The organism is bacterium (genome assembly GCA_035505375.1).
In the GTDB taxonomy this organism is placed as follows: Bacteria; Hydrothermota; Tepidihabitantia; order Tepidihabitantales; family Tepidihabitantaceae; genus UBA2258.
In genome coordinates this window covers 1-45,569 of sequence record DATJQV010000006.1, presented here as the reverse complement: position 1 = coordinate 45,569, position 45,569 = coordinate 1, and the positions used below count along the sequence as shown (strand labels likewise).

At 61.6% G+C, this 45,569-nt stretch carries 35 protein-coding genes, 1 tRNA gene and 1 pseudogene; 18 read left to right on the top strand and 19 right to left on the bottom strand.

The annotated features are described in order from the left end of the window. From VMH22_01280 to VMH22_01255, 6 genes are all read left to right on the top strand, one after another. On the top strand, positions 1–2,298 hold a 2,298-nt coding region (locus tag VMH22_01280; protein HTW90327.1), incomplete at its 5' end, for a hypothetical protein. 762 nt (positions 2,299–3,060) lie between these two features. Next, on the top strand, positions 3,061–3,309 hold the full coding sequence (locus VMH22_01275) for a hypothetical protein (GenBank protein ID HTW90326.1): 249 nt from the start codon (positions 3,061–3,063) through the stop codon (positions 3,307–3,309). Positions 3,310–4,256: 947 nt separating this feature from the next. Next, positions 4,257–4,329: transfer RNA gene (locus VMH22_01270), tRNA-Ala, on the top strand. A gap of 68 nt (positions 4,330–4,397) precedes the next feature. Then, positions 4,398–4,901 (top strand): HNH endonuclease, encoded by a 504-nt coding sequence (locus VMH22_01265; protein ID HTW90325.1) that lies wholly within the window; start codon positions 4,398–4,400, stop codon positions 4,899–4,901. A 113-nt stretch (positions 4,902–5,014) separates the two neighbouring features. Then, the gene (locus tag VMH22_01260) at positions 5,015–6,655 is read left to right on the top strand and encodes a BamA/TamA family outer membrane protein (GenBank protein HTW90324.1); all 1,641 of its coding nucleotides are present in this window, start codon (positions 5,015–5,017) and stop codon (positions 6,653–6,655) included. Between the two features lie 150 nt (positions 6,656–6,805). Then, a complete protein-coding gene (locus VMH22_01255; GenBank protein HTW90323.1) occupies positions 6,806–7,591 on the top strand; it encodes an undecaprenyl-diphosphate phosphatase in 786 nt (261 codons plus the stop codon). Between the two features lie 56 nt (positions 7,592–7,647). Here the strand turns inward: VMH22_01255 and VMH22_01250 are convergent, their stop codons facing one another. The 5 genes from VMH22_01250 to VMH22_01230 form a co-directional block, all read right to left on the bottom strand. Next, positions 7,648–7,932: a DUF503 domain-containing protein gene (locus VMH22_01250; GenBank protein ID HTW90322.1), complete on the bottom strand. Its 285-nt coding sequence runs from the start codon at positions 7,930–7,932 to the stop codon at positions 7,648–7,650. A 24-nt stretch (positions 7,933–7,956) separates the two neighbouring features. Continuing rightward, complete coding sequence (gene infB, locus VMH22_01245) at positions 7,957–10,035, bottom strand: translation initiation factor IF-2 (protein HTW90321.1); 2,079 nt, start codon at positions 10,033–10,035, stop codon at positions 7,957–7,959. A 7-nt stretch (positions 10,036–10,042) separates the two neighbouring features. Beyond that, positions 10,043–11,389: a transcription termination factor NusA gene (gene nusA / locus VMH22_01240; GenBank protein ID HTW90320.1), complete on the bottom strand. Its 1,347-nt coding sequence runs from the start codon at positions 11,387–11,389 to the stop codon at positions 10,043–10,045. After that, on the bottom strand, positions 11,389–12,057 hold the full coding sequence (locus tag VMH22_01235) for a hypothetical protein (protein HTW90319.1): 669 nt from the start codon (positions 12,055–12,057) through the stop codon (positions 11,389–11,391). Before VMH22_01235 ends, nusA begins: the two co-directional genes overlap by 1 nt. Positions 12,058–12,285: 228 nt before the next feature. After that, the gene (locus VMH22_01230) at positions 12,286–12,543 is read right to left on the bottom strand and encodes a DUF2442 domain-containing protein (protein HTW90318.1); all 258 of its coding nucleotides are present in this window, start codon (positions 12,541–12,543) and stop codon (positions 12,286–12,288) included. A gap of 172 nt (positions 12,544–12,715) precedes the next feature. On the opposite strand from VMH22_01230, the gene VMH22_01225 reads away from it, so the two are divergent. Next, positions 12,716–14,101: a hypothetical protein gene (locus VMH22_01225; GenBank protein ID HTW90317.1), complete on the top strand. Its 1,386-nt coding sequence runs from the start codon at positions 12,716–12,718 to the stop codon at positions 14,099–14,101. 27 nt (positions 14,102–14,128) lie between these two features. Then, complete coding sequence (locus VMH22_01220) at positions 14,129–15,514, top strand: hypothetical protein (protein HTW90316.1); 1,386 nt, start codon at positions 14,129–14,131, stop codon at positions 15,512–15,514. Here VMH22_01220 and VMH22_01215 read toward each other — a convergent pair. Then, positions 15,501–15,698, bottom strand: a complete 198-nt coding sequence (locus tag VMH22_01215) for a DUF433 domain-containing protein (protein ID HTW90315.1) — start codon at positions 15,696–15,698, stop codon at positions 15,501–15,503. The genes VMH22_01220 and VMH22_01215 overlap by 14 nt on opposite strands. A 576-nt stretch (positions 15,699–16,274) precedes the next feature. Here VMH22_01215 and VMH22_01210 point away from each other — a divergent pair. Together VMH22_01210 and VMH22_01205 are read left to right on the top strand one after the other, a co-directional pair. Next, on the top strand, positions 16,275–17,015 hold the full coding sequence (locus tag VMH22_01210; GenBank protein ID HTW90314.1) for a helix-turn-helix transcriptional regulator: 741 nt from the start codon (positions 16,275–16,277) through the stop codon (positions 17,013–17,015). Positions 17,016–17,358: 343 nt separating this feature from the next. Continuing rightward, positions 17,359–18,360 (top strand): hypothetical protein, encoded by a 1,002-nt coding sequence (locus VMH22_01205; GenBank protein HTW90313.1) that lies wholly within the window; start codon positions 17,359–17,361, stop codon positions 18,358–18,360. Positions 18,361–18,375: 15 nt separating this feature from the next. Here VMH22_01205 and VMH22_01200 read toward each other — a convergent pair whose 3' ends face one another. The 3 genes from VMH22_01200 to glyS all read right to left on the bottom strand — a co-directional run bounded on the left by VMH22_01200 (position 18,376) and on the right by glyS (position 21,621). Continuing rightward, positions 18,376–18,939 (bottom strand): four helix bundle suffix domain-containing protein, encoded by a 564-nt coding sequence (locus VMH22_01200; GenBank protein HTW90312.1) that lies wholly within the window; start codon positions 18,937–18,939, stop codon positions 18,376–18,378. 14 nt (positions 18,940–18,953) lie between these two features. Next, positions 18,954–19,412, bottom strand: coding sequence for a DUF192 domain-containing protein (locus VMH22_01195; protein HTW90311.1), 459 nt, complete (start codon positions 19,410–19,412; stop codon positions 18,954–18,956). Between the two features lie 112 nt (positions 19,413–19,524). Continuing rightward, a complete protein-coding gene (glyS, locus tag VMH22_01190) occupies positions 19,525–21,621 on the bottom strand; it encodes a glycine--tRNA ligase subunit beta (GenBank protein HTW90310.1) in 2,097 nt (698 codons plus the stop codon). A 134-nt stretch (positions 21,622–21,755) separates the two neighbouring features. Between glyS and VMH22_01185 the strand changes: the two genes are divergently transcribed. The 6 genes from VMH22_01185 (at position 21,756) to lipB (ending at position 28,388) form a co-directional block, all read left to right on the top strand. Further along, a complete protein-coding gene (locus tag VMH22_01185) occupies positions 21,756–22,328 on the top strand; it encodes a hypothetical protein (protein ID HTW90309.1) in 573 nt (190 codons plus the stop codon). A 2-nt stretch (positions 22,329–22,330) separates the two neighbouring features. After that, positions 22,331–23,602: a phosphoribosylamine--glycine ligase gene (gene purD, locus VMH22_01180; protein HTW90308.1), complete on the top strand. Its 1,272-nt coding sequence runs from the start codon at positions 22,331–22,333 to the stop codon at positions 23,600–23,602. 78 nt (positions 23,603–23,680) lie between these two features. Next, positions 23,681–24,706 carry a hypothetical protein gene (locus VMH22_01175; GenBank protein ID HTW90307.1) on the top strand — a complete coding sequence of 342 codons (1,026 nt, stop codon included), beginning with the start codon at positions 23,681–23,683 and terminating at the stop codon, positions 24,704–24,706. An 81-nt stretch (positions 24,707–24,787) separates the two neighbouring features. After that, positions 24,788–25,939, top strand: coding sequence for an acyl-CoA dehydrogenase family protein (locus VMH22_01170; protein ID HTW90306.1), 1,152 nt, complete (start codon positions 24,788–24,790; stop codon positions 25,937–25,939). A gap of 126 nt (positions 25,940–26,065) precedes the next feature. Next, positions 26,066–27,469 carry a dihydrolipoyl dehydrogenase gene (lpdA, locus tag VMH22_01165; protein HTW90305.1) on the top strand — a complete coding sequence of 468 codons (1,404 nt, stop codon included), beginning with the start codon at positions 26,066–26,068 and terminating at the stop codon, positions 27,467–27,469. A 49-nt stretch (positions 27,470–27,518) separates the two neighbouring features. Beyond that, positions 27,519–28,388, top strand: a complete 870-nt coding sequence (gene lipB / locus VMH22_01160) for a lipoyl(octanoyl) transferase LipB (GenBank protein ID HTW90304.1) — start codon at positions 27,519–27,521, stop codon at positions 28,386–28,388. On the opposite strand, the gene VMH22_01155 is transcribed toward lipB, so the two are convergent. Then, entirely contained in the window at positions 28,304–29,008 is a 705-nt protein-coding gene (locus VMH22_01155) for an anaerobic ribonucleoside-triphosphate reductase activating protein (protein ID HTW90303.1), read from the bottom strand. The two genes, lipB and VMH22_01155, sit on opposite strands and share 85 nt — an antisense overlap. 399 nt (positions 29,009–29,407) lie before the next feature. Between VMH22_01155 and VMH22_01150 the strand changes: the two genes are divergently transcribed. Beyond that, positions 29,408–31,054, top strand: a complete 1,647-nt coding sequence (locus VMH22_01150) for an ATP-binding protein (protein ID HTW90302.1) — start codon at positions 29,408–29,410, stop codon at positions 31,052–31,054. A 1,239-nt stretch (positions 31,055–32,293) separates the two neighbouring features. Here the strand turns inward: VMH22_01150 and VMH22_01145 are convergent. From VMH22_01145 to fabD, 7 genes and pseudogenes are all read right to left on the bottom strand, one after another. Continuing rightward, positions 32,294–32,959, bottom strand: a pseudogene (locus VMH22_01145) (transposase). Between the two features lie 204 nt (positions 32,960–33,163). After that, positions 33,164–35,440, bottom strand: coding sequence for a T9SS type A sorting domain-containing protein (locus tag VMH22_01140; GenBank protein HTW90301.1), 2,277 nt, complete (start codon positions 35,438–35,440; stop codon positions 33,164–33,166). 3 nt (positions 35,441–35,443) lie between these two features. Continuing rightward, positions 35,444–35,611 carry a hypothetical protein gene (locus tag VMH22_01135; GenBank protein HTW90300.1) on the bottom strand — a complete coding sequence of 56 codons (168 nt, stop codon included), beginning with the start codon at positions 35,609–35,611 and terminating at the stop codon, positions 35,444–35,446. 69 nt (positions 35,612–35,680) lie between these two features. Beyond that, a complete protein-coding gene (locus VMH22_01130; protein ID HTW90299.1) occupies positions 35,681–38,683 on the bottom strand; it encodes a hypothetical protein in 3,003 nt (1,000 codons plus the stop codon). Between the two features lie 181 nt (positions 38,684–38,864). Then, entirely contained in the window at positions 38,865–40,019 is a 1,155-nt protein-coding gene (gene truD / locus VMH22_01125; protein ID HTW90298.1) for a tRNA pseudouridine(13) synthase TruD, read from the bottom strand. 189 nt (positions 40,020–40,208) lie between these two features. Further along, positions 40,209–40,490 carry a TMEM165/GDT1 family protein gene (locus VMH22_01120; protein ID HTW90297.1) on the bottom strand — a complete coding sequence of 94 codons (282 nt, stop codon included), beginning with the start codon at positions 40,488–40,490 and terminating at the stop codon, positions 40,209–40,211. 9 nt (positions 40,491–40,499) lie between these two features. Continuing rightward, on the bottom strand, positions 40,500–41,423 hold the full coding sequence (fabD, locus tag VMH22_01115) for an ACP S-malonyltransferase (protein ID HTW90296.1): 924 nt from the start codon (positions 41,421–41,423) through the stop codon (positions 40,500–40,502). Positions 41,424–41,724: 301 nt separating this feature from the next. Here fabD and VMH22_01110 point away from each other — a divergent pair, with 301 nt between their 5' ends. Further along, positions 41,725–42,222: a hypothetical protein gene (locus VMH22_01110; protein HTW90295.1), complete on the top strand. Its 498-nt coding sequence runs from the start codon at positions 41,725–41,727 to the stop codon at positions 42,220–42,222. Between the two features lie 50 nt (positions 42,223–42,272). Here VMH22_01110 and VMH22_01105 read toward each other — a convergent pair whose 3' ends face one another. Both VMH22_01105 and VMH22_01100 read right to left on the bottom strand, forming a co-directional pair. Continuing rightward, complete coding sequence (locus VMH22_01105; GenBank protein HTW90294.1) at positions 42,273–42,584, bottom strand: RNA-binding protein; 312 nt, start codon at positions 42,582–42,584, stop codon at positions 42,273–42,275. A 274-nt stretch (positions 42,585–42,858) separates the two neighbouring features. Beyond that, complete coding sequence (locus tag VMH22_01100) at positions 42,859–44,676, bottom strand: hypothetical protein (GenBank protein HTW90293.1); 1,818 nt, start codon at positions 44,674–44,676, stop codon at positions 42,859–42,861. Positions 44,677–45,569 lie beyond the last annotated feature (893 nt).

Sequence of the window (45,569 nt, the reverse complement as noted above, 5' to 3'; positions counted from 1 at the left end):
AGGGCCCAAAGAATGTTCATCGGCAGCGACAGCGGGGACGTAATCGTAGTCGATGCAGTCAACCTCCGGAAGCTGGCCCGGATCCCAACCGGCCCGGTCACGTCGCTCTGTTACTGCACAGATGATAACAAGCTGTACGCCGTGACGCCTTACCCGTGTTCAGTCATCGTCGTCGACTGCAGTTCCTACCAAGTCCTGGGGCAACTATCGATAGGCGACAGCGCTGCCTGGGTTTTCTACAACCCACAAGTAAATCGTGTCTACTGCGGTACTCCGAGCGTGAAAGTGATAGACTGCACGAGCGACACTATTGTCGGCACGATACCGGTCGCCGGGCAGGGCTCCTGCGTCGCGTTGGATTCATTTCACGGCAGGCTCTACGTGGGCGGGACTGCCTCTCTCAGAGTCGTTGACTGTAGCTTGAACAGTGTGGTGGATAGCGTCCCGAAAGTCCGCGGAGCTACCGCCATCTGCTACAACGCGACGACGCAACGAGTGTACGCTGCTGCCAATTTCCTGCCCCAGGTGCCAGTTGAAACATTGTACGTGATCGACACCAATACCGACAGCATTGTCTCTCAGTTGCGCATGCCCAGGCCTGCCCCTGAGTTCTACCCGACCTTTTCACTCTGCGCAGACCCCTACCACAATCGTGTCTACTCGGATTGCTCATCGTACGTGGCTTGCCTTGATTGCGCGGCGGACACCCTGATGTTGTTGGGGCCGAACTACGAAAAGGGCAGGGGAATTGCGTATGCGCCTCTGCTGGACAAGGTCTACGCAGCCACATGGTCGGAGGTGACGCCGTGGGTGGGGGCAACCGGACATGAGGATAGCTCATTGGCGGTGGATAACGATATCGCTGGTCCGTTCTATCTGGAGCCTGTGCGCCGCCTCTACGGCCTGACGTCCGACGGGAGGGTCGCCACTATCAGATGCGGCGAGGATAGCGTCGATGGTGTGTTGCTGCTGGAGGCGCGCGCGGATCTCGCATGCCTGGATACCGTTGACAACAAGCTCTACTTCGCATACAAGGAGGCCTACGGGTATCTGGGTGCCGTGGATTGCGCGACGCGACGTGTGCAGTCGGTGCAGTTGTGCAGCTTCCCGATGGAAATGGTGCACGACGCGCGGGACGACAAGCTCTACGTGGCGACTTGGGATTACCGTAACTCTTGGAGTGGGAAGTACATCGGCGTGTCTGTTTATGATTGTCGGTCCGACACGCTGCTCAAGCTCATTCCCGTCGGCTATGTGAGGGGTGAGATGCAGTGGGACCCGGCATCGAACAAGGTCTACGTCGGCGCAAACGACTCGCTCGGACAGGACTACGTCTTCGTAATCGACTGCGCGACCGACAGCATAGTCCGGGCTCTGCGCAGGAGTGCTGCGTCGGATGGTTTTCATCACACGCTGCTGTCCCCGGAGCTGAACCAGTTCTGGGGTTTATCTGACCACGGATACACGGTAGTGAACTGCCTGGAAGACAGCATAGTGATGGATACCGTCGACGGGCACAATACGCCTATGGGAATCGCTTATTCGTCAGCGGAGCGGAGAGTCTATGCCGATTGCGTCCAGTCTCATGACCTCAAGGTCTTCAGGATGGAGTCGCCGTGGCCGGTCGAGAGCGTGCCAAAGCTGTCAGGGGGAGCGACGGGAGTGCTGGTCAACGTCCCGGCAGCCGGGAAGCTGCTTGGAAATCGGATTGCGGGCGGCGGGTGGGTTGACAGCATCTACCTGCTGGACACGAAAACCGATAGCCTCGTATCCAGGTTCAGCACCGGGCACATAATCCAGGCGATGTGCGTGGATGCGACCGGGCGGTATGTCTACTGCACCTCTTTCAATGCTAGTGATTTCTCTGACGAGCCGCTGATCGTGATAGACGCATACGGCGACAGTATAGTATCCTACATCAACATACCGACAATACGTGGAGGGTTGGCCGCCGGTCAATGGCTGCTGGCCAACCGGAGAACCGGGCTGCTCTATGCGTCACCCGGGCCCGACGGGTGGCTTACGGTGATTCGGGACAGCGTCGTCGTTGGCATCGCTGAATCAGGTCGCGGGGCAAAGATGCCCGCTCGGCTGCAGACGCTAGTTAGACGTACCGCGCCATTGCGCTTACCTTTTGCCGCGAGTCTCTATGACAAGTCCGGACGCAGAGTCGTTGTGCTCCGCCAGGGGCCGAACGACGTCAGCCGGCTGGCGGCAGGCGTGTACTTCCTGTGCGAGAAGCCACAAGCCGCAAACCACAAGCCACAGCCGGTCCGCAAGGTCGTGGTGACGAACTGAGGAGAAGTTAGCTGTTAGCAGAGAGCAGTTAGGAGCAGGAGGGGCGGGCGAAAGCCTGCCCTTGTTTCTGCGGAGGGGAGGGTCGGGGAAGGATGAGGCGAATCCCATAACTCTGAGGGGTAGCGCAGGAAGCGGGTCTCCGGGCTATGTGCCTGCGGCTTGTGGCTCGCGGCAGACAGCCATCGGCGGGCGGGAGGTAGTCACGGCGGGAATGAGACGAGTTTGTCTCATTCGTCCAAGTCGGCTTTTCGGTGTATCTGCTTGTGGCTTGTGGCTTTAGGCTTGAGGCTGGAGAATGACGCCCCCGCCCATGGGATTACCCCGCAGATAGTAGACAGGATTCAGTAGACAGTAGGCAGGGGGGTTATCTCGACCGCAATTCCCGGATGAACCTCCACCGGAATTCGCCGGGTTGATCTACCGGTTCCCCTCCGACTTACTTTCCCGGTTAGTCTACCCGTTGCTCCACCGGTTCCTCTCCGGGGTGGTCGGAGCGTTACGGCCCGAGTAAGTCCGCGGGTTCCTGTCCGGGTTGCTCCCGAGTAAGCCCCGACCGTTGCTCTCCGCTTTGCCCGGAGAAGTGCTTCCTGAGTTGCTCCATCTGCTGCTATCCCGAAAAGCCGTGGGTGAGTCTCCAGACCCGGCACGGAAACAGCCAACAGGGGGGTCAATCCGGGAGTGACTTCGGCATTCAGAGCCGCACACAACGCGGTTCTCAATGTGGCCGTCAATCAAGGACTTAGGGCGGCTGTCAGTAGCGCGATGAGTTCAGAGTTCAAGGCCGCGGCCAACCGCGACCAGACTGGGGAATTCAGCGTGTCTCTGAGTCGGGAACTCAACGCCAACCTCAAGCGGGCCGTCAACAGCGCGGCGAGCCCAGCAGCGAGTTCCGGCCTGACCTGCGCGTTCAGCCGCGAGGCGACCGCGACAGCCAGTCACGCCGTCAGTGCCTATGCCACTGCCAAGTTCAGAACGGCATCGAACCGCGGAATCCCGATGCGAGAGCTTTGACGGGATGCATGATCGAAAATGGGGACAGTCCCAAGGAGCGCGCGGACGCGCGGTACAGTCCCCATTTTCGCAGAGAGCCGCGTGCCGTTCCGGGAAAGCGGCAACTCCGCTGCCGCACTCCAAAGGCCTGACTGTCACCCATATGTAGCGGTGCGCCGGTTGGAGGCCACAATTCTGCCGTCCACCCCTCAGTCCGGAGACTGCCCACCCCGCAGCCCTTGCCGATGCAGCGCGCGGCACTTTGTAGCTTGCAATGACCCGAGCTTTGAGTAGAGCAATGAGCGGAGCGATGACACGAGCTTTGTCTTGAGCAATGTCCCGAGCAATGTCGCGTGCAGTTCGCCGAGCAATTCCGTGTGCAGTTGCTCACGCAGTTCATGACGCAGTGCGCTACGCAGTTGACGACGCGCTGGCCGACGCAGTTCACTACGCGGTGAACGACACCTTGGCCGGAACTTTCCGACGAGCTTTGATGGGTGCTTTGCGAGGCCCAATCGCACGTCTGACGTGAGGCGCATTCGCATGTATAAAGAAACTCAGAAGTCAGAATCCAGAAGACAGAACACCGAATTGCGTACGCTCGATTCGAGGCCGGACAATCTCTTGAATCGGCGTAATCTGCGGTTGCGTCTGAGGGACTCTCTCGCTCCGCTTGGCTCCTGTCGGAATGAGACCTTCTTGCCGAACTTGGCGTCCTTGGCGGTTGTCATAGTCTGGGTTCTGACGGTCTGTCGTTCGGGCCGGATATCTGCGTCATCTGCGTAATCTGCGGTTCATCCTCAGTTCTGAATTCTGGTTTCTGGTTTCTGAACTCTGCTATGTCCGAGTCCTCAATCTGTGTCCATCCGTGTTCATCCGTGGTTCATGGTCCATGGCTGTGGTCTTTTCGCTAGTCCCGCGTATCCTTGACAGTCAGACGAAATCGGGTAAAACTTACTTTGTTCGCCGGGGCCGTGGCGCAGCTGGGAGCGCGCTTGACTGGCAGTCAAGAGGTCACGGGTTCGACTCCCGTCGGCTCCATTTCAGATCTGACGATTTCAGACCGGCGATTGACGAGAAGTATCTCTCCGCAAAAGGATCCCTGAGCGATGCTCAATAGGCACGTCTTGCTGCTCAATCAGAACTACGAGCCGCTCACGGTCTGCAAGGCCCGGCGGGCACTGGTCCTGGTGCTTTCGCGCAAGGCCGAGATGCTTGAACCATCCAGCACGGCCGCCCACACCGTTCGGATGGCCTATCGGCTGCCCAGCGTTCTCAGGCTGAACTACTTTGTCCGTGTGAAGCGACGGGAGGTGCCGCTGACGAAGCGGAACGTCATGCGTCGGGATGGCGGGATCTGCCAGTACTGCGGACGGCGGGGCTTGGAGATGACCACCGATCACGTCATTCCGAAGTCGTCGGACGGCACTGATACCTGGGAGAACCTGGTTTGCGCCTGCAGCGAGTGCAATTCGCGCAAAGGAAGCATGACGCCAACCCAGGCGATGATGCCTTTGCGCCGGAAGCCCAAGAAGCCGCACTACTTCACATTCGCTATCGCCAGTCTGGGCGAAGTGCCGGACGTCTGGCGGCAGTACCTGTTCATGAGCTGAACGGCCCGCGAGTGTCGTGTGATCAAGTGGTCTAGTGGTCCGGCTCCCAACCAAGACAGAAACGGACGGCGAGAGGACAGGCTTTCGGTATTCGCAGTTCCACAATCCTGGTGATGCTGGCCGGCTGGGCCGCAGGCGCGGGCGCCGTCTCACTGAGGGTTTCTCGCGTTGAGACGGTCGTCAAACCGTCGAAACCCGAACTCAAGCTGGTAACGGGTCTGAAACCCGGCGATACGCTGGATTCGGTGCCGTTGAGCCGCGCTCGGGAGCGGGTTACGGGTGAACTCGCGGATGAGGGTTACTTCTCGCCGGTCGTTGAGGCCGATACCACCGTCCGGGGCGACTCGGTCGACGTGCGATTTCAGATTGAGACCGGAAAGCCCGCTTACATCGGCGGCTGGCACATTCTGCAGGATTCCGGCGTCCCGGCCGACAAGCTGTCACGTCTATTGCCGGGAAGGGGTGCCAGGTTCAGCCGGGCGGCTGTTGACCGCGCTGCAAGTTCCATGTTGTCGGTCTGCGAGAACAGCGGATATCCGTTTGCAGCCGTGACCCCGCTCGCGCTATCTCCGGAGAGCGGATTCGTCTTTCCTGCGCTTGAGGTCGCGGCAGGACCGAGGGTCGAAGTCGATTTCATCGAGTTCGCGGGCAAGCCCGGCACCAAGACCGGATTGTTGCAGACCGTCGCCGGTTTCTCCCGCGGCCCGTATTCGAGCGCCGCAACGGCCGAGTGGCGGCAGCGCCTGGAGCAGAGCGGGCTGGTTGAGGTCGATTCTGAGGCGATTGTTAGTACTGGGACTGAGGACGGAGGACGGAAGACGGAGGACGGATACGGAGTGAGGTTCTGGGTGACGAGTCGGCGCGTCAATGCCGCGAGTGGCGTCGCCGGCTATTCGCCGGCCGACCGAAGACTGACCGGCCTCGCGCAGCTGTCGTTCCACAACCTCTTCGACTCCGGCCGGAAGCTGGAGGCGAGCTGGCAGTCGGCATATGCGAGGACGAGCTACAGCCTGAGCTATACCGAGCCGTGGGTGCTGGGCACGGCGATTGACATGACCGCAAGCGCACAGCAGCAAACGATTGACACGACCTCGTCGCGAACGAACTTGGCGCTGTCAGCCGATGCACGCGCGGCAACGTGGACGACGGTCAGCTTCCAGACCGGCTTCGACCGGTTCACCGACGTCCCGAGCCGGGCCAGCGCCGACGTGGTCTGGGCCGGCACCGGTGTTGTCCTGGATTCCCGCGATTTCCCGCCTAACCCGCGCAGCGGGATCCGGGCCAGCGCGCTGACCAAGGTCGGCAACCGGACTACTGACTCGGCCGGCACGGCCGTGGTCACGCACGTCGAGCTTGGTCTGAATGGGGTTCTGCCGGTCGGCCGGAGTTTCGCCTGGTCGAATTCACTCGGTTTGCGGACAGTCTACTCAGCAGCGACCCTTACGGCCTCCGAACTTTACACAATAGGCGGGCCGGGTACGGTGCGCGGCTACAGTGAAGATGAGTATACATCAACACGCCTGGGTTGGTTCAGTTCTGAATTTCGATACAATCTGGACCGGATGTCGAGCGTGTTTCCGTTCTTCGATGTCGGCTCGTACCAGGACTCGCTCGGCTGGCACGTGGAACCCGGCTATGGAGCGGGCACGCGGGTTGCGACTCAGGCCGGCGTTTTCGGGCTGAGCTATGGAGTAGCGTTCCGCGACAGCCCGCTGCACGGCAAGGTGCATCTGAGCTACGATGTGACATTCTAGGAAATGACCAATGATCAAGCGTCAATTCCCAATCAATGACCGGTGGAGCAGAATGACGCAGAATCAGTATCCCGGCTTCGGGAATTGGGGCTTGAATGGTCATTGGGACATGGTCATTGGGCATTCTAAACATGATGACGGAGGTCAACGTTGAGCTTTCTTGAGGCGATTCTGCTGGGTCTGATTCAGGGCGTGACTGAGTTCCTTCCGGTGTCAAGCGACGGTCACCTCGCGGTATTGGCGCGTTTGTACGGAATGAACGAAAGTGCGCGCGTGCCGTTCACGGTGATGCTGCATGTTGCGACCGCGCTGGCGATGATCGTGTTCTTCATGCCGGTCATGGTCCGTCTCATCGGCGGTCTCTGGGCGGCAGACCCGGCGCGGAGGAAGCAGAGTTGGCAGATGGTTCTGTTCATACTCCTGGCCTCGATTCCGGCCGCGCTGGTCGGATACAAACTGGGTGACTGGATGGAATCTGCCCTCTCGACACCGTTGCTCCTTGGGTTGATGTTCATTGTCACGGGTGCAATTGTGTTCGGGACCCGCTATGCGCGGGGCGGCGGCACGCTCAACTGGTGGCGCGCGCTTCTGATCGGCGTGGCGCAGGCGGTCGGTATCGTACCGTCGATTTCACGGTCCGGCGCGACCATCGCCATGGGTATGTACACAGGGATGGACCGCGGGGCGGCATTTGAGTTCTCGTTCCTGCTGGCGATTCCCGCCATACTGGGAGCCTTTGTGCTGGAACTCCATAAGCATGCGAGCGAGTTGGTGCTTGTTCGCGGCGCGTATCTGGCGGCCGGCATGCTGGTGGCATTCGTTTCCGGTCTCGCCGCGCTATACGTGCTGCGGAGAGCGGTGCTCAGCCGCAGGCTGCACTGGTTCGCGTATTACTGCTGGGCAGCCGGTCTGGCGGTGATTCTCTTCCTGCGCTAGCCGGCGCGGGACCTCGGGACACGATCCAGAACTGCCGTTCTGGTTACGTTCCTCGGCTAGCAGAGCTGGCGTGTCTCGGTGTTGGTGATCTCTACACGGCGGTCGCGGTCAATGTATTCGGTGAGCTTAGACATGCTGCTTTGGAGCATGCGCCAGTTGGTGTTGACCAGCACCACCGCGAGCTGCGCCCGCTGCCACTGGTCCTGGTACTCGACCTCGGCAACCGCGATGTTGAACTGACGGCGGAGCCGCTCGGTGAGGCTGGTCAGGATGCGGCGCTTGTCCTTGAGTGACTGGCTCTCCGGCATGAAGCAATCGAGCAGCAGAAGACCGACAGTCAAGGGATCAGGGCCAGGCGTCGGCGGTTAGCTGGTCCTTTTGACTTCCTCGACCTTGTAGAACTCAAGGCTGTCGCCTTCGGCGAGCTCGTCCGCGCCTTCAATGCCGATGCCGCATTCATAGCCGGTCTCGACTTCTTTGACGTCATCCTTGAAACGCCGGAGCGAGGTGACCTTGCCGTTGTAGACTTCCTTGCCGCCGCGCATCACCCGCACCATGGCGTCACGAGCGATCGTGCCTCTGGTGCAGTACGACCCGGCGATCGTGCCCAATTTCGGTACGCGGAATATCTGCCGGACTTCCGCGATCCCGAGCTCGACTTCCTTCTTTTCCGGTTCGAGCATGCCGAGCATGGCGGCTCGGATGTCCTCGATGGCCGCATAGATTATCCGGTAGGTGCGGATTTCAATGCCTTCTTTGTCCGCCATCTGCCGGGCATCGGTCAGCGGCTTGACGTGGAACCCGACGATGATAGCCTCGGAGGCTTTCGCCAGGAGCACGTCGCTCTGATTGATGGGGCCGACCCCGGAGCCAATCACCTTGACGCGGACTTCCTCGATTGATTGGCCTTCGAGCGAGTCGCGCAGCGCTTCGGCCGAACCGGAGACGTCGGCCTTGATGACGATCTTCAGCTCCTTCATCTGGCCCTCGGCAATCCGCTCCTGGATCGCCTCGAGCGAAACCTTGGGTCTGGTCGCCGAGAGAATCCGGTCGCGCTTGGCCAGGTAGCGGCGTTGGGCCGTGTCGCGAGCCGTCCGTTCGTCCTCGACGACGTCGAACCGGTCGCCCGCCTGGGGCAGGCCCGAGAATCCGAGTACCTGCACCGGCAGCGACGGGGTGGCCTCGGTCATCGGCTCGAAGTTCTCGTCCAGCAGGTCACGCACCCGTCCGTAGAACTCGGCTGAGACAAAGGGGTCACCCTTGTGCAACGTCCCTTCCTCGATGAGCACGGTCGCGATGCTGCCGCGGCCGCGGTCGACGCGCGCCTCGATGACGACGCCGCGCGCCGGGCCTTCGTAGGATGCGTTCAGGTCGAGCTCCAGCGCCAGCACCGAGATGGCGTCGAGCAGCGCCTCGACGCCCTGACCGGTAATGGCCGACGTCTCGATACAGAATGTGTCGCCGCCGTAGCCTTCGACTTTCACTCCGCGCTGGGAAAGCTGGGCTTTCACCCGCTCGGCATTCGCGTCGGGCAGGTCGGATTTGGTAATGGCAACGATAATCGGCACGCCGGCGGCGCGGGCGTGGTCCAGGGCCTCAAGCGTCTGCGGCATGATGCCTTCGGCGGCCGAAACCACCAGTACCGCGATGTCGGTGACCTGGGCGCCGCGGGCGCGCATCGCCGTGAAGGCCTCGTGGCCCGGCGTATCGAGGAACACAATCGGCTTGTCCTGGTAGCTGGCCACGTAGGCGCCGGTGTGCTGGGTAATGCGGCCGACTTCACTTTCCACGACCTTGGTCTTACGGATGTAGTCGAGCAGCGCGGTCTTGCCGTGGTCGACGTGGCCCATCACTACGACGATCGGCGGCCGGGACTTCTTCTCGCCGCGTTCGACCTTGGTCTCGACCTCGGTCTCCTGCTCGACCGGCACTCCGAACTCGTCGGCAAGCAGCATTATCGTTTCAAGGTCAAGGCGCTGGTTCAGGGTGGCGAGCATGCCCAGGCCCATGCACCGCTTGATGACGTCGCCCGCGGTCGCGCCGATGGCATGCGCCAGTTCGGCGACCGTCATGTAGGCGCTGATCTTCACCGCCGGCCGGGTTGAAGTCGGGGTCGCGGTCGGCGCCTCGCGTGTCGGCCTGCGGTGCTTGATTTCCCTGCCGTCGATCTTGGCCAGCGTGTGTTTCACGTTCTGGGCAACCTGCGCTGATTCCGAAGGCGGCCGCGGCTGGATGGGCGGAGGCGTGGTGCGGGTCCGGCGGATCTGGTCCTTGAACTGGTGCTTCTCGTTCTTCAGCCGCAGCTTGGCGGCATCGAACTCGGCCTCAGTGACGTATGAAGTGTAGCCGCGCGCCGGGAAGTTCAGGTCCTTCAGAACACGGATGAGGCCCTCGCTTGAAAGTCCAAGCTGCCTGGCCGCGTCGAAGACCTTGATCTTCGCCATCGGCTTGTCAGGACTGCTCGGCCGGGGCCGGCGCTACCGCGGGTTCCGGTGCCGGAGCCGGCTCGGGCGCCGGTGGTGCGACCGGTGCGGGCTGGCTGAGAACCGGCTTGCCTTCGCTTATGCGCCAGACCGCGTCACGCGCCTGCTGCTTGAAGGGCTCGATAACCTCGGGTGCGCATTCGGTGATACGGACAAGGTCCTCGGGCGTGGCATTGAGCAGGTCGAATGCGCTGTTCAGCCCGGCAGTGGTCAGCTTCGTCACGATGGCCTCATCCAGCCCGAGCTTGCTCAGAAGAATCGCGCCGGCCTTGTTCATGATGACACGGTTGCGGTAATCGGTCTCTTTCAGGACCTCGATCTTGGCGCCGCAGAGCAGGCTCGCGAGCCAGACGTTCTGGCCCTTCTTGCCGATGGCAATCGAGAACTCGGCATCCGGCACCACGACGATGTGGGTGTCGCCTTCCTTGATGACCTCGCTGACCTTGGCCGGACCCAGGGCACGTGAGATAAAGACCTGCGTGTCCTTGCTCCACTGGACAATGTCCACTTTCTCGCCGGAAAGCTCCTTGATGATGTTCTCGATGCGCGACTTGCGGTACCCGACGCAGGCGCCGACCGGGTCTACCTTCTCGTCGAGCGATGTTACCGCGACCTTGGAGCGGAAGCCCGGCGACCGGGCGATGCCCTTGATTTCGACCACGGCCTCGCGGATTTCCGGAATCTCGCGGGACATGAGCTTGCGGAGGAATTCCGGATGGGTGCGCGACAGATAGACGCGGGGCCCGATTGGCGTCTTCTCGACGCGGTGCACGTAGGCTTTTATCGGCAGGCCCTGGCGGTAATGGTCGGCCCGGAGCTGCTCATGATTGGGGAGAGCCGCCTCAATCAGGCCGAGATTGACGATTATCTCGTCGCGGCCGATTTTCTGGATGGTGCCGGTGACGATTTCGCCCTTCTTCTTGCAGAACTCGTCGTAGAGCTTGGTGCGTTCGGCCTCGCGCAGTTTCAGCACGAGCTCATCCGAAGCCTTCCGGATGGCGATACGTCCGAGTTCGTCCAGCGGCACCTCGACCCGAATCAGGTCACCGGGCTGAGCCGACGGGCTGACTGCCTGGGCGTCGGCAAGCGATATCTCGCGGGCAGACGTGGCCACGCGCTCGACTACGTTCTTGGCGAGGAAGACGCGGATGTCCCCGGTCTCGGGCGTTATCTCGGCGTCGGCCTCGGTGTCGGGACCGTAGCGGCGGCGAAGCCCGGCGACGATGCTTGAGCGCAGGGTCTCGCAGACGTAGGTCACGTCGACGTTTCGTATTCGGGCGATCTGGACGATAAGATTGGCGATTTCCTTGTTCATCAATTCCTCTCGGCGGGATTCGAGGGTTCCAGGATTCGAGGATTCGTGTGCCTCGCTTGGTTCCTCGATTCCTTGACTCCTCGATTCCTTCCTGACGCGAACAGCTCGCAGTCCGGGACTCTTATCTGTGCCTCACGTATCTCCGCGTACGCGATTTCTCGCGTGAGTTCGCTATCCGAAGTTCGGCGTTCGGCGTTCGGCGCTTGGACTTTGATGGTGATTCCGTTCGGACCCGCCGCCTCCAGCACTCCTTCAACCCAGCCGCCGTGCACCAGCACTTTCACGTGCTTGTCCAAGGCTTTGGTGTAGTCCTGCGGCTGGTAGAGCCTGCGTTCGATGCCCGGTGTAGAGACTTCCAGCGTGTACTGCCGGCGCATGAAGTCGGCCGCGTCGAGGCGGGTCGTCAGCGCGCGCGAGTAGCCGGAGCAGGTATCGACCGTCGCGCCGGCTGCGCACTCCACCTGCACGCGCAGCATCCGGCCGCTCATCTCGGCGTGATAGACTTCCACGCCCGCTTCGACGGCAGCAGCCGCAATCGGCTCCGCCACCTCAGGTGGAAGTCCGTGGATCGAGGCACGAATCCCGGAGTCCGGGCTCGGGTCCGCATCCGATACTCGGCATTCGTCACTCGTCACTCGACACTCATCGTGGGGCACTTGACTAACCATTCCCGCGATTATATCCCGACATGCCACTGAGTCAACAAACGCTGCCGGGTGCGGCGACCCGCCCGATTCTCCCATGATTGTCTAATCTATTGACAGAGCTTGGTTTATGTGTGGGGAGCGGCTATCGCAGCAGCCCGGCCAGGTCGAATCGGTGAAAGCTGCGTGAAGCTGTGTGGAGACCCAAGTGCTGGTCCGGATAGTGCCGATACGGAAGCGGCCAGCGGGCCGCTACCGGTCGGCCGCCCGGGACGCTTCAGAAACCGGCTGCCCGATTTCGTACAGGAAGTCTGGTGAGAAGTCGGCGCCGTTCTCCCAGACTACGGTGTCGATGTCCTCGTTCATCCGGAAGCTCCGGAAGTAGCCGGGGTCCATGAGTAGCTCGAATATCGGGCCGTCGAGATGCGGCTTCAAGTCAACCAGCCGCTCGTCGCCGTCCTCGAACACCACGAGCAGCCGATACTCGCCAGCGTATGTTGCTCTTCTCACGAAGTGTATGGTCTGCGACGGATGCTACATTGGCCTTGCCGAGATGTCAAGGCGGCTTTACGCCAAGTGGCCGCGCGGCGTGTCTGGGTACGGCGGCCGGCTATGATGTGCGATTCAGGCTTGACCGGAGGCCGGAACAGAGCTACACTGGCGGCAGCCAAAAGACGCTAAGGTGAAACTCAGACACGGTTTGCTGGCTACCGCTGCTGCACTCGGCATCGCTGCAGCGGCAGGGCAGGCGCAGTACGTTGAGGATTCGATTGACGTTGGCGGTAGGTTTGTAGGCAGCTTGGTCTACAACTCGCGCGAGGATGTACTCTACGGTGCCAGCGATGATGGGCTGTTCTTCGCGATTTCCTGCGACAGCGACAAGGTAGTCGGCAGCTTCCGGCTAGAATACGCATTCGTGGTCGGATATGACTCATCGGACGACAAGGCATACTGCTCATTTATCTGTTCTCCGCAGGCGGATGATTCGCTTCTGGTTGTTGACGGCGTTACCCACACTCGGATCAAGAGCATCCCCATGCCCGGTGCGACTTTGCCGGTCTGGGACCCGATCACCGATCGCATGTACGTTAGCTGCCAGACGACAGATAGCGTCGCTGTGGTTGACTGCGCGACCGATTCATTGTTGATGTACATTGCAGTTGGCGCCTGCCCCGTGAGCATGTATGCCAGCACTGTGCGGCGGAAGTTGTACGTATTGAACACCGAGGACGGGACCGTGTCCATAGTCAACATGACGACCAACCAGGTCATCGGGACGGTGCACGTCGGCGGTACTCCGAACGCCGGGTACTACTGCAAGAGCGCGGACAAGCTCTATAGCGCCGGGACATACGGACAGTGCATAGCGATTGACGGGTTTTCTGACACGATCGTCGCGCACATTCCCTTAACGGGCAACGCAGAGGTGAGATGTGCAAGGGGCAACGAGGAAGACGGCTTGGTCTACCTGAGCGCGTTTACGAGCAGTGGTGATTACGTGGCGACCGTGTCAGCGCGGCGGGACTCTGTGGTGGCTACTGTCACTACAGGACAGAGAGCTCGGGATCTCGACTATTCCAGTGGAAGTGGATTGCTATACTGCGCGTCAGACCTGACCGATGAGGTATTTGTTGTCACCGGCGACGGCACTCGGAGACTTGCGACTCTGCAGGTGGGAGACTACCCACTCGTGTTCGCCCTTGTTCCGCGTCACAACAGGTTGTATCTGGGTCATTGGAATACGCGTTACGTATATGTCATTAGAGACACATCGGCTGGGATAGCTGAGCCGCAGTCGCCGCGTCCCGGATTCAACGAGGCGCTGAGCGTCACGCCGAATCCGTTCAGTCGGAGCGTGACGGTCGCAAGGAGTACTCCTTTGAAAGGCGGCGACCTTGCGCGCGTGTATGCGCAGGACGGAAGGCTGGTCAGGCAAGCTCAGATTCTGGCCGGCCAGAATCGTTGGGTCTGGGACGGACGGGACGAATCCGGCAAGCCGCTCCCGCCCGGCGTCTATGTCATCGAAGCCGGCAAAGGCCTCCGCGCCAAGGTCGTCAAGCTGAGGTGATGGGTTACGCAGACAGGAGGCAGTAAGGTGCAACTCAGACACTGTCTATCGGCGACCTTCGTCGCGCTCTGCATCGCGGCAGCGGCAGGGCAGGCGCAGTACGTGGAGGACTCCATTGACGTTGGCGGGGGCGGCATGGGTAGCTTGGCCTACAACTCGCAGGCGGATGTTGTGTACGGCGGCTGCTATGCAGCAGCCGGAATCTTCTTCGCAATCTCCTGTGACAGCAACAAGGTCGTGAAGAGACTTCCGATAAGATACCCAACATACGTCACGTATGACTCTATCGATAACAAGGCCTATTGCATATTCAATGCTGATAACGAATCGCTGCTGGTTATCGACGGTGCGACCCAGACTCGCGTCAAGAGCTTGCCCATGTACGGGGCAGCAGTTATCGTATGGGACCCAGCGTCCGACCATGTGTACGTAAGCTGTCAGAACACAAACAGTGTTGCGATCGTGGACTGCGCAAGCGACTCCGTGCTGACGTACATACCAGTCGGTGCCGGTCCGATGAAGATGTACAGAAGTACGCTGAGACGGAAGTTGTACATCCTAAATTACGACGACGGAACAGTCTCAATCGTTAACACGGTCACCAATCAGGTTGTCAGAACCGTCACTGTCGGCGGCACGCCAAACGCCGGGTACTATTGCCGACGGGCGGACAAGCTATTCAGCGACGGCGAGTACGGGTATTGCACCGTCATCGGGGGGCAATCGGACACGATTGTCGCGCGTATCGCATTGCCAGGTACTAACGTAGAAGTGATTGGGGCGACCGGCAACGAGACCGACGCTCTGGTCTATCTGGGCACGCTCGGGGGTGGGCACCATGACACTGTCGCCACGGTGTCAGCGCAGAATGACTCATTGCTTGCGACCGTAGCCGTCGGAGCAGTGCCCTACGCACTCGCGTTTTACGCCCCCAGCCGATTGCTGTACTGCGCACCTGACATGGATACCGAGGTATACGTTCTCACCCGTGACGGCAGGCAGATACTGACGACGCTGCGCGTAGGAGGCAGTCCGTCCGTGTTCGCTGTCGCCCCACGCCACAACAGGCTCTACCTTGGCAATCTGGGGGGGCGGTACATGTTTGTGTTGAAAGACACGTCGGCGGGGATTGCCGAGCCGCTGTCTTGCAGCCCCGGCTTCCACGGCATCAGCGTCATGCCGAATCCGTTCAGCCAGAGCGTGACGGTCGCAAGGAATACTCCTTTGAAAGGCGGCGACGCTGCAAGAGTGTATGCGCAGGACGGTAGGTTAGTCAGACAAGCCCGGATTCCGGCGGGCGAGTCCCGTTGGGTTTGGGACGGCCGGGACGACTCCGGCGCACCACTCCCGCCTGGCGTCTATGTCATCGAAGCCGGCCAAGGCCTCCGCGCCAAGGTTGTCAAGCTGCGGTAGCGTAGCTCAGCGCTGCGCTGATGTCTTCAAGAGTCAGCGGCGGATAGCTCTTGACGATTTCCGCCGGTGGAACGCCGGCCGCGAGATTGTCCAGGATCACGGACACCATGATACGCGTGCCCTTGATACACGCACGGCCGTGGCACACCAGCGGGTCCACCGTGATTCTATCTTTCCAGTTCACGAGTTAGTTATAACCGCCGCCCAATCAGAGTCAAGCGGTGCGATAGTGGTGGCTGAGGGCAGGATGATGCCGAGCGGGTGCTCCCGGCCAGTTTGCAGGTCATCGGGGCTAGTCGGGTATGCCTTCCTGCGGCGGGTCGGATTTGACTTGATGCCGTCCCCGAAGCTCTCCCCATTGCTTTCCGGATAGCTCGGGGAATTGCTCTCGGAATTACCCGGCAGGTTGCTCTCCCGGCTATCTTCCGAGCTATCTTCCCGGCAAGTCGGGGAGCAACTCGCCGAGTAGCTCTTCGGGTAACTCTCCCCGGAGCTCTCCGGATTCCCTGGGGAGTAGCTCTCCCCGCAATTCTCCGGATAGCTCGCCGGGTAGCTCTCTGGATAGCTGTCCGGATAACTCTCCGGATAGCCTGCCGAGCAATCCTCGGGATTCCTCTCCGGGTAGCTCTCAGAATGACCTACAGAATAGCTGGGGGAATGGGATAGGGGAGATACGGAAAGAGTGAATAGTGAATTGAAAAGAGTGAAGCTAGGAGATTTCAGAGCTTGATTTCTTGGGGACTTATAGGAAACTAGAGTTGTGACGCCAGCCCCAAATGAGCCCTCCGATTCTACCCTACTTCCGAAGGAAGTAGGGCAACGACTGCGCCTGCTTCGGGAGCAGGCCGGGTTATCGCAGGAGGCCGTGGCCTTGTTGTTGGGACTTGAGCGGACCACGGGCAAGGCGCAAATCTCGAAGATGGAAACCGGCCACTATCGGTCCGGACCGGGGTTCGTGCGGGTGCTGGACTATCTCAGGGCATGCGGGTGCGGGGTTGATGCGCTGTTGGATGTGCTTGACCGGTACACTTCGCGCGAGCGCGTTACCGACGAGCAGGCACACAAAGGCGTGCTTGAAGCCATCAGGACCATGCCGCCGCAATTCGCGCGCCGGGCCCTGTACTATCACGTTGGGTTGTCTTACGGAGGCAGGCGACGCGTGCGGCGCTCGCCCGCTGCCGCCGAGCGGGTCAGGCGGGCGATTGCCCGGGGCAATTCTGAGTGGCAGCGGATGCAATTGCAGCACGAGTTGAACAACGTGCTTAGCCGGTTGCACATCGGTTGGGACCACACGGTGGCGATTCACCTGCGTTCGTATGGACGGCTCGTGTTCGCGACCATGCGGCGGCTGCGCAAGGCCAGGCCGGGCTGGCGCGAGCGGGCGCATGAGCGGCTGGACGAATGGCCTGCGAAATATGGGCTGGACCCTGCGCCGTTCCGGCAGATGAAGGAAGCGGTGATGAAGCTGTTTGAGAAGATGGAACGAGCAGGGCAGATTTGAAGGTTCCAGTTGCCGGGTTCCAGTGACCAGTCGCGCGGGCAAAGGACGAAGTGGTAAGGACAAAGGACAAAGCAAGGCGGAGGGGCGCAGTAATCGGGCATTCGTGCATTTCCTTCTTGAATGATCATTGGTACCTGGGACCTAGTCATTGCCACCAGACTCCGAGAGCGAGTAAGGGAGCGTCGCTGACGTGAGTAATGACAGAGATGCTCTTGTGAAGGAGATCTCAACGCGTCTGGTCGCGCTGCGGCGGCGGGCAGGGCTGACGCAGCAGGGGGTGGCGAATGGGATGGGGAAGTCGGGGAACGGGAGGAGGGGAGTGGGGAAGCTGGAAAGAGGAGCAGTGGCGAATACCAGTCTGCTCACTGTCGTTGAGTATCTGAGGGCGGTGCGGGCAGGGTTCGCTGACTTGAAGGACGTGCTCGACCCGTACACGTCGCTGCCGATTCCGGAGCCGGCACGGAAACTCGCAGAGGCCGCGCCGCTGCCGCGGGTGCAGAATCGGGAAAACGGGGACAGTCCCTCGGAGCGCTCGGACGCGCGGTACAGTCCCCGTTTTCCGGGAAAGCGGGAGCTACGCTCCCGCACTCCAGAGCCGGAGGAGGACCTCGCGGTGCTGCGATTGCGACGACGGGCGGGGTACTGGGCGCTGCGCCGGTTGTTCGAGTTCTATCTGCACAGCGGGCTGAACCAGGCCTCGATACCGCCGCACGTCGTGTACCGGCGCACCACGGCCGGCTACGCGCGGAGGGTGTTCAATGCGCTGTACCGGACCCACCGGGCCACGAAGGCCGCGCGCGCTCAGCGCTTGGTACGGCTGCGGGCAGCCGCCGAGAAACACGCCCTTGACCGTGCGTTCGCCGAGTACGCGGAGGACCTTGCCGAACTCGCGTACGAGGAGATGTGCGAGCACGACGAGATCGACTGGATGCCGCCCGAAGCCGAGGCGCGAGCGGTCATGGCCCTGAAGCCGAAGCACCGGCTCGTGACCGACATCGAGATGTGTCTGGCGGAGTGGAGTGATGCAAATGCGAGGTATGCGCGTGCGTTCCAGGAACTCTACGCCCGCGCGCACGATGCGGCGCTGTGCTTGACCGCAGAGCTGCAATGCGACGCACGCACGGTTTTCCGATACAAGCTGGCCGCGATGAATGTGTCGAACATCGGCGCCAACACCGCACCGGGCACTACTCGCCGCAGCCGGAGCATTGCGGAGTTCAATGCCAAACAGTGGCCGCCGGAGGTAGACCGGGAAGTGGTGGCACGCATGCTCGCCGCGGCGCTTGAGGTCTGGGATTCAAGCCGAGCGACGATGCCGCCCGCTCCCGGGCCGCGGCCGGTGTGAGGGGCAGCGGCCCGGCTACTGGCGGGCCTTGCGAAGCCTGTAGAGGCGCTCGGTGAAGCCGCCTTCGTCTAGGAACCGGCCTTCGAGTTGCCTGAGTTGTCGGTCCAGGAGGAAGCTCGTCTGGTGGATAAGGCAGATGAGTGTGTTGGCCGCGGTCTCGGGGTCGCCGCGCTCAACCGAGTCGGAATAGGTCCTGTAGGACCTATTGGGCCCATAGACGAGCGCGCGCACTCCGCGAGTCCGCGCATCGTCTCTGCCCCAAAGCACGAGCTCCTTGTGTCTGAGGAAATCTTGGTAGTCGAGCAGCAGTTCCTCAAGGCTGGCGCGGGCGACTCCCACAAGTTTGAGTTCGGTCTTGCGCGAGGTGCCGGATGCCTGGCTTGCCTCGGCGATGTTCTGGCGTCCTGAACGCGCCGCCTGCACCATCTGGTCATGAGTTCTTGAACGCTTCTCGATGAACCGGTCGCAGAAAGCGATGGTCGCGTCGTAGACGATCTCGGCCATCTGGAACGACTTGAGCTTCTGATACCCACCGTGCGGCGGAATGAGATGGGTTTCAGGTTCCCGTCCAGAGGCCATGTCTCTCAATGCGGCTATTCGCGCGGCAGGCCCCGGACCGTGTCGCCGGGTTTGATGCCGTGGGTTTCAAACCAGCCTGCGTTCATCTCCAGCGCGTAGCGGACGGGCTTCGACGAGACGTAGGGCGTCGTCGTGTCCAGGGGTGCCATCTCGAGTATGTTCGAGATGAGTGAGTCGCGGGTGATGAAGGCGATGCTCAGCGGAATGAGCGTGTTCTTCATCCAGAAGTGCTGGACTTCGTCATCGTCGAAGGCGAAGAGCATGCCGGAGTCCTGAGCCATGCTGCGCCGGTACATGAGCCCGACAGCCTGGTCGAGCGACTGCGTGGCTACCTCGGCCAGGGCATGGGCGCTCTTGATGCGCAGTTCGGTGGTGGGAAGACCGGGGCGAGGGGATGCGGGATTTTCGATCTTAGATTCTCGATTGGCGATTGAGGAACGACCGCAGGACAGGAGGCAAAGTGCAAGTGGCAAGATGCAGGATGCAAGATGCAGGCTGCGCGCGGCTCGGGACACAATCCGAAACCCTCGGCGGGTTTCGGTCATGTCCCTCGCTTGACCACTGGACCACATGACCACTAGGGCACTACTGTCCTTCGATGACTATCTTGGATAGGTCCGCAACCCTGCCGAACAGGGAGCGGACATATGAGAGCAGGCGCAGGCGGTTCAAACGGACGTCTTCTTCCTTCGCCATGACAAGGACGTCGTCGAAGAACTTGTCGATCGTCGGACGCAGGTTTAGCAGCAGCTCGAAGGCGTGCCGGTAGTCGTGCGACGCAAGGCAGCGGTCGAGGTCGGGTTCGACCTCGCGTGACTCCTGCCAGAGCAGCTTCTCGGTGGGCTCAGCGAAGAGTGGCTCGGCGGGCAGGCCTTCGACGGTCAGGCCTTTGAGGATGTTGGCCACGCGCTTCTGGCCGACGACGAGTTTCAGGAACTCGGGTTCGTCACGGAACGCGGATAGCGCGTTGGCCCGAATCAGGGCCTGGGCGGGTTGCTGCCAGCTTGTCTCCATGACGGCTGCCGCGATGTCGTAGCGGATGCCTTTCTCGGCGAGCAGGGCATTGAGCCGTTCACGGAGCAGACCGGGTATCTGAGCGGAGTATTCCGCCTTGGCGGACGGGAACAGACGGACCGCGGTCGCCACGAGTTCGCCGATGTCAATCGACAGGTTCTGTTCGAGCACGATGGTGAGAAGTCCGGTTGCCTGACGGCGTAGGGCAAACGGGTCTTCGGAGCCCGTCGGAATCTCGCCGGTCAGGAATGTTGCGACGATGTTGTCGAGCTTGTCGGCAATGGACAGCAGCGCACCGTTCAAGGTAGCAGGCAGCTTGTCGCCGATGAAGCGGGGCAGGTAGTGTTCGGCGATGGCGTCGGCCACTGCCGGCGGCTCGCCCAGCCTGCGGGCGTAAATGCCGCCGATGCGGCCCTGCAGCGACGTGAACTCTTTCTCGCGCACCATGTTCGTGAGCAGGTCGGCCTTGCAGAGCAGCGCGGCGCGGTCGAGCACTTCCGTGTCCGTGCAAGCGACCTGGCTGGAGATATGACGGCAGAGTTCGCGCAGGCGCTGGGTCTTGTCGTGATAGGTGCCCATGCCTTCAATCCATGTTACCTGTTTCTCTTCCTCAACCAGGGCTTCGAGGCCATGCTTGAGGTCGGCGTCGACGAAGAAGCGGGCGTCGCGGAGACGGGACTCAGCGGCCTTGTCGTACCAGCTTGTGACCATCGCGTGGTCGCAGCCGGGCGTGTTGGTGACGGCGACGAAGTGGGGGAGGAGCGCTGACAGAGGGACCGGGGACTGGGGGTCGGGGGCTGGCCCCTGAACTGAGAAGCAGCGCTGGTGCTTCTTGAGCGCGGTCGTGAGTATCTCGGCGGGCAGTTCCAGGTAGTCGGAGTGGAATGAGCAGAGGAGTAGTTCGGGGGACTCAGTTATGTCCGTGGTCTCTTCGACGAGCTCGTCATCTTCGACCGGCTGACCGCCGACGCTCGCGGCAAGTCGTGCGAGTTCCTCCGCGATAGCCTTGCGTCGTGCTTCACGCGGGACGATTACGCCGTGAGTCCTGATCGTGGCTTCATACTCGGCCGGGCTCGGAATTGGGAAGGCCCGCGGGAGCGAGTTGCGGAGGCCCTGCGACTCGGCCCCGGACTTGAGTTCGCCGAACTGGAACTCGACGACCTCTGAGCCGAACAGGCAGACCAGCCAGCGTATCGGACGGGCGAATCTTACACCGCTTGCATCCCAGCGCATGTTCTTCGGGAACGGCAGCGCGCTGATGATTCCGGGAAGCCCCTCACGAAGCACCTTTGTGGTTGGCACCGGGTCAGCCTGTTTCTTGATGAACACGTATTCGCCGCGCGGCGTCTGCTTCACGTAGAGGTCGGCAGGGGTCTTGCCGTGGGCGGCGCTGAACCCGACCGCGGTCTTGGTGGGATTGCCTTGGGCGTCGAACGCCGCCTTCTTGGGCGGGCCCTGCAGTTCTACGATCTGCGCGGGTTTGCCGTCGGCCACATCGTTCAGCCGGAGGGCGAGGCGGCGCGGGGTCGAGAAGAGTTCAGCCTTGCCGGCCGGGATCTCGTGCTCCGACAGGGCGGCGCGGACCCGGCGCTCGAGGTCGGATAGAGCCGGCCCGAGGAACGAGGCGGGGATTTCTTCAGTGCCGATTTCCAGGAGCAGTTGCTTCATCGCGAGCATTCTAGGACAGGTTGAGGTCAAGGTAAAGCTAAAGATGATGGTCCCTCCGACGCTCGACCTTTGCCTCTGTCTTGTCCTGCTTGACATGGTCACTGCACTAGGGTAAATTCTCTGCGGAGGTGTGCATGAAGCGTTCATACAAGCGTTGGTCCGAGGCAGAGGTACTGAGGATGATAGGCGAGTTGAGCCGGGGAGGCAAACCGCTCAATTCCGGCTACATCGCTCGCAACCACCCGGCACTTGCCTATGCCGGGCGCAAGTTCTACGGCACATGGGAGAACACCATCAAGGCCGCAGGACTCGATTACGAGACGATCCGGCGTAAGTCTTTCTGGAGCAAGGACGAGATCGTCAGCCAGATCCGGACCCTGAAGGCCGCGGGTGAGGCGCTCAACGTCAGCGCCGCAGAGAGAACCCACGGCGGCCTGGTCGGGGCCGCGGCTGTCTATTTCGGCTCCTGGCGTCAGGCGATAAAGGCCGCCGGGCTCGATTACGCGAAGATCAAACGTCAAAAGGAGTGGTCGAAGGCTGAGATAGTGTCGGAGATCAAGCGCATGCGGAGTCAAGGCGTGAATCTTGGCACGACAATCCCGATCCGCAAGCGCTACCGGACGCTCCACGCGGCCGCGGTGCGGTATTTCGGCAGCTGGGCCGCCGCGATGAAGGCCGCGAAGCTGGAGAGGCTGCTCAAGCATTGAGAGTGCTGGTCGTCGGCGGGGGCGGGCGCGAGCACGCGCTCGTCTGGCACCTCGCTCGTTCCGGTCATGAGGTCTTCTGCGCACCGGGCAACGCGGGCATAGCTCGCAGCGCTCGATGCGAGCCGGTGGCTGCTGCGGATAAGAGTGGTCTTATTCGGTTCGCCGGCGCGCAGAAGATCGACCTGACGATCGTTGGACCGGAGGCCCCGCTTGCCGAAGGCCTGGCCGACGACTTCGAGCGGCAGGGCCTGAAAGTGCTCGGTCCCGGCAGTAGCGGAGCGCGGATCGAGAGCGACAAGGCTTTCGCCAAGGAGCTGATGGTCGCGGCCGGAATCCCGACCGCGCGTTTCCAGACATTCACTGACTTTGATGCTGCGCGAAGCAGCCTGGCCGGCCAGCATTTCCCGGTCGTAGTGAAGGCGTCGGGTCTGGCCGCCGGCAAGGGTGTGATCATTGCAGGAACGAGGCAGGAGGCGGAAACGGCGCTGTCGGACATGCTGGTTGAGGGCCGGTACGGTGAAGCCGGCAGGGTCGCGGTCGTCGAGGAGTTCCTGCAAGGCGAAGAGGTGTCGATGATCGGGCTTTGCGACGGCCGAAGCGTGCGGCTGCTGGCGCCGTCGCAGGACCACAAGCGGCTGCTCGACGGCGACCAGGGTCCGAACACCGGCGGGATGGGCGCCTACGCGCCGGCCCCGATGATGACCCCGGCCCTGCAGCAGCAGGTCCAGCATGACGTGTTCACGCCGTTGCTCGCCGAATTCGCAAGGCGGGGGATAGACTACCGCGGCGCGCTCTACGCGGGCATGATTCTGACCGCTGAGGGGCCGCGCGTGCTTGAATTCAACTGCCGCTTCGGCGACCCGGAGGCGCAGGTCATCCTGCCGTTGCTCGATGGCGACCTGGCCGAGCTGGCGATGGCCTGTATCGAGGGAAGACTGCACCAGCAGAGCCTTACCGCTGCTTCCAGCCGCGCCGCGCTCTGCGTCGTCGCTGCGTCCGGCGGGTATCCGGGGTCGTATCCCAAGGGTCTGCCGATTAGCGGCGACCTGGTCGGCTCCGGCGACGTTGTTGTGTTCCATGCCGGGACGAAGTCCGCCGGCGGCGAGACAGTGACGGATGGCGGGCGGGTGCTTGGTGTCACCGGGATGGGAAGCACACTCGCGGAAGCAAAGGGCAGGGCATACCAGGCTATCGAGCAGGTTCACTTTCAGGGAATGGTCTACCGTCGGGACATCGGCGCAAGAGGCTTCGCAGAGTTAGGAGTTAGCCGGTAGGAGTTAGGAGGAAGCAGCCGAGTTGCACGGCAGTCTCCGACTGGTAGCCGTTAACTCCTAACTGCTAACTTTACACAAGTGCCGAAGTTTGTCAGGATTCAGCAGAAGAACCCGGCTGACGCGGCCGGGCAGGTTGTACGTGCGCTCAAGAGCGGCGTCGCGGTCGTGCCCATGCTCGGCGGGTATTGTGTTCTTGCCCGCGACCCCGAGGCGCTCGACGGGTTTGGCGGACCCTACCGACTTGTGACCGCGGAGCTGCTTGAAGCTGCCGTTGCCGGAGTGGAGCCGGCTTTCCGAGAGAGAGTACTGAAGATCATGGCCGGCCCACTGGTGGCGACGTTCGCCTCCGGTCAGCCCGGTCTGGTGCTCGCTTCCGAGCCGATAGGCCGGGAAATAGTCGCGCATCTCCATGGCGATGTCTGGGTCGGAGTGCCGGCCGAGAGGTCCGAGCCGGGCGAACTGGCGGATGAGCTCGGGAAACGGACTTCGGTCGTCGTCACCGGTGGCGTGGGTGGGCCGGGCCCGACCGGCCTCGATTTCGGCTCGCGTCCGGTCGTGGTTGACAGGCGGGGAAAGTTGGCAATACTTGACGTTGAGCAGCAGCTCGGTGAATTGGTCAGGATCGGCACCGGACTGTATTTCTCGGTGCTCGTTGTGTGCACGGGCAATTCGTGCCGAAGCCCGATGGCTCACATAATGCTCGCTAACATGCTCGAGGGAACAGCGACCTTTGTCTTTTCGGCCGGAACCGATGCGCCGGTGGGCAATCCCGCTGCCGAGCACGCGGTAACGGTGATGGGCGAGGAAGGCCTGGATTTGACTCGGCACCGGGCGAGCCAGTTGGTGCCGACCATGATCGAGGCCGCCGACCTGATACTGGTCATGGAGCATTACCATTGGGAACGGGTCGTGAAAATGGCGCCGGATGCTGCCGGGAGGACGCGGTCGTTGCTGACCTTCGTCGGCAGCGACGAAGCGGTCGGAGACCCGATCGGTTTCTCGATCGAGTCCTACCGCATGACGCGGGAAGTGATGAGGCCAGCCCTGGAGCGAGTCGCGGCTGAGGTTCGACAAAGGGCAGGAGTCAATGAAGTCAAGAGTTAGAAGTGAGGAGTTAGGGCCGGAGTTCGCAGCCGGGATCACAGATCTGTTAACTGCTAACAGCTAATTCCAAAGGAGCGCATCTTGGAGTACTTTTTTACCGATACTCAGAAGGAAATCCGCGACCTGGCGCGCCGGTTTGCCCAGGAGAAGATGAAGCCGGTCCGGGCTGAACTGGATAAGACCGGCGAGTTCCCCTACGAGCTGTTGAAGGGGATGGGCGAACTCGGGTTGATGGGCGTCTACTTTCCCGAGGAGTACGGCGGCCTGGGCGGCGGCATAATGGAGATGTGCATCGTCGTCGAGGAGCTCTGCCGGGTCGACGGTGCGGCCGGGCTCTGCTACGCGGCCTGCGGGCTCGGCGCGTTCCCGATACTGGTCGGCGGGACCGAAGAGCAGAAGAAGAAGTACCTGCCCCGGCTGGCGGCGGGCGAGATCGCCGCGTTCGGCATCACCGAGGCGAGCGCCGGCTCGGATTCGAGCAATGTCAAGACCCGGGCGCGACGCGACGGCGACAGCTACGTGCTGAACGGCACCAAGCAATTCATCACCAACGGCAGCGTGGCGAAGATCTACTCGGTCATCGCCAGCACCAACCCGGCGCGTGGCGCGCGCGGGCTTTCGGCGTTCATCATCGAGGACGGCACGCCCGGCTTCACCTACGGCAAGATCGAGGACAAGATGGGCATCCGCTGCTCCAAGACCGCGGAGCTTGTGTTCCAGGACTGCCGCGTGCCGGCCGCGAACCTGATCGGCGGCAAGGAAGGTTACGGGTTCATCCACACGATGAAGACGTTCGACCGCACCCGGCCGGGCGTGGGCGCCCAGGCTCTCGGCATCGCGGCCGGAGCCTTGGACGAGGCGATTGAGTACGCCCGGACGCGAATCCAGTTTGATGCTCCCATCGCCAGTTTCCAGGCGGTGCAGATGATGCTCGCGGACATGGCTATCCAGGTCGAGGCGTCGCGTGCGCTCATCTACGAGGCAGCACGCGCCGCGGATGCAGGCATCCGCAACGTCTCGGCTATCGCCTCCATGGCAAAGGTGCTGGCATCGGACACGGCGATGAAGGTGGCGACCGACGCCGTCCAGATCTTCGGCGGGTACGGCTACATGAAGGACTACCCGGTCGAGAAGATGATGCGGGACGCGAAGATAACGCAGATCTACGAGGGCACGAATCAGATACAGCGGTTGGTCATCGCGTCCGAGATGATCAAAGGAACGGCCTGGTGAGGAAATGACCAATTCCCAATTGCCAATTCCCAACGGAGCCCGAATGACAAGTGTCCAGTCGCGCCTCCGGCATTTCCGGGTTTGGTCATTCGTTGGGCATTGGTTATTGAGGATTGAGAATTGCCCATGAGTGCTGTCCGCGAGGTCGACGTCCTCGTAATCGGTGCCGGGCCGGCCGGCTACGTCTGCGCGATCCGGCTGGCGCAACTGGGCCGCAGCGTCGTTCTGATTGAGCGCGAGCGCGTCGGCGGGATCTGCCTGAACTGGGGCTGCATACCGGTAAAGGCTCTACTGCACGCGGCCCACACGGTGCGCGGCGCGGCCGAAGCCCGGCGCATGGGCATCGTCTTCGGTCAGCCCCAAATCGATTTCCAGTCGCTGTATAGCTGGAAGGGCCGGGTGGCCGACCGTCTCGTGCGCGGGGTCGAGTTCCTGCTCCGTTCGAACGGCGTTGAGACGATCAAGGGTACTGCCCGGTTCATCGACGGGCAGCACGTGGCGGTGGTCCAGCCGGACGGTACCGAGCTCGAGTTCGGCGCGAAGCACATAGTAGTCGCAACCGGATCGGTCCCTTCGGTGCTGCCGGGGTTCGAGCCGGATGGCATACGCGTGCTCGATTCCAATGGCGCTCTGAATATCACTCAGCTTCCCGGCCGTGTCGTCGTCATCGGTGCCGGCGCTATCGGCCTCGAGTTTGCCACGATATTCCGTCGCCTCGGTGCCAACGTAGCAGTGCTGGAGTTGATGCCGCAGTTGCTGCCGGGATTCGACACGGATGTGAGTTTATCATTGAAGAAGGCGATGGAGGGCGAGGGCATCGAGTTCCATCTTGGGGTCAGAGTATCGAGCCTGGAACGCGAGCCGGCGGCGGTCGTCCACTACCTCACCGGGGAGACTGAGTCCACGGTTGAGGCGGACGCGGTCTTGGTTGCAACCGGGCGCAAGCCATTCACGGCAGGTCTTGAGCTGGACCGGGCCGGGGTGAAGGTTGATGAGCGAGGTTTTGTGGTAGTCGACCAGAAGTACCGAGCCGGCGCCGCCCACGTCTATGCCATCGGTGATGTGAAGCCCGGCCTGCTGCTCGCGCACCGGGCCATGGCCGACGGCATCGCCCTGGCTGAGTCGATTGCCGGCAACCGGCAATGGCGTTTCAAGGCCGTTCCGTCCTGCGTCTACACCGACCCCGAGGTTGCCTCAGTCGGGCTCAGCCAGGCCGACGCTGTCAGCCAGGGACTGAAGGTGAAGGTCAGCCGACTGCCGATTTCCGCGATAGGACGGCCTTTGACCCTTGGCCGGAGCGACGGGTTGTGCAAGATGGTAGTGGATGCGGAGACCGACAAGGTGCTGGGCGTGCAGCTTGCCGCACCGGGCGCGGACGTCATGATTGCGGAGGCCACGGTCGCGGTCGAACTGGGCCTGACCGCGGCCGAAATAGGGCGGGTCGTTCACGCCCATCCGACGATGAGCGAGCTGCTGTTCGAGGCCGCCGAGGCCATTCACTCCAAAGCAATTCACATTGTCAATCGGTAGGAGCCGCAGGGGCTCGGAATCGGAATCCGTCAACCACGGATAAACACGGATGAACACTGATGTTCCGAAACTAATCTGTGTTAATCAGTGTCCATCTGTGGTTTCGCTGGTTCGGGATCGTGTCCCGAAGGCCCCCGCCGCTGTGCTAAGTCTGGGTCGCGTGGAATACGGCCGGGCGTTAGAACTGCAACGCGAGCTGTGTCGGCTTCGCGCCGAGGACAAGATACCCGATATCCTCCTGCTGCTTGAGCACCCGCCGGTCATCACGCTCGGCCGGTCGGCGAAGGCCTCAAACCTGCTCGTGAGTGAGGCCGAGCTCGCGCGACGTGGCGTCAGTCTGTACCGTATCGAACGCGGGGGGGACGTAACGTTTCACGGCCCGGGCCAGCTCATCGGCTATCCCGTGTTCAAGCTGGAGGCAGGACTGGCCGGCGTGCGCCGTTTCGTCGAGCGGGTCGAGGCCGCGCTGGTCTCGGCACTGGCCGAGCTCGGAGTCAAGTCAGGACTCAGACCGGGCTACATCGGTGTCTGGTGCGAAGAGCGGAAGCCTGAAAATGGGGACTGTACCTCCATGGGACTGTCCCCATTTTCAACACTGTCGACTGGCAGGGAACGGAAGATTGCATCTATCGGCATTGCGGTTAAGCGCCGGGTCACCTTTCACGGGTTTGCCTTGAACGTGACGGTGGACCTGGACTTCTTCCGGCTGATGAATCCGTGTGGCATGCCCGGCGTAGTCATGACTTCAGTGAGTTCCGAGGGTGGGGTCACTGACGACGCGCGCGTACGGTCAGCGGTCGTTGCCGGGTTTGAACGCGCGTTCGGAGTCGAGTTTCAGGAGAAACTGCCGCGGATCCTGACCTGTTTGACGCAGGACTTCAAGACCTCGGCCATCGCTTCGACCTCGGCCCGCGTGTAGGACTTCGTCCCGCCAAAACCGGTGACCCGTGCTTGCTTGGGCAGGTATTCCTGCAGGGCGACGGCCTGCGCTCCCTTGACCGCCCCGGCGATGGTCGTGATATCCTCTGGGTCGATGAGGCCGGGCACGAGCGTGCAGCGGAACTCGTGCTCGATGCCGGATTCCAGAACCAGCCGAATGGTCCGGAGCAGCGGGGCGACGTCCACGTGCCGTCCGGCCGCCTTTGAATAGCGGGAATCGAGTGGCGCTTTCACATCCATCGCGACTGAGTGTACGAGCTTCGAATCGACCAAGGTCTTGAGCGCATAGGGAAACGAGCCGTTGGTGTCGATTTTTACCTGTTGTCCGAGGTCGTTCAGAAGCCGACATAGTTCGAAGACTTCCGGATGCATGAGCGGTTCGCCGCCCGTGAGGACAACCCCGTCATACCAGTCGCGTTTGCGGCGGAGGGTCCGGGCGATTTCGTCCCAAGGCACCTCGGCCAGCGCCGGCTCGTCGTTGGCGATCCGTGCGTTGTGGCAGAACGGGCATGAGTAATCGCAGCCGCCGATCCAGAGGACGGCGGCGATCCGGCCGTGCCAGTCAAGCAGCGACGTCTCAGTGAAGCCGACGATGCGCATTTCCGTTTACCGTTTTCCGTATACCGTACGCCGTTCTTCCGCGCACTGCTTACGGTGCACGGGGTACGGTTCACGGTATGCGCTCACGGTTGATGTTAGGGCAAATCGCGGTTCAGTCAACCAGCGGAGACAGGCTGAGGTCAAGGTTGAGGTCGAGACCCGGAGGAGCGCACGTTCCTCGCCTTGACCTTAACCTCAACCTCAGCCTCAACCTTGATCTCAACCTCAACCTCAACCTTGCCTTCTTCTGTCGGACCCGCTATTGTTACACGCGTGACTGGTTACGTCCTCGCCCTCCTGGCCGGCGCAAAGCCGGTTCGGGGGCCGTGCGTACGTCAGGAGTGTTTCCCGGGCCGGCGCAGACGCGTCGGCTCGTCTGCTGCAAAGGAGTGATGAAGCATGACAGCAACTGGTGATATCGACATTGGGCATGTCGTCGAAGTGAACGGCGAACGGGTGCTCGTTGAGTTGCACGTTGATACGACCGTTCCACTGGTCGGGGACTACTACCCCGGGCAGCCGGGGTCGCATATCAAGATCGCGGTCCGCGACCGAAACGTCATTGGTCTGGTCTCGTCAATCAGCATGGACCGTGTCCACGTGCCGCAGACTCCGCAGGCAGATGGTTGCGTGCCGGTCGGACGGAGATTCGCGGACTGCATACTCATTGGGTCCATGGGTTCGGACCGTAGCTTCATTCGTGGCGTCGCCATTTATCCGACGGTGGGCCAACCGGTCAGCATGGTGACCCATGACGAGCTGAAGGGCATCTTCTCCGAGTACAGTGAATACCAGTTCTCGTTCGGCCATCCGACACAGGCCGAGGACCAGCGTGCCTACATAAATGTCGACCACTTCTTCGGACAACATGTCGCCGTGGTCGGCAGCACCGGTTGCGGCAAGTCCTGCACTGTCGTCTCGATTCTGCAACAGGCGATACGCCGATACCCGGACACGCACATCGTTGTTCTCGACCTCCACGGTGAATACGCCTCGGCGTTCCCGGATAACGTCACGCGGATAGACCCGGACAAGGTCGAACTGCCGTACTGGCTGCTCAGCTTTGAGGAGTTTCAGGACCTGACCGTTGACCAGGCCGAGTTCTCGGCCAAGAACCAGATGACGGTGCTGCGCGACGCGCTGGTGCGGGCGCGTGAAGGCACAGTCGGAAGTGACCGGCTGCGTAAGGGCGAGCGTGTTACCGCGGACTCACCCATCTTTTTCGACCTCGATGACCTGCTGGACACCATCAGGAACTGGAACATCCAGATGGTTCCGGATGCCGACGGCACGATGGTGCCGGGGCCGCTGTACGGCGAGTTCGACAAATTCCTCATCCGCCTCGACAGCAAGGTGAGCGACCCGCGGTTCAAGTTCATGTTCACGCCGACTCAATACACCACCAACGACAGCTTCGTGCAACTGCTCCGTGATTTCCTGTCTATCGACACCGGCAGCAGGATGGCATGTATCGACCTGAGCGGCGTTCCCTCCGACGCGGTCGGGGTGGTGGCGGCGGTGGTTTCGCGCATCGTGTTCGAATTCAACCTGTGGAATCCCGAGCGCGAGCGCTTCCCGATACTGCTTGTCCTGGAAGAGGCGCACAACTATGTGCCCAACCGCAACGACTTCCGTCTGCAGGCGGCCAAGGCGGCTATCGAGCGGATAACCAAGGAAGGCCGCAAGTACGGTGTCGGCACCATCATCGTCAGCCAGCGCCCAAAGGAGCTGTCCGAAACCGTGCTCTCCCAGTGCAACAGCTTCATTGCCATGCGGCTCACCAACCCGGACGATCAGGCTTATGTCCGCAAGCTGGTGCCGGATGCGCTTTCCGGACTCATGGACATGCTGCCGTCGCTACGGACCGGTGAGGCGTTGATTCTCGGTGACTGCGTGGCTCTGCCGACGCGGGTAATGATCGACTGCCCGGCCCCGAAGCCGATGAGCTCGGACGTCGAGTTCGCCAAGTGGTGGTCGAACGGTATCAAGGATATGGACGTGGACCGTATCGTCCGGCGCTGGCGCGCGAGAAGAAAAGACCTCTAGCCGCAGTACCTGTCGGTGATTGAAGGCCGGCGACAAACGTAGCCGACGTCGCGACTGCTGGAGCTCTCCGCTCAGTTTTCCTGCAAGCAAGTCCGAATCCGCCATCCTGGGCGCTGCTCTACTAGTGTACCAATTGCTCTCTCCCGAGCACAGGTTGGACCTGTAGCCCGTGCTCTGCCTTGCAGCGGGCAGCGGGAACGTGCGAATCGCGGGTGAATTCGCTCTCGAAGTCGCCGCGAGAACCACATCGCGATTCACGTCGGCAGTCACGCCGAGGGTGCCTTCCGGATTCGGCCAGCAAACCTCCGTCCGAATCGGCAGGAGAGTAGCCCTGCCCACGCAAGCGCGAATCAACTCGGAAGTCGCCGCCCGTCTCGTGCCGCAAATCAGGGCCAGAATCGCCATGCAAGTCCCGTCCCAAGAGGCCTTCCGAACCGCCTCCCGAACCGTTCCCGGAACGGTTCCCAGAGCGATTCCGAAAGCGTGTTCTACGGTCAGCCTCGCGACCTAACGCGTTCTATCTCAGCAATTTAGGCGCGCAGAGAGGCGTGGCGCCCCAATCAAGACGTGTCCCCATACATAGATACGTTTGAAAGAGCCAGAACGTGCAGGTGACTTTGGTAGAATAGCAGATTGACCACCCGAGGGCCGGTCTGGGGGATGCTCTGCCCATACCTTTGGCAGTACCTTTCCCAAAGCCTTTGGCAGAGCCTCGGGCAATGCCTCCGGCACAGCCTCTGCTATTGCCTCTGGCAGAGCCTTTGGTCGAGCCTTCCCCAATAGCTTTGGCAGTGTCTCTGGTAATGGCTTTCCCACGGTCTCTGGTATTGCCTCTGGCAATGCCTATGGTAATTCCTTTGGCAGAACCTCTAGCAAAGTCTCTCCCAATGGCTTCGGCAGAATCTCTGGCAATGCCTCTCCCAGTGTCTCCAGCAGGGCCTCTGGTAATGACTCTGGAGATGCCTTTGGCCCAGCCTCTGGCACTGCCTTTGCCAAGATGCAAGTTCCGCTGACGCAAGCCTCCGCCCGGCTCTTGTCCCGGCCGGTGTGGAATCAAGAGAGGCTGCCCGCGTTTCCGCGGGCAGCGTTCTCTCGACGGACTCGGAGCAGACCTATTAGGTCAGGACCACCTTCTTACTGAGGCACTAGTTCTCAGCCGTCATGGCACAGAAGTGGACCACGCAGGCATAACTGCGCCTCTTCGCTTACCGTCTCTATTTCGGGGACACAGTACTTATCTCAAGTCCGTTGCCGCGGCTTGGGTCCGCGCTTGAGTGGAACCAGGGTTCGGCCAGTCCTGACCTCGAGCGATTCTACAAAGTCGCTGTTCCCCAAGGGACGGCCGTTGCGCGCGTGACGTCGGATAAGTTCCAGGTCGGTGCTGTCCTACTCGCCACTGAGATACTCGCGCCAGTCCTCTACCCGGTTCAGCATCGGCTTCACCTTCACCAGTGTATCGTCGCGACCCCGTACATGAGCCGCCGCGCTGGACCAGGGATACTGCCATGGCCGCTCGACCAGACCGGCCCGCACCGGATTCAGTTCTACGTAGCGGACCGCTGCCAGCAGGTACTGCTCATCGAGCGGGTATGATGAGAAACGTCCCTGCCAGAGGTAACCGCGCCAGTTCTCACGCTAATTCACTCGGACTGTGTACCGACGGTGGGCCTCGCCGATCGCTCGGGCAAGACCTTGTTCGGTATCAGGTACTGCTACGAGGTGCACATGGTTGGGCATCAGGCAGTACGCCCAGATCTCGACTTTCTCCTGCCCGCACCATGCGGCCATCATTCGCAGATACGCCTTGTAGTCGGCTGTGCTGAAGAAGACCGGCTGGCGCCGGTTCCCACGCTGGACGACATGGTGGGGCACCTGCGCCGCAACCACTCGCGCTATTCTCGCCATGCCCGAGCATACGCGACGCCGTCCGAAAGTCAAAGGTAATTAAGTATTGTGTCCCCGAAATCCCCAAGTATTGTGTCCCCGAAATCCCCCAACACTATTTCCGAATGGTGTCACGTCGTACGCTTTGGCCGCTCCTAACGCCGCCGTCGACAGCCCGATGACAAGCAGTAGAGCTATCATGCGTTTCATACCCGACTCCTTCTTTTATTGTTTGAGTAGCTTGCTTTCCAGAACTCCATTCTTGGTCTCTACTCGCATGAAGTACAACCCTGAACTCAGTCGACCCAAGTTTAGCTCGGTAGATACGGTCTCCTTACTGATTGATTTCTCCAACATTCGTCTGCCCGAGACATCATAGATCCTTAGTACGCTCTCTCCGTTCAGTGCTTCGCCGAACCAGATGCGTGCAAGGCCGACAGCAGGATTTGGCATTACGCGGAGTTCACGCCGCAGTGTCGCCGCACTCTTTACCTCCTGGATGCCGACCGCAGCCGTTTCCGCTACCAGCACTCCTGCGTCGTAGCACGCTGCATACAGGTGAGATTCAACCCAATCCAGCCGGGTAACCGCATCGGGTGCTTCCAGTGAACCGATTAGCACTGGCCTGACCGGATTTCTGATGTCGAGAAGACGGATATCATTGCCAGGGTGGCCATAGATATGCCCGTTGCTGCCGACGAAGAGCAACGAATCGGTAGCCGTCACCGACCATCCGAACGTTGGTAGCACCACACTGTCAATCAAGTATGGTGAACCTGGGTTAGCAACACTGGCGACGCAGAGATTGCCGGAAACGATGTACGCGAACGTGTCTATCACCGCGACGCCGCAGGCCCCGCTGGGCGGGGTCAGCGTGCCGATTATTGCCGGGCTGTCCGCCCGCGCGATGTTGACGACCTGCAGGCCGGAGACACCGGTGGACACGAATGCCAGCGTGTCCAAAATGACCATCCCATAGCCTTCGGTCATGTCCGGTAGTCCGCATTCTCCTACGACTACCGGAGCGCGTGGACGGGCGACATTGACCACCTGGAACCCGTAGTCCATCGCCACGTAGATGAAGCTGTCACGAAGGATAACATGCTGGGGGAAACCTTCCACGGAGCACCCGGCGACGATTTCTGGGTGACGAGGGTCGGCGACGGAAACCACTCGGAGGTAGGGGCTAGGCCACCAGCCCATGAACACGAAGCTGTCGCGTGCTGTGGCAGTATTGCACACCTCATCCACCATGACTGTGTCGAGCCCCGAGATGCAAATCGGTCGGGTCGGGTCGGACAAGTCGAGCAGTCGCAAGCCTGACAAGAAATCAGCGACATAGCAGTGCTGCCCGTCAACATGCACGTCCATAGCCCACCCCGCTGAGAGCGCCCATGTGTCCAGCACCGGGTTGTTTAGGTTGGAAACGTCAACAATGGCCAAGCCGTCGCACTCGTCAGCCACCAGCGCCCGGTTCAGACTGGCGCTCTCCCAGACGCCATAAGGATACCTGTTCGTGGTCCGGCAAGAGTCAATGAAAGCCGGGTGCGCTGAGTCGGCAATGCTGAATATCTGGAATGGTAGTCCAACGTCGCCATCACCCGAAACGAAGGCGAGCGGACCATCAAGGAAGATATCGTAGCCGCCGAGGTTGCTCCGGTTGGCAAGAAGCTGCGGCGCGCTCGGCGTCGAGATGTCCAGCGTGATGAAGTGAGGCGTATAAGGTTCGCCGGTCTCCGCGTAGCTGGCACAGACCAGACTTCCTCTAGCGGTGGCCGTGAGCGTGCGGCCGCAGGCATACGTGCCAACTTGATGTGGACTGGCTGGATTCGATACATCCACGAATGCGAAGCCTCCGCTCTGGCAGACAACCACCGTGTTACCCGAGCCGGTCGTGACTGAGCCCGCCTCAATGCAGAAACCTAGCTCGTGCAGATTGGCTGGATTGGCAATGCTGAGGACGTGGAACGTATCGCTGCGGATGTAGAACAGGAAGGTATCCCGTATCCAGAAGTCTCCAACCGCTCCGAGAAGCTGGCCGCGTTTGACCGGCTGCGTCGGGTTGGCGATGCTCCAAATCTCAAGGTCAGCATTGCTACTGGTGTAAAGCAGCGAATCCTCAAGGTAAGACTGCGCCGTAAGCGATGGGAACTGAATCTCCGATAGTACTCGCGGACTGTCCGGCTGGGCGAAGTTGAGCAGCGCTACTTCGCTGCCAAGCGTCAGCACGACCAAGGTATCTTTGCCAGTGACCTCAGCCGCCGGCCCCCTGCCCCATTTGCCGACAAGCCTCAAACCCGAGCCCGAGTCAGACATCGTCCTCGGTCTTCCGTCTTCCGTCCTCCGTCCTTCGGCGTGCTCGTGCAGCCACTCCATCCTCATCTTGGGCGGCACCGTCCGCAGCGACTCTTGCACGGCGCGGTACTGGCCCAATACTGGCTGGCGTGCAAACACCAAGGATGCCAGTACGAGGCCCAAGAGCACGGCGGCAAGGAATTTCATCCGCTACCTCTGCCACATTGTCAGTCTGGAATTCCGTGAGTCAAGCTCTGCATCGTGCGCCCGCGCGAGCGACTTCTGGACCGTCGCCTGCTCTTGGAACGACGGCCTGCCAGCACAGGCCACCGCCGCCGCGCCCAGCAGAAGGGCAGCACTCCACCGCCACATCCTCATGGCGCGATGATTCTGGGCCTCTGAATCCGGCTGTCAATCGCAGTGGAGATTGGCGCGAGCTAGGTGCGGTTAGAGAGCTTCGGGGAGGTGGCGGAGGCCGGAAGGGATTTGCGATTGACGAGTGGCTAGTGGCGATTCGAGAATTCCTGCCAGCATCGAGCTTGATACACCGAAGTACAGACGATAGGACCAGAGCGGGTTGGCCACAGCGGCCCCTGTCGGACAGTGGAGGCCAAAGCCGCAGCCGGCAGTGAAGCTCACGGGCAGAAGGTGGGAGAGGATGACATCGGCGCGGAGTTCGGCGCCGACGCCGATGCGGGCGCGTGACGGGCCCGAGTCTGCAGTTTGCAGGTTGCAGTTTGCAGGGGCGGGCCGGGCTGAGGTGAGGCCGAAGTCGGCGAAGGCGGCGGCGTTGATGTTCTGAAGGAACAGCGGGCCCGTGCCGATGCCGCGTTCGACCCACCAGAGCGGAGCACGGAATTGGAGTCCAGCCGTGAGTACCGTGGACGCCGGCTCTGATTCTGATGCGTAGCCCCGCACGCCGAGCAGCCCCGGTTCGTTGTCGAGTTCGAAGGCGTCAGGTGCAGCTCTTTCAAAAGCAGTACCAACGACCAGCTTGGAACGCAGGCTCCACGTCTGCGGCGCATTCCCGAAGTACTGATACCAATAGCCGAGCACCCGGACAAGGTCCTTGTCGGACAGTAACGCCTTCTGCTGTGCGTCCGCGTGCAGGCCGATGACACGGCCCTCGACCGGCGCGACGTCGAACCGGTACTGATGGGCGTCGGAGTAGGTCCAGTCAAGGTCAGCATGCGTTGATAGTCCGCTCGGGACACGATCCGAATCGTCAGACGATTGGCAGGAGCCCCTGTCCGACAGTGCGGTCATGTCCCTTAGCGCCGTCAGGCCTAAGTCCAACCAGTTGGAGTGCCTGGTGGCCATGTACGCGAGTTCGAGGCCGAGGTTGCCCTGCTGCTGGTGTTGGTCGATGTCGGCGGCGGCGCTGATGAACGGGCGATAGCGGCTCAAAGTGTAGGCAGCGGAAAGGAAGGGTGAAGAATGACTGAACCTATACCCGGCCGTCAGTTGGTACTGGTGGAATTGGAGGGCGTCCCAGCCGAGCGTGAACGCGCCGACTTCCAGCGATTGGCGAATGGCGAATGGCGATTGGCGATTGGCGAGCGTCAGCCAGGGCAGCCAGAAGGCGGGAAGGAGGCCCGGAAACGGGTTGTAGTAGTAGAGCTGGGGCGCGTGGGTGGTAGCTGGGGACATGCCCTCGGCTCGGGTCGGGACACGATCCGAATTGTCGGACAATTCGGTCATGTCCCTTGGCAGAGTATCCTTGAATTCCGGGGCGAGCTGCCACTCTGCGGAGCGAAAGTCGGTGGTGCTGATGTCATAGCCCGAGGCTGAATAGCTCGTGACCGCAATCCAGCGGTTATCAGGGGAAATCGCCGGCTCGAATACACCATACTGGACATTGGTGACCGCGAAGGTCCGGCCGGTCGCAAGGTGGTAGGCGTACAGGTTGAACACACCCGAGCGGTCCGAGACAAAGAACAGGAGCCTGCCGGTTCTCGACCACGCGGGAGACATGTTATTGGCGCGGTCGTGGGTAACGGAAATCGTCCAGCCGGTGCGGCGGTCAATCAGCTCGATGTCCGTGTAGCCGCCGGGGCGAAGGGCTGCGACCGCGATCCACTTGCCGCCCGGTGAGAAGCGCGGGCTGCTATAGGCCGTGTGGTCATCAGTTTCCGTAAGCCGGGACACCTTGCCCGTGGCGAGGTCGAGCAGCTTCAGGTCGTTCTGGCCTCGGTCATTGGAGACAAAGACCAGCAGGGATGTGTCCGGGGCGAAGTCGGGGTCGCGGGCACGCTGGCCGTGCGTAAGCTGATGGACGACGCCAAACTGGAGGTCGAGGGTGAAGATGTCCTCATACTCGTAGTAGTTGCCCTCAAGGTTCAGCTCGGCGAATGCCAGTTGGCGGCCGTCAGGAGAGAGCGACAGGTTTCCGGTCACAAGGCCTCGATGCAGCACGGTCACCTGTCCGGTTGCGGTGTCGAGCATCCTGATTGACGGGTATTCCTCGTCGGTCTTCGATACGTAGAAGAGCGCCGCCCCGGAGCGCGACCAGAGGGGAGAGCTGGTCGAATAGCCCTCGTGCGTGAGGCGCCGAAGAGAGGATGAGGGATGAAGGATGAAGGATGAAGATGGGGCTTCGGGCTTCATCTTTTCCGCCTGGGTTTCGCTCCACGCATGGTAGATGCTCTGGCCCAATGTCTGTTGCGCGTAGAAGTTCTCGAGGTAGGGGAGACCAGCGGAACGCTCGCGGTTGTACCGGTCCCAGATGGATGAGTCGGCGAAAGCGGGGACAGTCCCTCGGAGCGCGAGGACGCGCGGTACAGTCCCCGTTTTCGCGGCTTTGACGACGTACCCGTGGAGCAGGGAGCCGTAGAGATATGGAGCGTCACCGTCGGGGTAGCGCTGAAGATCGTAGTTGCCACAACGGTCAACGGGCAACCATCGGTTGGAATCCGCAGCCGCACGCGCCATCATGTCGTACTCGGTGCCGCGCAGGCGGCCGAAGTCCGTGAACCTCGTCTCGTTGTAGACCGCGTAGCCTTCATTCAGCCAGGCGGGCGCAAGCGCGTTCGGCATGCTGATGCGGCCGAACACCTTTCGTAGTCCGGCCATCACGCCGGCGACGCGGTCTATCTGCAGGATGTGCGAGTATTCGTGCAGGATGAGTATGCGCAGCCAGTCGCCCTCGTTCGTCTTGCTGCCGCCGGGCGGCGTCGGGATGATGGTGATGGTGTTGTTCGGGAATGGCGCGGCCCAGCCGTTTGAGTAGTCGTAGAAGTCGGCGATGACGATCTGGGTCCTTGCCCGCGGTACCCAGCCAACGACAGGCGTAATGGTGGCGTGGACCTCTTCAGCGATGCTTGAGACCTCTCGTGCCAGTTGGAGCGATGAGCTATCCGGTCGGCCGCGGCAGGAGAAGTGAACGTCGAAGTGGTCGGACTCCAGCGTGTACCAGTTGAGGCGCGGGTCGATGTTGATGCTGCCGGGCACGGACGCGGCGTTCAAGTACAAAGGACAAAGCACAAAGGACAAAGCAAGGAGGAAAGCACAAAGTCCTAACGCGGATTTGGGACTTGTTCCTTTCGTGCTTGCTTGGTCCTTTGTCCTTGCCACTTTGTCCTTTGGCCCGTGAAATCCGATCGCTCTATCCCTCGATCCCTTGATCCCTTGTCTACAGCAGCGACAGGCGCTTGATCAGCATCGTCGCGTACGAGCCGGGTGGCAGGAAAAACGAGAGCAAGAGCTTCTTGCGGCCGGGGTAGAGGTCGTCGGGTTCGGGCGACGACGCTTTCAGGTGCTCGGGAGTGACCACGGCCTTGCGTGGGTATGCCTTGAAGAACACACCGCGGATGCGCAGCTTCAGTTCCAGTTGGTCGAGGGACAGACCTTCACGGGCAAGGACCTGGTTCGTAGCCCGCGCTGCCCGTTCGCTGGCAAACTCCGCATCCGGACCCGGCGCCGGGATAACCAGCTTCGAGAGAAACTTCGCGTCGGTCGGACTCAGCTCGTCGTAGAAGGCAAGAGTTCCGAGCGAGTATTCGAGCTGTCGGGGTGCAGCCTTCATTTCCGCCAGCAGCGCGGCCATGATTTCGTTCCAGAGCCATCCCTGATACGCGTTCACGAAGAGCTCGAGCAGGTTGCGAGGGATGAGGTAGACCGTTCCTTTGAAGTCCTTGGGGCTGATGCTCAGATGCTTGATGGCCGGTTGCCCTTCTGGCGGGGCGAGTTGTAGAATCCGCGGCCAGTCGCCCCAGTGTTCCTCAATTCCGGCTTTGCGGCGTCGCGTCTGCGCATCGTCAGCTCCCGACGGCGTGCCCAGCCAGAGCCGCAGAGCGCCGTTGAAGTGCCCGGCGATCAGGCGACGGGCGATGAAGCCCTGGCCGTGGCGGGCCGAGCCAAGACGCTGCTCGTCATAGTAGTTGGGAAACCCGAATCGGTTGACCTTGGGCAGCGCGGTGAGGATTGCCGATGCCTCGTCGTCGGTCAGGGCACGCAGCGTCACCCGAAACGTGTTCCCGAGCAGAACGTCACGACTGACCGGCTCGTCGGCCATCCCCGCCAGCCTGAGCGTGTAGTTCTTTTCGATTACCTGCTTCGGCCCGCGGCCCGGAATGGAGAGAAACTGGACTGACTGCGCGTAGCGGTCCTTCAGACCGGCGCGGCTCAGCTTCCTCAGCCCGTGGCGTTGCTCAAGATGGGTGATGACATCGAGCGTGTTCCAGAAGCGCTTCTCAAGGCGGTAGATTGAGTACGCGCCGGCGCGCTTGAGCCTCAGCCTGAGGCGTTCCTCGACCTGGAAGTCCTCGGGTCTGGCCTTCAGCTTCATCCGGGGAACCGGACGCGGATTTCACCACTAGGGCACAAAGGCACAAAGAGCATCCGAGTAGCAGCAGCAGAGTCTTGGTCTGTTCCTGTACGTCCGGACCTTCGTGTCTTGGTGTCTTTGTGGTAGGGTTCCTTTTCTGACCACTTGGCGTTCTTGGCGTCTTGGCGGTTCAATTCCGGTTCCTCCGATTCAGGCAGAGCGAACGCTCCTTGCCACTAGCAGCGCTCCGATAACGATGAACAGGATTCCGGCTCCAAGATGAACCCAGCGAACCGGCAGCACCTTTGTCAGTTCGCTACCTACCAGGCAGGCGATGAGAGAACTGGTGACCAGTGCAGCCGAACTGCCAATGAAGACGGGGCTGAACGTATTCTTACCCGTGGCAAAGCAGAGCGTGGCGAGTTGGGTCTTGTCGCCAAGTTCGGCCAGAAAGACCGAACCGAAGGTTGTGGCAAGGAGTCTCCAGTCCACTGTCTACTCCTATCCTGCGGCGGCGGTCAGTGCTTCCACGTCCGCCACTTTGCCTGCCGGTGAGACCACAAGTTCGCGGTCAATCCTGCGGGCAAGGCCGGCGAGCACGTTGCCCGGGCCGACTTCGAGGAATCGTTTGCAGCCGAGGGCCTTCGCGCTATTGATAGTCGCGACCCAACGGACCGGCGATATGAGCTGCTTTGTCAGGCAGTCGCGTACCTGCTCAGCGGTCGTGACCGGCTGACCGGTTACATTGGCGATGACCGGGAAAGACGGCGTGCGGATTTCGAAGCCTCCCAGAAATTCGGCGAACTCTGCCGCCGACTCCTTGAGCAGGGGCGAATGGAATGCCCCGGATACCGGCAGGAGCACGGCCTTGAGCGCGCCGCGGGTCTTGGCCAGCTCGGCCGCAGCTTTGACCGCCGGAACCTCGCCGGAGATGACCGTCTGCCTGGGCTCGTTGTAGTTCGCAGGCACGACTATTCCGCCTGCGTCTTTGCAGAGTTGCTCGACCGCGGCTGCCTCCATGCCGATGATGGCGGCCATAGTCCCGGGGTTCTTCTCTCCTTCGGCATACATGAGCGCGCCGCGGCGCTTCACGAGCTTCATTACCGAGTCAAAGTCGAGCACTCCTGCAGCGTAGAGCGCCGGATACTCGCCGAGGCTGTGGCCGGCAGCCATGGCCGGGCTGGTCTTCGGCAGGACGGCCAGCGCCGCGAGCGAATGGGTCAGAATCGCGGGCTGGGTGTAGCGGGTCTGGCGCAGTTCGTCTTCAGGACCCTCAAACGACAGCTTCTTGATGGGCATTTCGAGCGCCTGCTCGGCGCGGTCATACACGTCGCGGGCCGGCCCGAACTTCGAGTAGAGGTCGGCACCCATGCCCACGAACTGAGAGCCTTGGCCGGGGAAGAGGAAACCAATTGAATCACTCATAGTAATGCCTTTCGGTTGGGCCGGCTGGCGCCAGAGGCGCGGCAGCGGCACGCTTCCTGCGATTCACCGTCCATCATACGGTTCAGGCCAGCGCTGTCAACGTCATGTCAGTGCCGTCGTGCCAAAGGACAAAGGACAAAGTCGTAAGGACAAAGCAATGAGGAAAGTAACAAGCCAGTCTCGTCCTTCGCACTTCGTCCTTTCCTCGTTGTTTAGTCCTTTGTGCTTATGACTTTGTCCTTTCCTGAGCGGATTGTTTGACCCGCGGAGTGTCGCCAAGTATGCTTCCGGCCACCCGCTGATGAAGCTATTTGCTGCTCTCCTTCTTTTCGCCGTGGCCACGGCGCGCGCGGCCTCGGTCGGCTACGTGTCGATTGAGACCGATTCCCTGCCCGACCACGTCTATCTCGACGCCGTCTCGGTGGAGATGACCGTTGCGCCGACCGTGGTCGAGGCTGCACCGGGCAAGCACTTCGTCAGCTTGTTTCCGCCCAGGAAAGTCTACGAGGCCGCGTGCGACCAGGCCCCGGACCAGTTCTGGGACGGGCTGCGGAGGCTCGGGGCAATCCCCGACGAGCCCGGCCTGCTCTCAAGCTATGAGGCCGGCCCGGTCCGGGCTGGGACGAACTGGGTCTACGTCATGCCGGACGACACGGTCCGGGTCAAGCTCTCGCACGCCGTTGTCCTGAGGACCTACAACCACGATGCGGGCTGCGTCATGGGGACCTTCATCGGCTGGACCGCCGCTATCGGCGCGGCGATGGTTTTCGCGGTCATTCTCTCCCGTATCGGCACCTGACAAAAGCGACGGGCGGGCTTGACGCCCGCCCGAAGTCTGCAAGAACAGCGCTACCAGCGATTGCCGCCTTCATCACCGCCACGGCGTCCACCGCCGCGCGGGCCGCGACTCTCGGTGCGGGCGCGGGCCTCGTTCACGGTCAGCGGACGGCCGTCCATCTGGTATTGATTGAGGGCGGAAACGGCCGCTGCCGCCGCCTCATCCGTCGCCATTTCCACGAATGCGAATCCGCGGGAACGCTCGGTGAACTTGTCCTTGACTATCTCCGCCGAGACCACGTCGCCGTGCTGGGCAAACAGCTCGCGCAGCTGGTCCTCGGTCGCGCTGAAGGGAAGGTTCCCCACAAACACGCGCTTTCCCATATGTCTGCCTCCGGACAGGTTTGCGCTTGGGGCTCGTTACGGAACTACGGGTGCGGGCACGTAGGACATACAGACCTGACTCATAGACTTCCTGACCGACCACAAGCATTCTCGAGACCTCATGCTTCATGCCGGATGCCAGGCCTCGCGGCATCCAGCGTGTCATAGTAACTTACGGCCCTACTGTGTCAAGATAAATCGGGGCGGGAAGCGCCCACGGCCGCAACCGGACGGCTCGCTTCGGGCCTTGTCGCGCGGGGCAGCGGCCGGGCGATTAGGGACGACGTGGGGCTTCGGCCGACAAGTCTTTCCAGTCGTTGATGCGATCACGTTCCGGCGACCAGTCAGCGGCGAAAATCGTGCGCCGGGTTTCAACGGCGACCGGGTTGGGCAGGTAGTGCTCGCGGAACACGGGGTTGAAATAGAGCTGCCCGTGATAGGCCCAGTCACCGACCGACGCCCTGCGCATCGAGTCCTCAGTGACCGGAAGTTTGAAATTGGTGACCACCAGATCCGGCTTGAGCACGCCCAGCGAATAGTCGAAATCGAACTTGTTGAGACCGGGCTTCCGGCCGTTGGACGCGACCGGCATGTGCGCAATGTGGGAATCCGATTTGCCCAGCAGATCGATGCCGTAACGCTCGGAGAAGTAGATAGTCGTGCCTGCCTGGAAATCAGCGACCCGGGCCGTGGGCTGTGTGTTCTGCTTCAGCAGGAGGCCGATGCGGACATAGTCGGCTTCGTCCTTGTCGTGCCTCAGATAGTCGGCGTAGTTGAAGGCGATGAGCGGCGTGGTCACGAGGCCGAGGATGACGAGCGTCAGCCTCAACGGCGGGCGCAGGCGCTGGATGCCCACGAACGCCAGCACCGTGACCAGGGGCAGGACCGGCACCAGGAACCGGAAATGGTACAGGGTATCGCCGCCAAGGTATGTGATATAGGCCACGTAGATGAGAAACACGGCCACGCATGCGCGCAGCGCCTGCCGTGACCGCCCGAGCGCGCCGGCCACGGCCAGCGCTATCACGAGCGGGTAGTGGGTGATGAATTGTCGGGTGTAGAGCAGGCCGGCCCTGGTCCGACCGGGCCAGTGCTCGGTCTTCAGGTAGGCAGTATTGGGCAGGAGCGCATGATAGTAGTAGAGCCGGAACAGCTCGTGGAGCGCGGGCAGCAGGAGCGACAGGCCGAAATAGAGGAGCACAGACCGCCGATTCCGGGTGAGAACGAGAGCGAGCGCGCCCAACAGACAGCCGAGCACGACGGCATCGGCCCGGACCAGGGACATGACCGCGATGAGCAGGTACGTGGCCGGACGGGGACGGTCGAGTTTCGATTCATGCAGGATGCGACACGCAGCCCACAGGAACAGCAGCATGAGCAGGATGCTCTCGCCGCCCGACGTGGCCCAGTACATCGTGTCCTGGCAAAGCACATAGCCGGCCAGCGACGCGGCGGTCGCAAGCGCGCCGCCGCCCAGCAAGCGCACCAGCCGGATAATTACCGGTACCGTGGCCGCGGCCAGGACCAGGTTGGCCAACAGCACGACCAGAGAGGTCATCGCGGCCGGGACACGGAGGAAGTGGACCAGGGCCATGAACAGGGTCCACAGTAAGTTGCTGTAGCCTTCGACCCGCATGCCGGGATTCCAGACCAGCCCTGCGCCGGCCGCCAGATTCCGGGCATACCGCATCGAGATCATTGCGTCGTCGTCGAGCCACCAGTACCGGTGTCCGGCCATGATTGCGCTGCGCCCGAGCAGCAATGGCGGCAGCCACAACAGGATCAGGACGGCCATCGCCGCCACGAGCACGTAGCGCTCCTTCAGGATTCGCCCCGCGGACGCGAACCAGCTCGCGGGCGTCAGGGAACCAAGGGTGAGCGGCAGGCCGCCGCAGAGCAGGACGAACGCGAAGCTGAGACGGACTCGGTTGAGCGTGTGCGGGGCCGGGGCGCTGCCCTTCATCAGCGAGACCGCGGCGAGGAGCAGTTTGTCCAGAAGGCCGCTGAACGCCAGCGCCGATACGACGACCACCAGGAACAGCCCGGCGGCGACTGCGAAACGCCCGGAGCCCTTCGCCGACTTTGGTTTCATCGGCCCCGGCTCAGGGAACCCTCAGGGCATTGGAGCCGGGATTGTGCAGCTCCGGGGACAATGTCCGGGTAGTTCGGGGCGACAGCACTTGAAGCCATGTGTGTCAAGGCGGAGAAGGCACGCCGGCGTCTCGCGCCTTTACGACCAGCGGAAGGGATCCCGATTCCATGTGGCGGGAATTCTAATATCCGCAAGACCGTTGTCAAATCGCATCTAACTCACCAGACTCGAAGTCGCGCCACCAGGGCACCAAGACACCGGGCGGACATGGCCACCCGCGATCCTAACCTTCCTAGTGTCCTTGCGCCTTTCTGGTGAAGCCCGGTGCAGGTTCTTGAGTCACCAGTCCCGGGACGCGCGAAGCCGGACTGGTTGCAGCTTGGACCGCGACGCGTGTCGCAGCTCTCCTCGTAGCTCTCCAAGAAGCCCTGCAGGTTGGTCTCGAGGTTACGTGCAGAGTAATCCGGGAAGGAACTCTGACGGGAAAGCCGACTGTAACTCGGCAAGGAACCCGGGATTGAACCCGACCTGTTACCCGGCAAGGAACCGGACAAGGAACTCTGGTCGTTGCTCGCGAAGTAGCGGAAGAAGTAGCGGTGGAAGTAACCGTAGAAGTAACCCTCGTCGTTCCTCGGGAAGTTGCTCCGGTCGTTACCTCGGAAGCCATGTGCGGAGCTACGGGGGGAGCATAGGAGGGGTTGGGAAGGGAATAGGGGTTAGGGGATTGGGAATAGGGAAGTTAGGACAGGGATTGGCGGTCGGGGCCGTAGAGGGCCAAGTCGGCGAACTTGCGGGCCAGCACGCGCCTTGCGTCAGCCGGGCTCGGATGCGGGGAAGTCTGAGTTCGCCGCGAGTCCTTCAGCTACGGGTGGAAAACAGCATGCTCATCGCTC

What these genes read in the sequence shown, in the direction of transcription:
- VMH22_01275 (HTW90326.1), top strand. Translation starts at nt 3,061, where the DNA reads ATGAGTTCAGAGTTCAAGGCCGCGGCCAACCGCGACCAGACTGGGGAA.
- VMH22_01265 (HTW90325.1), top strand. Translation starts at nt 4,398, where the DNA reads ATGCTCAATAGGCACGTCTTGCTGCTCAATCAGAACTACGAGCCGCTC.
- VMH22_01260 (HTW90324.1), top strand. Translation starts at nt 5,015, where the DNA reads ATGCTGGCCGGCTGGGCCGCAGGCGCGGGCGCCGTCTCACTGAGGGTT.
- infB (HTW90321.1), bottom strand. Translation starts at nt 10,035, where the DNA reads ATGGCGAAGATCAAGGTCTTCGACGCGGCCAGGCAGCTTGGACTTTCA.
- nusA (HTW90320.1), bottom strand. Translation starts at nt 11,389, where the DNA reads ATGAACAAGGAAATCGCCAATCTTATCGTCCAGATCGCCCGAATACGA.
- VMH22_01235 (HTW90319.1), bottom strand. Translation starts at nt 12,057, where the DNA reads ATGGTTAGTCAAGTGCCCCACGATGAGTGTCGAGTGACGAGTGACGAA.
- VMH22_01200 (HTW90312.1), bottom strand. Translation starts at nt 18,939, where the DNA reads ATGGCCTCTGGACGGGAACCTGAAACCCATCTCATTCCGCCGCACGGT.
- glyS (HTW90310.1), bottom strand. Translation starts at nt 21,621, where the DNA reads ATGAAGCAACTGCTCCTGGAAATCGGCACTGAAGAAATCCCCGCCTCG.
- VMH22_01185 (HTW90309.1), top strand. Translation starts at nt 21,756, where the DNA reads ATGAAGCGTTCATACAAGCGTTGGTCCGAGGCAGAGGTACTGAGGATG.
- lpdA (HTW90305.1), top strand. Translation starts at nt 26,066, where the DNA reads ATGAGTGCTGTCCGCGAGGTCGACGTCCTCGTAATCGGTGCCGGGCCG.
- lipB (HTW90304.1), top strand. Translation starts at nt 27,519, where the DNA reads ATGAACACTGATGTTCCGAAACTAATCTGTGTTAATCAGTGTCCATCT.
- VMH22_01155 (HTW90303.1), bottom strand. Translation starts at nt 29,008, where the DNA reads ATGCGCATCGTCGGCTTCACTGAGACGTCGCTGCTTGACTGGCACGGC.
- VMH22_01150 (HTW90302.1), top strand. Translation starts at nt 29,408, where the DNA reads ATGACAGCAACTGGTGATATCGACATTGGGCATGTCGTCGAAGTGAAC.
- VMH22_01140 (HTW90301.1), bottom strand. Translation starts at nt 35,440, where the DNA reads ATGAAATTCCTTGCCGCCGTGCTCTTGGGCCTCGTACTGGCATCCTTG.
- VMH22_01135 (HTW90300.1), bottom strand. Translation starts at nt 35,611, where the DNA reads ATGAGGATGTGGCGGTGGAGTGCTGCCCTTCTGCTGGGCGCGGCGGCG.
- truD (HTW90298.1), bottom strand. Translation starts at nt 40,019, where the DNA reads ATGAAGCTGAAGGCCAGACCCGAGGACTTCCAGGTCGAGGAACGCCTC.
- fabD (HTW90296.1), bottom strand. Translation starts at nt 41,423, where the DNA reads ATGAGTGATTCAATTGGTTTCCTCTTCCCCGGCCAAGGCTCTCAGTTC.
- VMH22_01110 (HTW90295.1), top strand. Translation starts at nt 41,725, where the DNA reads ATGAAGCTATTTGCTGCTCTCCTTCTTTTCGCCGTGGCCACGGCGCGC.
- VMH22_01105 (HTW90294.1), bottom strand. Translation starts at nt 42,584, where the DNA reads ATGGGAAAGCGCGTGTTTGTGGGGAACCTTCCCTTCAGCGCGACCGAG.
- VMH22_01100 (HTW90293.1), bottom strand. Translation starts at nt 44,676, where the DNA reads ATGAAACCAAAGTCGGCGAAGGGCTCCGGGCGTTTCGCAGTCGCCGCC.